The organism is Roseimaritima sediminicola (genome assembly GCF_009618275.1).
In the GTDB taxonomy this organism is placed as follows: Bacteria; Planctomycetota; Planctomycetia; order Pirellulales; family Pirellulaceae; genus Roseimaritima; species Roseimaritima sediminicola.
This window is the reverse complement of record NZ_WIAD01000001.1, coordinates 1-57,671: the sequence shown is the minus strand read 5'-3', so window position 1 is coordinate 57,671 and position 57,671 is coordinate 1. Positions and strand designations below refer to the sequence as shown.

The following is a 57,671-nucleotide window of genomic DNA, read 5'->3' as shown; positions in this document are numbered from 1 at the left end:
GTAGCGCGTGCCGAGGTCGTAGGGCAGCGGGTAGCGCCACGCGGTCTCGGGCAGGGTGCGGTGGAAGGTGGTGTCGAAGACGGCGTACACCGGTTTGTCCAACCGGCCCAGTGCGGCTTCGGCAACCGCGATGTCGGCCTCCAGATGCAAAGGAGCGATGTCGGTGATCTGGCGGTATCCCTCCAGGACTTCGTCGTCCAAGCGGCGCGCCGGCAGATGCGAATCCGCTCCGCCGTGCACGAAGCGCACCGCGACCGCGTCGACGTCGTCGGGGTCGACCTGCTCGAGCCGCTCCTGGACGGCCGAGACGATTTGGTCGGTGCCTTTGACGTGATCGATCATCTCGGCCGGACCATCGCTGGTGACCGAGGTCGTTCCCGAGTCGTCCGCGGTGACCGCGACGCGCTGGAGACGCACCGAACCGCTGCCGGGATTGAAGCAAAGGATGTTCATAAGTCGTCAAAGAAAACCCGTAGCCGAAGTCGCCCTGACTTTGGAAAAGAAAGGCAGCTGAAGTCGCCAGACTTTGGGAAGTGACTGGCTCGAACGGAATCTATTTATCCTGACATTTACTCCCCTCTCCCCCGAAGCCTGACTCGCTTAGGCTCGCCAGGCTTCGGGGGAGAGGGGAGTAAAATATTTTTCTTTCGTACATCAATTCCGCTTTCGTACATCAATTCCGCTTTCGTACATCGATTCCGTTAGAGCCAGGGCACCGTCGTCGTTCAGGCCACCCCGTCCAAATTCTGGCGCTCTTCAGCTACGGGTTGAACCGGGGCTATCGCCCAAACGGCTCACGGAGACGCTTACCGCCGTCGCAATCGCACCCACAGCAATTGTTCTTGGTAGTTGCGGTGGTTCCAGACCAACAGTTCGGCCCAGCCGTCGGGGCCGACGCCGTAGTCCATGGCCATCGACAGCGGGTAGTACCGCCCTTGGTACTCGCCGACGACATAGCCGCCGACGTCCAGAATGTAGTCATCGCGTTCCAGACCGAATCGCTGCGCAGGCGTGCCGGGAACGACCCGAGCAACGCGAACGCCCTTCGGGGCACGCTCGGGATAGATCCCCAGGTACCAGTCGCGGCTGGGCGGAGCGACACCCGGAGCGATCCGGATCTCTGCGCGTGGCTCTCGGTACTCCTCACGCAGCGCATCGGCGCTTCGGCCTTGCGCCCTCGGCCCATCGGCGCCTTGGATGTCGGCACCCTGGCCTTCGGGAGGCCGCCGGCCGGGCTGCCGCAATTGCGGCCAGTCTGATTGATCCGGAGCCACGCGAGCGTCCGCGGCTGCCGGACGATCGCCGCGACCACGACGTTCGCCGTCGCCCGGTCGATCGCGATCATCTTGCTGGATTTGGCTGTCTCGCGGATTCTCCTCGCCGGGCCGCTGTCCGGCATCGGGGCGGGTTTGCGGTGGCTGGGCACTCACCGGAACGGCGCCGAGCAATACAAAGGGAAGGCAAAGCAAAACGTTGCATAGCAAGGGCTTGGACATGGAGGCTGCTCCTGCGAGGTTTGCGTAAGGGGAACCTGTACGGAGCCGCTAATCGCTGCAACTGTCACGCCGAAAACGCGGGGCTAGCCGCCGCGGCCTTAATCCAAACTCTGGCGAGTTCAGCTACGAGGCGTTCAGCTACGGCAGCGCTGGAGTCTAGGCTTTAGCCGATTGAGAGCAGCGCTGGAGTCTAGGCTTTAGCCGATTAAGAGCAGCGCAACGGTCGGCTAAAGCCTAGACTCCAGCGAATGCGTGCTGCTTGATCGGCCGCACGCCGAAGGTTTCGACCAGCACGGCGTAGAGGGCGGGGATCATCAGCAGGGTGATCACCGTCGTCAACAACAGACCAGCGATCATACACCAAGCCAGACCCGCCCACAGCGGCCCGCCGCTGAGCGCCAGCGGGATCAGCCCGCCGACGGTGGTTGCGGTGGTGAGAAAGATCGGCAGCATCCGCTGCTTGCCGGCTTCCAACAGACAGCGCCGAAACGTCGCTCGGTCCAGGCCGCCGGCAAGCCGATCCACGGTGGTCGCCTCGACCGTTTCGCTGTCCGGCTCGGCTGCGCTTCGCTCGAGCTGTTCGGCGATCAATAGATCCGCGAACTCGATAAAGATGATCGCCGTATTGAGCACGATTCCAAACAGGGCCAGGATGCCCAACTGGGGCATGAAGCCCAGTGAGTTGTCCGAAAGGTACAGCCCCAGCCACGCTCCGGCCGCGGCCATCGGCAGGGTCGACAGGACCAGCAGGGGTTTTGCCCAGCCGTTGTACTGCGCGATCAAGCAGGCCACGATCAGGACGAAGCTGATTGCAAACGAGGTCATCATCTGTCCGCCCGCCTCCTGGCTCTCTTCGAACGCGCCGCCGGCTTCGATGCGGTAGCTGGCCGGCAGGGACGCCTGCAGCTGCTGGAAGTCGTCGGAGTTCATCACGCGCTGGACGACATCGTTGCCGGTCACGCCGGGCTGCATCCGGGCTGCGACCTTGATCATGCGGTTCATGTCGCGTCGCTCGATCCGAGCCGGTTCCCAGGAGAACGCCAAACCCGCAACCGATGCCAAGGGAACTTTGCCGTGGTCGCCTTCGACGTAGGATTCATGCAATTCGCGGATCGACCGTTGCTCGCGGGGACGGAGTCGAAAATAGATCGGCACCTGGTGATCGCCCTCGCGGAAAGTGGTCAGCCGATGTCCGGAGTAGTAGGCGTTCAGCGTCTTGGCGACCTGGGCATTGGTCACTCCGGCCAAGGTCGCGCGATCCTTGTCGATGTCGACGCGTACCTGATACCCGTCGGTGCCCCAGCTGTCGTGTACGTTCCAGGTTTCGGGTTGGTCGTTGACGATCCGTTTCAGGGAATCGGCCGTGCGGCGCAGCACCGCCGGGTCGGCGAATCCGCTGCCGATGACGCGGAACACCAGCGGGTCGGCCGGCGGACCCAGAGCCAGTTTGACCGGTACGATCCGGGCGCCGACCACCGGTTCGATTCCCAACCGCTCGTCACCCTGTTCGCAAACGGTGCGCAGTTGGTGCGCGAAATCGGCGGTGTAGCGGCCATCGGTGGTGCGAACAAGGATTTCGGCGTAATTGCGCGACGGCGGCTCGGGCGACCAACCCAGGTGCCAACGCGAGCCGCCGCCGCCGACCAGCGTCCGCATCGCGCGGAGCCGCTGCGGTTTGCCAGCCAGGGCCTCGACGTCCTCGGGTACAACGCCCTCGGGTACCACGCCCTCGGGTAGGGGGCTGAGCCGGCGGAGGATCTGTTCGACCTGCCGAGCAACCCGGTCGGTGTGTTCGATCGTCGCCGATTCGGGCAGGTGAATCTTGACGGCAAACTGGTCACGGTTGGCGTCTGGGAAAAACTCCGAACTGACCGGCAGGGAGAGGATGCCAACGAACAGTGCAACGGTCGCCAGCAGAGTCAGCCACTTGTGCCGCAGGGCCAAGCCGCCGACGGCTTCGTACAGGCGGAAGCACAGCGGTTCGGCTGGCCGGGCAGGAGGGGGGGCGACCCGCGAGCGGCGATTGAAAGGCCGCCGCAGCAGGGCGTTCAGCCGTCCCGCCCAACGCACCACCGGCGAGGCCGGACGATCCGATTGGGGTGCGCGAATGAAGGCTCCGGCCAGGATCACGCACAACGTCATCGCCAGGATCCAGCTGAGTGCCAGCGTTGTCGATACGGTCACGGGCAGGCTGTACACGTACTCCTTGCCGCCGCCTTCCAGGGCGACAAGCATCGGCACGAAGGCGGCCATCGTCGTCAGCGTACCGACCAGCATCGGGATGGCCAGCGTGTTGGCGCCGGCGATCGCGGCGGGAAACGGAGCCATCCCAGCGATCTGATTGGTGCGCGCCTGGTCGCAGACCTGCACGGCGTTGTCGACCAGTAGACCCAGCGAAATGATCAGTGCCGCCAGCGAGATCTGTTCCAGCTGGACACCGAACAGGGCGATCAGGCCGATCGACATCAGGACCACAATCGGGATATTGGCCGCCATCACGAACGAGGTTCGAAAGCCGACCACCAGGTAGACGACGACCACGACGATGAGGACCGCTTCGACCACGTTCAAGACGACTTCGCCGATCTTGGCCGCGACGTTCTCCGATTGATCGCTGACGGCCGTGACCGCCACGTCCGGCGGCAGCCGCTGTTCGATCTCGGTCAACTCCCGTACGCGGAGCTTGACCGCATCGCACAGGTCGATGATGTTCGAACCCGATTGCATGGTGATGCCCAGCGTCACGGCCGGGCTGCTTTCATCGGCGTCGCCGTAACGGCACAGGTACTGCGCCGGATCCTCGAATCCGCGGCGGACCTCCAGTCCCAAGTCCGACAAGTACACGTTGCTGCCGCCCTGGGCGGTCTGCACGACGCTGGCGATCTGTTTGATCTCGTCGACCGCGTTGAACTCTCCGGCCGGTTTGACTGAAAAATGGCCGGCCGGTGTGTCCAGTTGGCCGCCCGGCAGAATGATGTTTCGCTCGCTGGTCAACTGTTCCAGACGCGCGACCGAGAGGTCCAGCTGGGACCAGTTGGCCAAGTCGGTTTCGATGTAGATGGCTTCGCTGTGGACGCCGAACATGTCGACCTTGGCCACGCCGGGGACCAGCCGCAGTTCCTCCTGCAGCGTTTCGCCGAACTGTTCCAGTTGACGCGGGGTGTAGCGGTCTTGGGGGCGGATCTCAGTTTCGTCCCCGACCGGCACTTGATGGACGGCCAACACCAGGACCGCGGTGTCGCCGAACTCGTCGTTGACGACCGGTTTGATCGACGGTTCGGGCATCGCCGCGGCTTCCACCCGCGACCGCACCTTGTCCCAAACCTGCTGGATCTTGTCCGGCGGTACGCGATCGTTCACTTCCACAAACACCGTCGAGCGGCCGGTCACGGTTGTCGAACGAAGGTGGTCCACCTCGGCGATGCTGACCAGTTGCTGTTCGATCTTGTCGGTGACCAGCTCTTCGACCTTTTCGGCCGGCGCCCCGGGCCACTCGGTGGATACCACACAGACGCGGATCGTGAACTCGGGGTCTTCGCGGCGGGGAATCGTCACGTAGGTGAGCGCTCCCCAGGCCATCGAAAGGGCGATGGCCGAGAGGGCGATCGGACGGTATTTGACGGCTAGGGCGGGAAGGTTCATTGCTGGGCCTCCGCGGCGTCGCGATTGGAGGCTGTTCGCGGAGCGTCAGCACCGAGCCGCGAGGCCGCCGCGACCGCGGTGACGTCCTCGGCAGGAGGTACCTGTCGGTCGACGATGCGGACCGCTTCGCCGTCCATCAGGTAGTGAACGCCCCGGACGACAATTTCGCTGCCCTCCGGAAATTCGCCCTCGGACGTCGGCAGGATGCGCACCAGGGCACCGGCTTTCAATTCTTCGGGCATCTCGGCGATCACTTCCCGCTGGCTCGCCACGCCGTTCTCGACAAAGAAGACAAACGTGCGTTCGGCCTGCTCGTAGATCGCTTCCAGCGGCACAAAGTAACCGCGGACGGGCTTGAGACTGGTCAGCGAGGCTCGCACCAGGTCCCCGGGGCGCAGCATCCACTGCGGCCCGGCGTCGATGACCACCGAGCGACCGTCCCAGTTCCGCCGGTCCCCCTCTGGGTACTCCAGTGTGCTGGCGATCAACGCCTGGCGATCGACGTCCGTCACGACGCGGCCTTGCTGATCCAGAAAACGCACCGGTTGAAACTCCCAATTGCCCAGAAAGGGCACCTGGGCCTCAAACGCTTCGATGCGTTGTTTGCGAACCTCCAGCACGTCCGGCAACCGCTGACCAAACCGGGCGTTGTCCAACACGTACACGTACGCGCCTTGATCGTCGTGATGGATCGATCCCGTTTCGACCACCAATATGTCGTCGGGCAAGCCGATCACGTGGTTCAGCTGCAACGGCCAGACGTCCTGCGTCCGAGCAAACCGCTGGCCGCCCGGGACGTCCGGAAGCGGCCCGCGATACTGTTCGTTCATGATCAACAAGGTCACCGAGAACGTGCGCGTGGTCGGGTCGGCGCTGGGGGCCACGCTGTAAACCATCGCGTTTCGCTCGGCTGGAGTGCCATCGGGCTGGGTGAAGGTCACAGGCAACTGGCGACGCCGTTCCAGCTCGCGCGATTGCTCGGCCGAAACCTCGATCGACACTTTGATCGGAGTGGTCATCTGCAGGGTCAGGACGGGCGAGCCCGCCGAGACGACGCTGCCGGGGACGACTTGAACGTCGGAGACCTGGCCGGGATACGCGGCGTGCAGGACCGTGTGGTCCAGGTCGCGATGAGCACTGTGCAGTTCTTCTTCGGCGGCTTTGATGCGAGCCTGAGCCGCTTTCAACTCCACTTCGGTTTGGCTCAGCACCGCTCGCAGATTGTCCAGCCGCGCCCGCTGGGTCATCAATCGGTTCTGAGCGTCGTCGTACTCGGACCGGGAAGCCGCGTTGGATTGCCGCAAACGCTGCACGCGATCGAGCTGGGTTTGGGCCAGGTTCAGGTCCGCCTCGGCCGAACGGATGTCCGCGGGGATCGAGTCGCTGATCCGCTTGGCGATGATCTCGGCGTCCAGCTGGGCCGCTTCCAGGGAAGCCGCCGCGGCATCCACGGCCGCTTCGTACTGCGAGGGATCGATCGCGGCCAGGCGAGTCCCTTCCTGCAGCACCGTGCCGTCGGCATCCACGACCCGGCCCAGCACGTTCTTGCCCGGTTCCAACACCCACTGGACACGCCCGGGCACCTCAAAGCCGATCGACTCGGTCTTCCACGAGGAGACCGAACCCGAAATGGTCAGCCCGCTGTCGGGGGTGAATTGGCGGAGGACCAGCGTCGTCACCGCCCGCGGCGCCTTGGCGGGGTATTCCAGGGGCGGTTTCGAGCAGCCCGAGCTGGAAGCCAACACGGAAACCGTCGCCAGAGCCAGCCAAACGGGGCCGGTCGCTACAAGCCGGCGCGATGGATCCCCACGCCGGCCGGACACATTCTTCCAGATCATTCCCTTGCTCTTGGCCGAGATGTCGAATCGAAAACCACAGCAACCGCCGCCGCCGGTGATTGAACTACACGGAGTAGTTTACTTTTTGCGCGTGCGAAAGTAAACCCGCAAGTGTAATTTTGCGGTAGGATGGACGCGGCGGCGGGAGGATGGACGCGGCGGCGGTAGGATGCACGCGGCGACCGGGGGGGCACCGGGAAAGGTGGCACCGTAGTTTGTTTCGTCCCGTTGAGGCTGTCGCGTGGTGTGGGGGCGCTGGTACCCCGAGCTCACGCCCGGGGCTACCATAGGTCGCCACCGGCGTGGCTGCTGCGAGCGAGCTTCGCACACCAGGCGTCGATTCCGTTGGAGTCAGGAAGATTCCGTTGGGGTCAGGAAGGTGTGCAGAGCGTACCTTTTATCTCATTGATCAATGAAACATACCGATCGAAAGCGTGCTGATATCCTGGCGGCGGCCGTCCGCCGCTTCCGTGCTTCGGGCTATGACAACACCAGCATGGACCAGATCGCCGAGGCCGCCGGGGCGTCCAAGCGGACGGTCTACAACCACTTCGGCAGCAAGGAGCAGATGTTCGAAGCCATCGTCCACGAGATGCTGGACCGCACGAACGTCATCGTCACGCTCGACTACGACGCCGAGCGTTCGTTGGTGGAGCAGTGCACCGAGATCGCCAACAGCGTCATGGGCGTCCTGCGGGACGAGGGCTACCTGGACTTGGCCCGCGTCGTGGTATCGCGGTTGATGGTGGCTCCGGAGTACGGCCAGATGATCGCGTCGCACCGGAATCGCATCAACACCGTGATCGCTCAGTGGCTGGCGGCTGCGGATCAGGATGGCCGGTTGCGGGTACCCAACGCGGATCTCGCGGCCGATCAATTCCTGGGAATGCTGATGGCCTACGGCTTCTGGCCCCAGTTGTTTGGGATCGAGAAGATATCGTACTCGATCAGCCAAACCGACTTCATCCAGCAAACCGTCGCAATGTTTTTGAAGGGGTACCAAGCGTCGGAGCCCGTGGCGGCCAGCGATGACCGAGGAGACTGATCCGCCTCCCCGGGAGAGAACTCGGCTGTCCCCAAACGCGACAAACGCGAGCTGAGGCCGGGAGCGAGCGTGTCAATCAAGTTCGCGCGGAGGCCGATGCCTTGCTGCGCTGAATCGCGACGCGATGGCAGTCGATAGCCTCGGATGTCAATCCGAGGTGCGAGCTGTGTCCCGGACGGGTTTCCTGTGCGGAGACGATCTCGGTCGGAATCGCAGAGCGATGGCATGTGGTAGCCCCGGGCGCGAGCCCGGGGGAACGCCAACAAACCATCCGAAAAGCCCTGGAAGGGCGACATGAGACTATGTCAACATGCGCGGGTGGCTACAACAGTTCATGTCGTCCCTCCGGGATCCCGCGCGGTGGCGCTGTTCCCTGGGTTGGCACCCAGGGCTACCACATGTCGCCACTGGCGTGGCTGCCACGCCGCAATTGCATCGGGCCTACCATGCTCCGGCAACCGATGGGAAATGCCGGAGTTGTTTCCGAATGGTTCCTTACAGCAACAGCCGAGGATTTGCGTTGCGCAAGCCAAAGGTCGTCGCTTCGCGACTATCAATGGGGTAGGGTGCCCGCGACCTGGGATTGGCATCCCAGGCTATCGACGGTCGTTGCTTCGCAACTGGCGATCCTCTGCGATCGTCCAGCAGTAGCTCGGCAGCCCTCAGCCGCGACGAGTGCGAGCTGAGGCCAGGAGCGAGCGTGTCAATCAAGTTCGCGCGGAGGCCGATGCCTTGCTGCGCTGAATCGCGACGCGATGGCAGTCGATAGCCTCGGATGTCGATCCGAGGTGCGAGCTACCGGTAATCGAATTGCACCGTCGCTTGGGTGTCGGTGTCGGTTACGGCGCGTATCCAGCTGGCAGAAAAGCCTTCGGGGAAGGCATACCGCAGGGGCGAGCCCGGCGAGACCGCGAAGGTCTTGTAGTCCACCCACAGGCCCGTGCCATCGAGATCGATCTGCAGAGTGATTCGGATCGGGCGTGCGGAACGGTGAGACATGGTGACGGTTTTGGAATCGTAACCCTTCATCAAGTACGGATCGGACGGTTCGCCGGCGATGGTTTCCGTCTCCAGCCAGGGACCTCCCTGACCCACGGGTTTGCCCAGCTTCCACAGGTCGTCGATGCCGCCGAACCAGAGAGCGGTATCGTATTGGTCGTTGCGGAACACATGACCGTCGTCGGCCGCATCGGGACGCACGCCCGCCAGAACGAGCAAGCCGTTCCACGAGCAGAAGTCGGAGATCTGTTTGGTGTGGCTGGACACCGGCCGCAGCAGGTTCCAAGCGGGCGGGGCACCGTTGGTAATCAGGGGCACTTCATAGAACGTGCCGTGGATGTTCGCCAAGTGCCGTTCCGACTCGACTTCCCGCGACGCGCGCGGCCATCCGGAGGCCAGTGGTTCGTCGAAGGCGGGATGGCCTTTTGGTAACCGCAGCCGCTTTCCCTGATGATCAACAATGACCGATGCCGCATCGACGGAAAACTCGGGTTCGACGTGCAGCAACCGCTCCAGCTGCGGATCGTCGGCCTGGGGTTCAAAGACGAAGCCGGCTTTGGTGAAGTCGAAGTGCCGGCCGTCGGCGGTGATCACGCGGAGGTTGCGATTCCGCTTGGCCGCGTAGACCAAGCTGTTGCGTGACGGTTCGCCGACTTCGGCCAGCCCCGCGAACAAGGCCCGGTTCTCTGCGGAATCGCCATCGACAAATCGGCTGGTGGTTTGATGCAGGATCGCCGTGGCCACGCAGTCGCGATTGGTCACCAGTCGCAGCCATTCGGCTTGCAGCGACTCGGGAAGGCGTTTGGCGATCGCTTCTCCCGGCTTCAATGTGAGCGTATCCAGATCCGTCCATCGGCCATCGCCCTGCCGGTCGACCTGCAGCGTCACGGACACGGGGGCTGCGGAGCTTGCGTCCGGCGTTTCTGCAGCGGTTGGCAGCGACAGCGAAGCCTCGCCGCGCGGCGTGATCGAACCGTGCTGGCCGGATGTCATTTCGACCAGAGCCAGATGCGGTGTGCCGAAGGCGCCCTCGGTATGCTCGACAGCATTGCCCGGAATGGAGACCACTGCGGCGGGAAACTCGCGAACGTAGATCGCATCCCGAACTCGCTTGCCCCAGATCAGGGACTGATCGGTCCGTTTCCAGGCGGGCGGAAGCGGCGAATCACCGCGCCCGTCGACCGCCACATAGACCCGCGCCGGATGGCTGATTTCGAATTCAAATCCGGATGCCGGCTTACGCCAGTTGCCACGGGGGATCGAGACTCGGGGAAGGGACGCCAGCGCTTCGGGCAGTTCGGTGATCGGCAGTTGGTCGCTGGTCCGCAGCGTTTGTTCGGCCTCCGGCTTGAGGCGTCCGATGGCAAGATGCAACAGGCGATGATCAAAGCCCGCGATCAGGAAGGGATCCGAGGGCGTGTTGGCCGAGACGCGGTCGTCGATCCAGGGTCCTCCGTATCCGCTGGCCGGACCCCAGGACTTGAGGTCGTCGTAGCTGCCGAACCAGAGGTTGCTTTGCGGCTGGCCGGCCAAAGGGTTGCCCTGAATGCTGGTTTCGTCGGTGGCCAGTACCAGTTGGCCACCAAAGTCACAGAAGTCGGGAACGTATCGCAGGTGGCTGCCAATCGGCCGGATGCCGGCCGACTGGGTGCGGCTGAAGGTGGGCGGAAAGTCGAAGAACATGCCGTGCATGTCCATCATCCACCGGCCGCCGGTAATTTCGCGAATGCGTGGCCATTCCGTGTACCAGCCGTGTTCGGCATCGTTGCAGTACGCGGCTTTGGGCAACAGATAGGTGTGCCACCGACCTTGGTCCAAAACTTTTAGACGCAGGCTGCGGCGGTCCCAGCCGATGGTCCAGATCGGATCGTCGCCGTCGCTGCCTCCGGCGATCCCTTGGGGGCCGGTCACTTCGGTGAACTGGCGTCGTTCGATGATTCGCCAGTTTTCGCCGTCGAACTCGGCCAGCACCCCGCGTTCTTCCGGTGTTTTCGCTTCGCCGCCGACCAGCAGGTCGTCGTAGTCGCCGGCGGGGTGTTCGCCATTATTGGAAATGACCAATCGACCCTGCGAGGTGTAGCCGCCCTTGCCGTGCCAACCGGGAACCGGCTTCTTGAACAGTCGCTTCGTCGCCAAGGTATGCACGTTGGCTTCCCAGATCGACCCTTCCATATCGATGTAGTAGACCAGGTTCTCGGGATCGGTCAGATGCCTCGCGATGGCGGTGACGCGAATCGGCATGTCGGCAGGCTGGATGGTGCGGACTTTGCCAGAGGCATCGATCAAGTGATGACCGATCAACAGCTGGTTGGATTCTTCGTGAATCATCCGTCCGGCCGGCGTCCCCCCGACGCTTTCCGGATGGATGGTCAACGGCTGAGTGAGGTCCGCGTCGACGCTGTACAGTTTGTGCTCGCTGCCGCGGGGGCGGTGCGGGGCGTAGTTCACCATCCACAGCTTGCCGGCCCAGGGAACGACCGCCCCGATCCCGCACTCGTTGTGTCCCGCTTTGTGGTGCGCCCCGTTCTGACTGTAAACGCCGTACGTGGTCAGATGCGGGTAAACGCCACTGATAAAAACGTCGGTTCGCGCTTGCGCCACCTGTCCATCAGCTTCGTTCGTGGTGCCGTCGGTGTTTGTTGGCGGTTCCAACCCCGCGACAGGGGACGGCTGGGGCACGAAGCCTGCAATGAGTATGACGCCCAAAAGACGTTTAAAAAGCAAAGTCTGAAGACGTGAGCGCGAGCCAGCGGGTGCTCGTTTTTCCACGGTTGAAAACCTGGGTGTTGTGGAGGTGCCATTTGAAAAACATTGTCCATCGATTGCCTCACTTTACTTCATTCCTGGCCCAGGTGTTGCCCAAGTACGGCGGCATGAATCTTTCGGTGAAACCTCGCGACAACACCCTCCCGCGCAGCGGGAGGGTCGGGCTCTCCCAGAGGGAGAGTAATGCCGAAGTAAATGTTGCGACGTGCTTAGCTGGGTGCGGGAACTCTGACGTATGCGGCCGGTTTGTCGCGTTGCCACCGCACGCTCCTGGACCGTATGCCCTCGCGAGACGTTGGCAGACGCCGCTCGAGCGGATACAAACAGTTCGTTAATGCGCGGGACCAGACAAGGATTGAACCAAATGAAAGTCGGCATCGTTGGCAGCGGGTTTGTGGGTTCGACGGCGGCTTATGCTCTGGTGATGCAGGGAATTGGTCGCGAGATCGTGATGGTGGACCTGAACGAAGCTCGGGCGGCGGCCGAAGCGGACGACATCTTTCACGCGGTGCCCTTTGCCCATCCGTTGACGATTCGCTCGGGCGGCTACAGCGACTTGTCGGGCAGCCGCGTCGTTATCGTCGCGGCCGGGGCGAACCAGCGTCCCGGCGAATCGCGGCGCGAACTGCTGCAGCGAAACGCCGAGGTGTTCGGCAAGGTGATCCCGCAGGTCGTCGAGCACGCGCCGGATGCGGTAATTCTAATTGCGACCAACCCCGTGGACATCATGACGCATCTGGCGGGCGAGTTCGCGCAGCGCTGCGGGGTTCCTTTGCAGCGAGTGTTGGGATCGGGAACGATGCTGGATACGGCTCGTTTTCGCACCCTGCTGGGGCAGCACTTCGGCGTCGACGCGCGGCACGTGCACGCCTACGTGGTGGGCGAACATGGTGATAGTGAAGTGCTTTCGTGGTCGCTGGCGACGATCGCCGGGTCCGCGCTCGAGGAGTTCGGCGAGCAGCGGGGGATCGAGCTGAGTGATGCCACGCGCGAAAGGATCGACGAACGCGTGCGGCGGGCGGCGTACCGGATCATCGAAGGCAAGGGTGCGACCTACTACGGCATCGGCAGCGCGCTGGCGCGGATCGTCGACAGCGTGCTGCACGACCAGCGTTCGGTGCTGACGATCTGTTCGCGGATCGAGGGCCTGGACGGTTTGCCCGATGTCACGATCTCGATGCCGCATTTGATCAGCGGCGACGGTGTGGTCGCGCCGGTGCCACTGGATCTGGCGGCGGACGAATTTGCCGCCCTTCAGGAAAGTGCGAAAATCATTCGCAGTGCGATCGACTCGATCGAGCTGGGCTGAGGCGGTCGCTATGCCGATTCGAAACCTGAACAAGATCTTCGCACCCCGATCGGTCGCGGTGATCGGCGCCAGCCGACGCGACGGAAGTGTGGGCAGCACGGTTCTCGAGAATCTGATCGGCGGCGGGTTTGCCGGAGCGGTGTATCGGGTGAACCCGAAATACACCGAGCTCGATGGCGAGCCGTGTTACCGGTGCGTTGACGAGCTGTCCGAGCCGGTCGACTTGGCCATCGTTTGTACGCCCGCCGAGACGGTTCCGGAGATCGTTCGTCAATGCGGCCGGGTTGGCATACGCGGCTTGGTGATTTTGTCGGCCGGCTTTCGAGAGGTCTCCGAAGAAGGGAAAGAGCTGGAAGCGGAGGTGCGGGCGGCGATGAAGCCGTTCGAAGGGATGCGGGTCGTGGGGCCCAACAGTCTGGGCATCATGGCCCCTCATCTTGCCCTCAACGCCAGCTTCGCCAGCGACCCGCCACTCAAAGGCAACGTGGCGTTTATTTCGCAATCCGGCGCCCTTTGTACCGCCATCCTCGATTGGGCCCTCCAAGAGAACGTCGGCTTTTCCCACTTCGTTTCCGTGGGGAACATGGTCGACGTGGGAATCGCCGATCTGATCGATTATTTCGCCGGCGATAACCGAACGGAATCGATCATTTTGTATGTCGAATCGATCGACGAAGCTCGACACTTCATGTCGGCCGCTCGATCCTTCACACGAACCAAGCCGATCATCGCTTACAAAGCCGGTCGGTTTGCCGAGTCGGCCAAAGCGGCGGCTTCGCACACCGGAGCGATGGCCGGCGTGGATGCGGTTTACGAAGCGGCGATGGCCCGAGCGGGAATCGTGCGGGTGTTTGAAATCGACGACCTGTTCGATTGCGCTGAACTGTTGGCTCGCCAGAAGATGCCCTCCGGCCCACGTTTGGCGATTGTCACCAACGCGGGGGGCCCAGGGGTCATGGCGGCCGACGCTTTGCTGGAACGGCAGGGCGTCCTGGCGGAGCTGTCCGGTTTGACGCTCCAGAAACTGAACCGGGAATTGCCGGCGGCCTGGTCGCGGGGCAATCCGGTCGACGTGCTGGGAGACGCCTCGCCCGATCGATTCGCCGTGGCCGCCCGGGTTGCGCTGACAGACCCCGGCGTCGACGCCGTGCTGGTCGTGTTATCGCCCCAAGCCATGACGAATCCGACCGGCGTGGCCAAGGCCATTGTCGAAGTGGAACGTCGCTCTCCAAAACCGGTTTTGGCCGCCTGGATGGGCGGCGGGAAGGTGCGCGAGGGAATCGAAACGTTGAACAACGCCGGCATCGCCACGTACTCCTCGCCCGAGAAGGCGGTTCGCGCCTTCATGCATCTGGTGGCCTACGCGCGCAACCGCGAGACCCTGTATGAAACGCCGCGCGAGGTTCCGCTGGAATTCCCCCTGGACCGCCAGCGGCTGCGCGATGAGTTCGGCACGTTGCTGCGCGAAGGCCAGGGCACCCTGAACGAGACGACCTCCAAGGCTCTGCTCGAAGCGTACGAGATTCCGGTTACCCAAACCCTCGTCGCCCGCTCCGCCGAAGAAGTGCTCGAGTGTGCCGATCGCGTCGGCTACCCCGTGGTGCTGAAGATTATCTCTCCTGATATCACGCACAAAACGGACGTCGGCGGCGTGGAGCTGAACCTGACGAGCGCCGCGGAAGCGACCCAAGCGTACCAGCGGATCCTGCAGCGGGCGAAACAGAAGCGTCCCGACGCGCGGCGCGAAGGCGTCACCGTCCAGCGGATGTTGGTCGCGCCCACCGGACACGAGCTGATCATCGGTGCCAAACGCGATCCTGTCTTCGGCACCGTCTTGTTGGTGGGCGCCGGAGGCACCAATGCCGAACTACTGCGGGATCGGGCTTTGGAGCTGCCCCCGCTGACCGAGCGATTGGCGCGGCGGATGCTCGAATCGCTCCGGGCCTGGCCGCTGCTGCAAGGCTACCGCGGACGCCCGGGCGTCAACCTGGACCGCTTGATCGAAGCCTTGATGCGATTGTCCTATCTGGTTGCGGATTTTCCTGAGATTGTCGAACTGGACGTCAACCCTCTGCTGGCGACGCCCGAAACCGCGATCGCACTCGACGCCCGAATCGTTCTCGAACCGGAAACCGTCACGCCGCTGGTTCGCCCCTACTCGCATCTGGCCATTCGTCCCTATCCCGACGAGCTTTCCCGACACAGCGAACTGAAGGACGGCACCTCGGTTCGCCTGCGACCGATCAAGCCCGAGGACGAGCCCATGTGGCATGGTCTGATCGCCAGTTGTTCGCTGGAGTCGCTGCATCTGCGATTTCGTTACATGTTCAAGTCGGTGTCGCACGAGATGGCCACCCGTTTCTGTTTCGTCGACTATGACCGCGAAATCGCCATCGTCGCCGAAATCGGACTGGGCAGCGAACGGAAGATCATCGGCATCGGCCGTTTGATCGCCGATGTGGATCACCATGAAGCCGAGTACGCGATCCTCGTCGGCGATCCCTGGCAGGGCGGCGGTCTGGGATCGCTCCTGACCGAACACTGCCTGGAGATTGCCCAGCAGTGGGGCGTCCGGAGCGTGATCGCCGAAATCGCGCCGGAGAATACTCGCATGATTCGTATCTTCAAACGCCTCGACTTCGCAATCGATCGACGTCATGCGCGGGACGTGGTGATTGCCCGCAAGTCACTTGCGGAGAAGCCTTCCACCTGAGCCGTTTGGGCGATAGCCCCGGTTTTGCGGTGACGCGTCCCGGTTTTGCGGTGACGAAACCGAGGCTAGCGCCTAAACGGCTCAATGAATCGACAGGCCGCATCAAGCCTCCAGCAACGTTTCCAAATGCAGCGCCACACAGTCGGTCAAGACGCTCGGGTTGTAGCCGCCCTCCAAGACGCTGACCAATCGCCCTTGGGCGTGCTCGTTCGCGACGTCCAACACACAGCGTGTCAATTTGCGGAAGTCTTCGTTTTCCAAGCCTAACGAACCCACCGGATCGTCCTTGTGGGCGTCGAAGCCGGCGCTGACCAACACCAATTGGGGCTGGATTCGTTCCGCGAACGCACGCAGCTTCTCCTCGAAGCGTTGCAGTTGTTCTGCCGGCGGCGTACCGAAGGCAATGGGCAGATTGCACGTGGTGCCGGCTGCCGAGCCGCCGCCGGTTTCCTCTGCCGCACCCGTGCCGGGATAGAAGGGCGAACGGTGCATCGAGAAAAAACCCACGTCGGCATCTTCCCAGAAGATCGCCTGGGTTCCGTTGCCGTGATGCACATCAAAATCGACGATCAGAACGCGTTCGAGCGCCAGTTCGCGCGTCGCCACCCGGGCACCGATCGCCACGTTGTTGAACAGGCAAAAGCCCATTGCTTGGTCCGGCATGGCGTGGTGGCCCGGCGGACGAACCAGACAGAATGCCGTTTTGTCTTCGCCACCGACCACCCTTTCGACCGCATCGCAAACGGCCCCGACCGCCAGCCGAGCGACCTTGTACGACTGGTCGCTCAGCACCGTGTCCTGTTCGATTTGGCCCCCACCGCCGGCAGCGATACGCTTGATCGATTCGATGTACGCCTCGGGATGCACGTACCCCAATCGCTCCAGGGACGCCACTTTCCATCCGGGGCGACTACAGTGCGCGTCGATGCCTGTGAAACGCAGGTGACGGACGGCCGAACGCAGGCGTGCACCGTTTTCCGGATGATCGCCGGTCCTGTGTTCCTGGAAGACCGGATCGTAGTACAGCAGTGTCATGGAATTCGCTTTCAGGCAACCATTGCTCGTTGAGGATTGGGGGGAGCAGAAATCGCATTATACGGTCGAGCGGCCGCAGCAGGACGCACCGGGCGAGGCGGCCGACCAGGCCGAAGGTCGCGGGGATTGCGGTAAAAAAATGTTCGCGGCGGTCCGACCGGCCGGATAGACTGGCTGGGTCTGTACACCGAGCGACGACAGGCGTGGTAACCCGACGCGGGAGATGCGAAGCCGTGAGCCAGAATGTTCGTTGTCCCGAGTGCGGCACGGTGCTGCGAGTTCCTGACTCGCCTGCCGGTGCCCTGTTTCGCTGTCCCAAGTGCTCGAAATCGCTGCGCCTGGGCCGAGCGTCTGCGCCCGCGGCGCCTTTGCCCTCAGCAGCTTCGTCGGCGGCTCAACCGGCGTCCGCCATACCGCCTGGGTCCGCTCCCGCTGGGGCTCGGCGTGTCGCCGCGCCCAGCGCCAGCCCGCTCGCCGCGGCGCCCAGCGCCAGCCCGCTCGCCGCGGCGGCCAGTGATGCTCCGCCCCTGCGTCCCTTCCTGGTTCGCTGGGCAATCGGGTTGGGGAGCGCCGCGGCGCTGCTGGTGGTGCTGGGCCTGGGCGGACTGTTCGCCGAGCCGCTGGCGACCGCTCGGTTTCGTTACATCCAAAGGGGGCCCGAAGCGCCGATCACGGTCGCCGAAGCCGAAGCGATTCTCAGCTCCTTCGAGCACTACGTCGACGGCTCTTTCCGGATCGACGAGCAGGCCAGGACGGTCGAATTCGATTACCACGGGCCGCCGCGGCTGGCCGCCCAGTACCGCCTGATGTTGTACAACCGGACGCAGACGATGTTGATGGAATTCCCAGAGCGTTGATCGCGACAGAGCGATGTTTCGCGGGACGCGGTGCGGCCGGTTAGGCGTTCGCAGCGCTGTGCTGCGTGTTCGCTTGAATGTCCATCAGTAGCTTGATCCGTTCTGAAAACAGGGTCCATCCGGGATTCTCGTGGGTTCATCCCAATTGCAGGATTTTCTTAGGCACCGGCGGTGGTGTCCGAAGGGTGTGGTCTAACGGATCAAAAATGCTGGCGACAGGCAATGCTTGCCGCCAGCCAGAGACACCACCGGGTGCACCCCGACCGCGATATCCCTGGCCGTGCCCGCGTCCCTGCAGAGCTTGCTTCCGTTTCTCGCGGCAACTTCAACGTAATGGATGAAGACACCGCAGGTAAATCATTCGGACACCTCCGCCGGTGCCTCCGAAAATCCACCATCCCTGGCTTTCTCACGACAAACCCGGAGGGACCGAAAACAGCACCCTGAAGCGGGTCGGAACTTTCATAACCTGTGGATCAGGATTTTGCGAGCATTCCAGGTCCGCTTCCAGTCTTCAAGCCAATGGTCGTCAGGAATCTCGCCCTTGTGCTCGTAAACCACGACCTAGCTTCGGCACCCATTGTAGACCGTCGACACCTACAGGCCGATCCAACAGTGTGTCTGACTAGCCACTAATTCGGCACGTTGTTTCCAGTACCGGATGTAGTCAACGATGGCATCAATATTTTCGTGACGGCTCTATTTGCCGTTTGGTGGCTCCATTGCCTTTACTCGACTTGACGTGTTCCTCAGCCCGTTCCGCGGCAACTGCGTTCATGACTTGCGATAGCGCATTCGCGCCGTGCCGACAACTCGTATTACATGGTTTCTAAAATAGACGCTTTTTTCCGGTCGTACTCTTCCTGTTCGATAAGGCCGGCATCGAGCATTTGCTTGATCTGCTGTAGCTTTACCACGGGATCAGAACCGGATTGAGCGGGTGCCGGACTTGGGGCTGAGTTGGGCGCGATTGCATTTTGCACAACGACTTGGTTCGCGGCATTACGCTGTTCTTCCATCATGCGATCGCGCCGAAACTCAATCATCTTTTCTTCCATTTCTTGCGCGACCCTATATACCCGGCGAGCTTGAATTTTGGGTAAGTAGTCGATGCACTCAACTCGCCCACTCTGGCCTCGCAGCGTGATCGTGGCGCCTACCAAATTTTCTTTCATGTGGACGTTGGCGACGTGCATCCAGATGCAATCAATGAAATCCATCCGGCCGAGCATCTTCTGTCGGAAGAAGATGAAACGCCTATTCGTGAGCACCACAGCGTCGGGGGCGAAATTTGCGACTGGCTTTTGTTGGACTGCCATATAGAGAGGAGTTTCGGCAGAAGTACAGATCTCCTGAGCCCGGGCGAGAAGCTTGGCAACCATACCGGTGTCCTGACCGTCGGCCGCGAACCGCGAGATGTCAGGGTGCATAGGTGGAGGCATCTCAGGCTGCTTCACGAGCGACGAGTCATGAGTCGCCGGTCGCGCCACATGAGTGGTCACTTCTGCGGTGTTTGATTCTGGGTTGGGGAGAGCGGTAGGTTGGGCGGGCTCGTCAATTACTTCTGCCTGGATGGGAGGTCCCGCTGCACGGAATTGACCCAGGGACGACTTTTCTTTGCCGCTAGGGCAAGTCGCACTCAGGCTGTCATGCCTACCGATGGTGGCGTTCGTGTGGAGTAGGTGATCGCATTTGGGGCACACGAGGCGTTCGCCCGCGGTGGGACTCTTCCCTTCGTTCATGATTGCAGTCTCTGTTGTCCGAACCAATAACTCAGTTTGCTGACGTCCTTGGAGCAGTGAGGATCGATTATCACGCATAGAAACCTGGCTGCTGTCCCTGCAGAATCGATTCAAGACTGCCCCGAGAAACAACTAAGATAGTCGATTTGCCCCGCTGTTGGGGAGCCTGCCAGTGGAACGTACAGGGTTTGTAGGCAGAATCTAGGATGCTCCAGCCGCCTCGCCAGCATGCGTCTGCCGTTATCGAGATTGGTTTTCTTGGACGCCGATCGCGAACGAAGTATGGCCTCCGTTCCATCGATAACGAAAAACACCCTCGTGACACTTTGTGTCGCGAGGGTGTTTTGTGGTTACAGCGGAGGACACGGGACTCGAACCCGCAGCCCCTTGCGGGGTACCTCAGTTCCAGTGAGGCTGCTCACCAATTCGCTTATCCTCCGGATGGCAAACCGTCCGTTATTGTAACAATCAACGGCTTGCCGAAAAGGTCGCCGAAGCGATCAATTGGTCAGTTTCGCGCCACTGATCAACTTGATGAATTCCTCGTTGCTCTCGAAGCGGCCGAGCTGGGTGGTCAGCTGCTCCATGGCGTCGCAGGGGTGCATCGAGCTGAGCGTGCGGCGAAGCATCGTGACCGCTTCGTAGGTTTCTTCGTCGTGCAGCAGTTCCTCGCGACGGGTCCCGCTCTGCGAGATATCGATCGAGGGCCAGACGCGGCGATCGGCCAGTCGGCGATCGAGCACGACTTCCATATTGCCCGTCCCTTTGAACTCCTGGAAGATCGCCTCGTCCATGCGGCTGTTGGTATCGACCAGGGCCGTGCCGACGATCGTCAGCGAGCCGCCTTCCTGGAACGAGCGAGCGGTCGCGAACAGCTTTTTAGGAATGTCCATCGCTTTGATGTCCAGTCCGCCGCTCATCGTCGCTCCACCGCGTCCACCGCGGCCGACCCATTTGTTGAAGGCGCGGGCGAGTCGCGTGATCGAATCGAGCAGGACGAAGACGTCCTGGCCCATTTCGGCCAGTCGCTTGGCACGGGCGATCACCAGTTGGCTCAGCCGCACGTGGCTTTCCACGTCCATGTCCAGGCTGCTGGCGATGACTTCGCCGCCGGGGACATTGCGCCGCATGTCGGTGACTTCTTCGGGCCGTTCGTCGATCAACAGCACGATCAGTTTGACTTCGGGGTGATTCTGAGAGATGCCCTGGCTGATGTTCTGCAGCATCACCGTTTTACCGCTGCGCGGCGGGGCGACGATCAGAGCTCGCTGGCCTTTACCGAGCGGGGCCAGCAGGTCGATCACGCGGTTGGTGACCGGCTTGCGGCCGACTTCCAGACGCAGCCATTCGTCGGGGTTTTCGGGGGTCAGCGTATCGAACTCTTTGACGTCCAGATACGCCTCGGGGGTCAGCCCGTCGATGGTGGCGATCTCGCGGATCCGCGGGCCTTGTTGCCGGCGGGCTTCCTGGACCATGCCCTTGATCAAGACGCCTTCGCGAAGACCGAATTTTTCGATCATCGTGCCGGGCACAAACGGGTCGCTGCGTTCGCGGGAATAGTTGTTCTCGGGGCTGCGGAGGAAGCCGTAGCCGTTGGGGTGCAGCTCGAGGATGCCCTCGCCTTCGCTCAGCGGAGCATCGTTGTCGATGGGCGAACCGCCGTCCTGGTCACCACCACCACCACCACCGCCGCCGCCACCACCGCCGCCGCCACCGCGACGGCGCCGACGCCCGCGTGGGGGGCCGCTACCGTTGTTGGAATGATTATTCCCGCCGCCCGATCCGCCGCGGCTCCGATAGGTCCGTTTTTTCTTAGCCATTAGTCATCCAAAGACGCGTCGCGGGAATGTCGAAAGGGAGGTTCGACAATGGCTTTCCACTGCCCAAATAAAAGCAGCGGCCGCCGACGCGGAAACAGAGAAATGCCGCCAGAAAGGTAGAATGCAAGTGAAAAACAATTCGAAACCGCCAGCGGCAAACTTGACGTTTCCGAATCCCGTAAACGATGGCTTCTCTTTGAGGATCAATGCCCTTGGATCGTCGATTGACCATCCGCTACCCGAGCAACTGATCCGCTACAAGGCATCCGCAGTCGGACCCACACGCCGCTGGTTCCTCTGCTGCCGCAACTGTCGACAGGACTTGAGGCTGAGTGCGCCGTCCTACCGCAGCAATTTTGGTGGCCTGGGCTTCATACCCGGCGAGGACGATTGGGGAGTCCGAAGCAGGAATTCCACACCGTTCAGGTGGAACTAAAGTAAGATTCCTTTGATTTGCTTGAAACTATAACGGCCTCCGGGCCGGTGTCAAGGCCTTCCCGAGGACCACCTGTATTATAGGCCGTCTGCGGCCCGGATCAACGCGCACGATCGCAAAAGTTGTCCTGAGTTTCAACTTCCGCTTCAGCGGCATATTCGTTACAGCCGATCTTCCTTGAACGTACCGGATTCATTTTGACCCCAGATGCGAGGGATCGCAATGCGATCTACGATCCTCATCCTCGTCGGCCTATTGCTGCTGTGGACACCTCCGCTGCGCGCTGAAATCGCTTGGCAGGACAACCTGCGAGCGGCTCACCAGCAAGCGGAGCAGAGCGGCAAGCTGCTGTTGCTGCACTTCTACACCGACCACTGCCACTGGTGTGACAAGCTGGAGGCCGGGGCGTTTCAATCGCCGCAGTTGGCCGCCGCGATCGAAGCGTATTACGTGCCGGTCAGAGTGCATGCCGGCCACCATCCGGAATTGGCCAAGACCTTCAAGGTCAGCCGCTTTCCGACCGACGTGATCGTCGCCGCCGACGGTTCGGTTCTCGGCCACGGCACCAGCCCGCAGGCGGCCGAGGATTACATCGCGATGCTGGCCCGTTACGAACGCCACGCTCCGGCGGCCCTCGAGCCGGCCACACCCAACAACACCCAGTTGGCGGCCCGCGATCCCCAGCCAGCATCCCCTGCGGCTCCGGTCCAGAACAATCCCGCCGCCTTTGTTCCCGGTTTGCCGGCCGGAGCCGCGCAGCCGCAGATCAACCAGTTTGCTGTACAGGCCGAGCAGGCCAATGCCCAGCCCGCCGGCCCGCAGAACTCTGGGCGGGCGGCACCTGCGGCTGCGATGCCGCAAGCCACGGCCACCGCCCAGCTGAACCTGCCGGCGGCAAATCCTCAAGTCGCTCCGGCTCCGAGCCTGGCGCTGCCGCCGATGCGTTCCGGCACGCCGGCGATCGCCGCCGGTCATCGCACCGATGGCATGTCCCTGTCGATGCCCCTGCCCAGCAGCCCCACCGAATCCGCGCTGGCCGAACCGACCGCAGCGGGATGCTGTGACGTTTCCGGAGCTGGGCCCGCTGCCTGCGACTTGAACACCGCGGCCGCTGCGGCCGAACAGCCGACGGAGGACGTGGCGAGCACCAAGGCGAGCGAAGCGAATGAGCCGCCGCTGGCCATGGAGGGCTACTGCCCGGTGGCCGTGCTGGATGAGGCGCAGTGGGTGATCGGCGATCCACAGTACGGGCTGATCCACCTGGGCCAGCTGTATCTGTTTTCCAGCGCTAGCGCGATGGAGCGGTTTCGCAACTCGCCCGACACTTACGCACCGGTCATGAATGGCATGGACGTCGTGCTGTTCTTCGAGGAACGGCGATTGGTGCAGGGCAGCCGCGAATGGGGCGTGACGGATCACGAATTCAATCGCATTTTCTTCTTCGCTAGCGAGGAAACCCGAGATCGCTTCGAACGCGAGCACATTCGTTACACGCGGCCGGCGATCGCCATCACTCGCCAAGCGGCTCTGGAAGCCAATCAGGCCACGCGCTAAGCCGCCGACGTCTCCACTCGCAGCCCGTAGCCGAAGTCGCCAGACTTTGGGTGCAGTACGAAGGACGCCCGGTCGTCCCCAACTCTGGCGAGTTCGGCGACGCGCAAGCTCGGCGACGACGAGGCACCGCTTACATCCGCTCGACCACTTCGATGCCCAGCAACCCCAGGCCGGTGCGGATCACTCGACTGGTCGCCACGACCAGGGCCAGGCGAGAGGCCTGCACCGCCGGATCGTCGGCTTTCCAAACCGGACAGTTGTCGTTGAAGACCATGTACTTCCGCGCGGTCTCGTACAGGTAGTCGACCAGGGCGCTCGGTGCATAGTCGTCGGCCACTTGCTGGAGGGCTTCGGGCAGACGCAGCAGCGCCAGGGCCAGCGACCGTTCGGCGTCGGCGGCCACCGAGATCGGATGTTCGGCTTTGCGGACGTCGTCTTCGCTGGTCTGGCCGGCGCGGAGGATCCCCTGGGTGCGAGCGTAGGCGTACTGCAGATAGGCCACCGTATTGCCTTCCAACGCGACCATCTTCTGAAGGCTGAAGCGGTAGTCGCTGGTGCGGTGATGGGCCAGGTCGGCATACTTGATGGCGCCGTGGCCGATCACGCGAGCGATCCGCTGCCGCTCCGCTTCGCTCAGCGGCGGGTCCAGTTTGGCGGTTCGATCGGGATCGCAGACGGCATCCATCGCGGCGGCAACGGCGTCGTCGAGCAAGCCTTCGAGCCCGGCGTTGTTGCCGGAACGGGTTTTCAGGGGTTTGCCGTCCTCGCCCAGAACGGTCCCGAAGTTAACGTGTCGCAGCCGCAGGTGGCCCAGTCCGATCAAGGGTGCGACGGCGAACAGTTTGTCGAAGTGGTCACTCTGCCGCGAATCGACCACGTACAGGATTTCGTCCGCAGCGAAATGTTCGTTGCGGTACTTCAGCGTGGCCAAGTCCGTCGTGCCATACAGGAACGCCCCATCCTTTTTCTGGATGATCATGGGGGCGTCGAAATCGGGCAGGAATATGCACACCGCGCCTTCGCTGTCACGGGCCAGCCCCGCTTCTTTCAGCTCTTGGACGACGCCCGGCAGCATCGGGTGATAAAAGCTCTCGCCCAGGGTGTGGTCGAAGTGGATGTCCAGCCGCTGGTAGACGCGATTGATTTCGTCCTGGCAGTGGGGCAGGAAGCGATCCCAGAGCGCTCGATTTTCCGGATCACCCTGATGCAGTTTGGCCGTCTCGTTGAGAACATCGGTGGCGATCGTAGTGTGCTGGCCGGCGACCGCCAGCAGCGTATCGTCGGCTTCGACCGCATCGACCTTGTGCTGCAGGCCGACCACCTTGTCGGCCGCCGCGGCGGCCCTGCGCGACAGGGCGTCGGATTGTTTCTTGTGTCTCTTGCGCTCCGCCTTGTCCTCGATGTCCTGGGCCGCTTGCCGGGCCTGATCGGCCTCTTCACGCAGCGTTTCGGCCGTGGTGCGCGCCTCGGGCAGAGCGACCACGGCGCTGTGGTAATCGATCAGGCTGTTGACCATGCGGTACAGCCGAACCAGTTCGGCCACCGGAGCGGCTTCGAAGGCCGCCTGGTCGACGAAATGCTTGTAGCCGTAGATGATCATCCCGAACTGAGTGCCCCAGTCGCCGAGGTGATTGTCGGTGATCACGCGGTGCCCGAGGAACCGAAAGCAGCGGGCCAACGCGTCGCCGATCACGGTCGAGCGGATGTGGCCGACGTGCATCGGTTTGGCGACGTTGGGCGACGAGAAATCAATCAGCAGGGTCCGCGGCTGCTCCGGTGGCTCCACGCCCAGGGCTGAATCGTCCAGCAGCGCCGTGGCGGCTTCGCCGATCCAGTCGTCGCGGAGACGCAAATTAATGAATCCCGGGCCGGCGATTTCCGGTTCGTGACAGAGGTCGGCCACCTGCAAGTGGTCGACGATCTGCTGGGCGATTTCCCGCGGTGGCCGGTTCAATCGCTGCTTCAGCGGCATCGCGCAGTTGGCCTGGTAGTCGCCGAAACGCGGGTCCTGGGTGGGCCGCAGCATCTGGGCGACCTCGTCCGGATCGTCCACCAAGTGCGCAAGGGCCGCGGCCAGACGCTGTTTCAGTAAGCTGGCAATCTGCATGGGTCAGCTGTCCGCCTGCGAAGGATCGCTCAAACCCAGGTCCGCCAGCGGAACCACTTTGGCGTCGGCCCACAGCGATTCCAGGTCGTAATAGGACCGGGTCTCCTCGTCGAACAAATGGACCACCACCGAGCCGTAGTCCAGGACGATCCAGCGACTCTCGTCATAGCCCTCGATGTTTAACCGTTGGTCGTCCAGCTGTTTTTCCAGCACATCATCGATCTCCTCGCTGATCGCGTGCAGCTGGCGGCGACTGGTGCCGGTGGCGATCACAAAGTAATCGAACAGGGCCGTTTGTTTGCAAACGTCCAGCACCTGGACGCTCTGGCCCCGGTTATCGATCGCCACCTTGGCCGCGGCGGTGGCCAGCTGGAGGCTCCGCTCGGTGCCGTGGGGGCGCAGCGAACGCGGCGATTCCGGCTGCTCGGCAGTTTCCGGCTGCTCGGCGGAGTCCGCTTGGCCAGAGATTTCCGGTTGTTCGGAGGGGTCCGGTTGGTCGGCTTGTTGGTCAGGTTCAGTCACACTAATTCCGCAGCGGTTTGCAGTAAACGAGTCCGTCGCCCAGATCCGACGCCCAGAGGTGGGGAACGCGGCGAGCCGTATTCTAACGATCCCGAGCGTCCTGTCACGACACCTTGGACGGCCAGCCGTTTGGGGTAGGCTCTGAAGCGGTAGCGGATCGGAATCGAGATCGAAATCGCCCTCGAAACCGATCACACGCATCACAACGCTTACGATCCAGCCTGAAGAGCCGCGGGGCGGCTTTGACGGCTTCGAAAAAATCTCACGGAGACGCTGCTCATGACTCAGTGGTTAGAAGCCGGCCAGAAAGCTCCCGCGTTCGAGCTGGAGAGCTACGAGGGCCAGACGAAGAAGCTGGCCGATTATGCGGGCCGCATCGTGGTGCTGTATTTCTATCCTCGGGACAACACCCCGGGCTGCACGCGGCAGGCCTGTGCGTTTCGCGACGCCCAGGACCGATTGGCCGCGGCCGGAGCGGTCGTGCTGGGGGTCAGTCCCGACGCGGTGGCCAGTCACGAAGGGTTTCGCGACAAGTACGAGCTGAATTTTCCGCTGCTGGCCGATCCCGATCACGCGGTCGCCGAAGCCTACGGGGCTTGGCGCGAAAAGAATCTGTACGGCAAAAAGTCGATGGGTATCCAGCGAAGCACGTTTTTGATCGACGGCGAAGGGATGATCGTCAAGGTCTGGAAACGGGTCCGGGTCGACGGGCACGAGGAGCAGGTCTTGGCCGCGATCGAGGCGCTGGGCTGACCTTGGGGGTGAGCGCCGCAGGGCGTTAGCGCTGCGTCAACATTTGCTCTTAGGGTCTGGCCGTAGCTGAAGTCGCCAGACTTCGGACCCTCTTGCCGCTTCAGTCCAACCTCTGGCGAGATCGGCTACCCTGAAATTAGGCTTTGACGCACCGCTAGCGCCCGGCGGCTGATGGGGAACCGTGGGCTAGTGCCCAAACGGCTGATGGAGTGCATCAGCCGCAACGCGCTAGCGTACGGTTCCGTTTGGCGGAGGCTTACGATGATCTGTTGCGCCCAAGAACCGTGGGCTAGCGCCCAAACGGCTGATGGAGTGCATCAGCCGCAACGCGCTAGCGTACGGTTCCGTTTGGCGGAGGCTTGCGATGATCTGTTGCGCCCAAGAACCGTGGGCTAGCGCCCAAACGGCTGATGGAGTGCATCAGCCGCAACGCACTAGCGTACGGTTCCGTTTGGCGGAGGCTTACGATGATCTGTTGCGTCCAAGAACCGTGGGCTAGCGCCCAAACGGCTGATGGAGTGCATCAGCCGCAACGCGCTAGCGTACGGTTCCGTTTGGCGGAGGCTTACGATGATCTGTTGCGTCCAAGAACCGTGGGCTAGCGCCCAAACGGCTGATGGAGTGCATCAGCCGCAACGCACTAGCGTACGGTTCCGTTTGGCGGAGGCTTGCGATGATCTGTTGCGCCCAAGAACCGTGGGCTAGCGCCCAAACGGCTGATGGGCAGCGCATAAAAAAAAGAAGGCGGAACCCGGGGAGCCGGATTCCGCCTTCTCGTCGTGTCGATCTAAGCGATCTTAAAGCTGTTCCAGAGAGCGCTGTTTAGCAGCCGCAAGCTGGTTCGCAGCAGTCGTTGTTGCTGTGGCAGCCGCCGAACAGGCGGTGCAGCAGACCGCGAACGCGGTTGCGTTGCGGCGGGCAGCAAGCAGCGGCTTGGCCGCAGCATCCGCCGTGGCAGCCGTCGTTGCCGCAGCAGCAGTCCGAAGCCGAAGCCGGAGCACCGCAGCAGGCCGGAGCCGGGCAGCAGACGGTCACGGGAACTTGTTCGCACACCACGCGGGGCACGCACACGGTGACGGTGTAAGGTTCGCAAACCTTCACGCAACGCGGCACGCGGACCGTTTCGGTGTAGCACTCTTTGCGGCACACGGTGTAGCACTCGGTGCGGGTGCGGCACTCGGGAACCAGCTTGCAGGTGGTGTAGGTGCAGACCTTGGTGCGGCACTCAGGAACCATCTTGCAGACGGTGTAGTTGCAGACCTTGGTGCGGGGCTCGCAAACCCAGCGGCAGGTCGTGTAGTTGCAAACCTTGGTGCGGCACTCGGGAACCATCTTGCAGACGGTGTACTTGCAGACCTTCTGACGCTGTTCGCACTTGTAGGTGCAAACGGTGTACTGGCAGGTCTTGGTACGGCACTCGGGAACCATCTTGCAGACGGTGTAGTTGCAGACCTTGGTGCGGCACTCAGGAACCATCTTGCAGACGGTGTACTTGACGACCTTGGTGCGGCACTCGGGAACGCGACGGCACACGGTGTAAGGCACTTCGCGGGTACGGCACTCGCGACGGTACTTGGTGCACGTGATTTCCTTGGTCTCGCAGGTCGGGACCCAGACTTTCTTGCAGATCGTCTTGGGGCAACCCTGTTCGCAGATCACGCGGCATTCGCCGGGCGTGTACACGCAGCGGCAGGTGCACGGATCGTAGGTCCAGGTGCCGGGCTCACGCACGACGCGGCGGATCATCGGGCCGGGAACGGTTTCGGTACGCGTTTCCCAGTGACCACCACGGACCTGAACGGTGCGGGTTTCTTGGTACGGCACACAGACGCTGTAGGTCTCGGTGCGAACCTTCTGCTCACGCACGGTGTTGTAGACCGTGTAGTTGATCGTCCGCTCACGCTGCTCGTACACGGGCTTCATGACGGTGTAGTTGATCGTCTTTTGACGAGTCTCGTAGACCGGCTTCATGACCGTGTAGTTGATCGTGCGCGTTTTGACTTCACGGTGCGGCACCCGCACGGTGTAGTTGATCACGCGCTCGCGCTGCTCGTACACGGGTTTCATGACCGTGTAGTTGATCGTCTTCTGGTGCGTCTCGTACACGGGCTTTTTGACCGTGTAGTTGATCGTCCGCTGACGGGTCTCGTACACCGGTTTCATGACCGTGTAGTTGATCGTCTTCTGGTGCGTTTCGCGGACCGGTTTCATCACCGTGTAGCTGACTTCGCGAGTCCGCTGTTCGGGAACCAGTCGAGTCCGCTGGACTTCCTTCTCGTCCCAGACGCGCTCGTAACGGGTGCGGTAGCGCGTCTCTTGACGCTGCTCCATCACCGTGCGGCGAATCGTCCGCATGACCGTGTAGGATCCGCAGTCGGCTGCGGGGCTGCCTGCAACCGCGGCGCCTTCGGCCACCGCGGCTCCTTCGGCAGCGACGCCGCCGTCGGCAACCACACTTCCTCCACAGCTACTACACCCGTCGTAGCTGATCGCACCGCTGTACGCAGCGTCGACCTGCTGGGCTGCTCCGGTAACCAATGCGGCTACCAGGGCTGGCAACAACCAAAGCCTTCTCATTTCCATCTCTCCGTGTAAACAACGCTAAAATGCTGGACGCAGCTTCGCCGCCGACCTGACGCGGTTCAGCGGTTGTGCAAGGGAGCTCTTTCCTGGTCGCGTCACCGGTACGGCTACGGCCGCTACGTATGGCCTGTCCCCCGTGGTGCGTCTGATAAAGTGGGCGTACTACGCAGCCCTACCTGATCCAGGAAACCAATCCCTTTGCACGAACTACATCGACTACGCAGCAAAGGTTGAACACAGAAACGATGAGGCAAGCAGAAAATGGGATGTTTAGGGGGTCTGGCAAGGTCCGCAGACGCCGCCGGTATGGGTTGTACCGGTTTTGCGAAATAATGGTTGCCTCCACGCCTCGAAGTGTTGCCCTCAGGCGACCCCAGGACGCAGCAGCGGCCGCGGGATGGCCCGGCCATGGATGAACCAGTACCGAAATCCCAGAAAACCCCCGGAAAACCCATGTCGACCGAACCGCCCGGCGATGCGGAGCCGCACGCCGCCGAAGGCGTCTCGCCTGGCGCCAGTGGCGGGGATATCCCCCCAGCGGCAGTGGGCCGATTGAGCCTATACCTGCGCGAGCTGCGGCGTTTGGCCGCCGCCGGAAGCGACCATGCGAGCAGCCGCCAACTCGGCCAACTGCTGGGGGTTTCCGATGCGGTCGTGCGGCGGGATCTGGCCTACCTGAAACCCCAAGGTCGCCGCGGCGTGGGCTATGTGATCCGGCCGCTGGTCCAGCGGATCCGGCAGACGCTGGGGTCCAACCAAGTCTGGAATGTGGTGCTGTTGGGCACCGGCTCGCTGGGCAACGCGCTGCTGCGCTATCAGGGGTTCCAGGAACAGGGCTTCCGCTGGGTGGCGGCGTTCGACATCGCTCCGGAACGGATCGGAACGGTGGTGCAGGATGTGCCGGTGTATCACACCGACCAGCTGGAGCGGCGAATCCGAGAGCTGGAGGCGAATCTGGCGATTATCGCGGTACCGGCCGGGGCAACCGGCGAAATCGCCCGGCGGCTGGCCGCCGCGGGCATCACCGGGATCCTGAATTTTGCCCCGGTCGCGCTGCGTGTGGGCGATGAAATCTGCGTGGCAAACGTCGATTTGGCCAGCGAACTGCAGCAGTTGGCCTTCTCGGTGCTGATCGCCGGCGAGCCGGCCGACGGCAAACCCGAAAAAAGCTCCCTGAAATCCTCCAAAAATCCGTGAACCCCGCTTAACGATTCGCCGACCTATTGGCTAAGATGACCGCTCACACACCGCACCCTGCCCCGTGGTGTAATTGGCAACACAGCTGATTTTGGTTCAGCCATTCTAGGTTCGAGTCCTAGCGGGGTAATTTTAAGCTTTTCAAGCTTTGCTTTCTTCTTTCGCGCGACGGCTGGTCGCGCCTCTCGTAGCTAAATCCGCCAGGATTTGGACGTGCACCCGTAGCTGAATTCGCCAGAATTTGGACGTGCAGCGCCGCCACCTCCTCGCGCGATTCTGCTCCTAGCAGGAATCGATGCATAACGGTGCGTCACCGTCCCGTATCTGTGGTAAAGGCCCGAGGCTCGCGGGCTGTGAGTCAGTAAGCCGTTTAGGCACTTGCCTCGGTTTCGTCACCAAGTAACCGGCTAGCGTCCAAGCGGCTTAAATACGCAGTGGGTTGCTCCGAAGTCCGGCGATTTCAGCGACGGCGCCGGGGGACGCCCCGGTGTTTTTTTGGAGGTTTTCCCGGCGGGGGGGTACATTGCAGGTACGGCGCAGGCTGTGGGAACGGCCGTCGCCGTCGTCTGTTTACTCTTTTCGGGAAACCCGACCATGTACCACCGCTGTCTGCTGCCGCGTCCGATGTGTTTGTCCCTAGCCTTGGTCGGCTTGGCATGCACCCCGACCTTCGCCGACGACCCACCTCATCCATCCGATGCCAAGGGCTCGCAGTCGGCCCCTGCGCGAGCCGCTGCGGATCCGTTTGCACCTGCGGATCCGTTTGCAGCTGCCCAATCGGGGGCGAGAGACCCTTTCGGCAGTTCCGAGGGCAAGGCCAGTCGAGACCCCTTCGGCCCGGCGCCCGAGCGCCGCAAAGGAGAACAGGACGCCTCGGCCAACCAAGATAAAAAAACCAAGCCAGCTCGGCAGGCAACAGCCGAGATGATCACGGCCGAACAGCGGCTCCGTCAGATGCTGCGCGAGAAGACGACGGTGGAGTTTTTTGAAACGCCTTTGGAAGATGCCGTGCAGGTGCTCAGCGAAAAGCACCAGTTGCCGATTTTGATCGATCGGCGAGCTCTGGAGGAGATCGGACTGGATAAAGAGGTCCCGGTCACGCTGAACGTTTCCAATATCTCCCTGCAATCCGCCCTGCGATTACTGTTGAACGAGGCGGACCTGGTGGCCGTGGTTCGCGACGAGGTGGTCGTGGTCACGACGAAGGAAAACGCCGAGAGCCAATTGGAAACGAGGACGTATCCCCTGGACAAAGTCGGTGTGCGAGCCGGTAGTGCGGCGACGTTGCTGACTCGGACGATCCAGCCGGATACGTGGGAGAACTTCGGCGGTCCCTCGTCGGTGGTGGCTTTGAGCAGTGCTGAGACAGGTCGCGATCTGTTGGTGATATCCGCGCCGTCCAACGTTCACAGTCAGATCCAAGATCTATTCGACCGCTTGAGTGGCGCCGAGCTGAAGGACGCCGAGGTCGTGTCACCGGATGGTGTCAACTCCGGGGGGATTTCCTCGATGGATGACATGGACGGCTTCGAAGAGGCCTTGGAAGGGGAGATGGGATTTGGAGGGCATTAAGCGGCGCAGGGCGGTTTGACAGAGGGTCTGGGGGGTCGGATAATCGCCGCCATGAGCGAACCAGAAAATGCCTCCGGGCCCGATGACTCCGCCGCCGAATCCGCACCGCGCCGGCTGCCTGCGCTGCATCCACACCAGCGACGCGTGTTGGCGGTATTGGTCGAGAAGGCCAAGACGACGCCCGACAGCTATCCGCTTTCGCTGAACGCGATCCAGGTCGGCTGCAATCAGAAATCGAACCGCGATCCCGTGATGCAGCTCGACGGCGACGACGTCCTGATCGCGCTGGATGGCCTGCGGGCTCTGGAGGCGGTGACCGAGATTCAGGGCGGCGGCCGGGTCAGCAAGTACCGGCACCACGCCTATGACTGGCTGGGCGTTCGCGGCAAGCACGCCGCGGTGATGATCGAGCTGCTTCTGCGCGGTCCGCAGACGCTGGGCGAGATTCGCGCTCGCGCGTCGCGGATGGAAAAGCTGGAAGATCTGCAGACAACAACGAACATCGTCAACGATCTTATCTCGCAGAATCTGGTCATGGCCTTGGGCCGCCCGGGCCGCGGTCAGCAGTTTGCGCACACGTTGTACGAGCCGGATGAGATGCAGCGGTTGCGAACCGCGGACGAAGAAAACGAAGCCCCGGTAGCCACGCCGCCGGCGCAGGCGACGACGCCGGTCGCACCGGCCGCGGTCGACTCCGGCTGGGAATCGTTGCAAAAACAGATCGACGCCCTGACGGACCGCATCGAGCAGCTGGAGAAACGGCTCGATTCCTGAGCCGCGAGCGTCGGAACTCGCGGCGCTCGTGGGTTGGAATGGTGATTCGCGTTTTCACACCGCAACCAACCCCAGCCGAACGCGCGAGCGTCGGGTCTCGCGGCGCGGGAGGTCGTTGCGGCGGTTCGTGTTTCCGCACCTTTGTCGGTTGCGCGATATTGCCGCGGGGAACACCGTCGTGGCTAGGAGACCCGCGAAAGAGCGCCGTCGGCTTAGTTTGGCCTCGCGGCGTTGGAGGGACGTTGCGGCGGTACGCGTTTCTGCACCGCAACCGCCCCCCAGCCGAACGCGCTAGCGTCGGGTCTCGCGGCGCTGGAGGGTCGTTGCGCCGGTTCGCGTTTCCGCACCTTTATCGGTTGCGCAATACTGCCGCGGGGCCCACGTCGTGGCTAGGAAACCCGCGAGCCCCGTCGGCTCAGGTCGCTGGTGGCAGGGGGACGTGGCCGGGGCGGTACAGGGTGTTGTAGGCGCAGAACGGAATTAAATGGCCGCTGGGCAGAACGTGGTGCGTGCAGCACTTCATCAGGCGACGGATGTCGAAGTTATAGGCGTCCAGAAAATTGGTGATGGTGATGCGAAACACGTCTCGAGCGCCCGCTTGCCCGGCGATCACGCGTCCGAAAAAATCCTCGGCGACGCGTCGCTGCGCGTCCGAAACGGCCGCTGCGTCCGCACCGCTTTCGGCTTCCCCGCAACCGCATCCGCTGCCACACCCCGAGGCTCGGCCCAGATACTGCGCGATCAATTGCTTGGAACGCTCGCGGGTGAAACTGATCCCGTTGGCCAACAGGTCGCGGTCGCGGCTGACGTCCATCACGCGGGCCAGCGGCAGGAGACCGCCTCCGCTGCGAATCGCCAACATGATCTGGTGGCAGTTCGGATGGGCGCAGGGCAGGGGAGTGAAGTCGTTTTCGGCCAGCATCCCACCGCTGGCCGCGGCGATGCCGCGAATCACATCGGGAAAGGTCACCCGTTGTTCCAGGACGCTGGGCAGGACGTGGCGGCCGCTGTACGTCGCCGGCTGGAGGCTCAGCCCCACGACGTTGGGACGCCGCATCGCCTCGCCGATCAACCGCTCGTACACCCGGTGGTCATCGGGGCCGTGCAGCGTGGCGACCAACGTCACATTCAAATCGGCTTCGGCTAAGCGGTCCAGGGCGCGCTGTTTGCGCGGGGCCAGCGTCTCGCCGCGCAGTGCCCGTTCGCCTGAAGCATCGCGGCCATCGAACTGGAAATAGATCTCCAGTCGCTCGCGCCGTTTGGCGAGGGCCTCGACCAGAGCCGCGTCGCTGGCAAATCGCAGCCCGTTGGTGTTGATCATGACGTAATCGATGGGCTGGCCGAGGGCATAGTCGACGATTTCCAGTAGATGCGGATGGATCGTGGGTTCGCCGCCGGAAATCTGGCAGACTTCCGCATGCCCCTCGGCCGCGACCAGAGCATCGATGGCTGCTTTGGCTTGTTCCACCGAGAGGTGTTCGCCGCCGGGACCACTGCTGGCGAAGCACATCGGGCATTTCAGGTTGCACGAGGCGGTAACTTCGACCAAGCCGATGCAGGTGTGTTGTTCGTGTTCCTCGCACAGCCCGCAGTCATAGGGACAGCCCTTGTTGGCGGCGACCGAGACCCGCTCGGGCAACTTGGCCGGCAGAGCGGTTTCCAGGCGGTCGTACCAGCGGACGTCGGAGCAGACGAAATCTTCGCGAGGCCCGTGCCGGGGACAGCGTTTCTGGAAATAAACGCGGCCTGAGCGGACGATGATCTTGGCACGCACCACCTGCATGCACTGCGGACACAGGCTGTCGGTGGTGCCGAGATACGTGTAATCGCGATGTTTGGCCGCCGGACTTGCGCCCCCCGCCTTTCCTGCACCGTTCGCGTTTCCGGCAGGGGACGCTTCGGGCACGCCGGCGGCGCCGCCCGGATTGACAACGGGCAGCGGTTTGGGCGTGTGGGCATCCATGACAGGCCTGTGGTGAGAGAGTAGGGACAGGGGGCCTAGGGCTGCAGCTCCGCCAGGGCTCGCTGGCGAGCCGCTTCGAATTCGTCGCCCGGGTTCCACTGAGGCATCGCGTCCTGGTCGGCGATCTGCAGTCCGGCGCGGTACAACAGGCGGATGTCTTCGATCGCGCCCGCGAGATTCCAGGCCGGGTCGTACTCGTCGCTGGGCTGGTGATAATCCTCTTTGACCCAGCGATCCATTTGCTGCTCGCCCCAGCCGGCCGGTTTGCCGATCACGTTGACGCCGGAATGCAGGTAGATGCCGGGGACACCGATTTTGGCCAACGAGAACTGGTCGCTGCGGTAGTAATAGCCGCGGTCGGGGAAGTGGTCGGGGGTGACGATCCGGTTCTGCCGCTTGGCTTGCTGCACCAACACCTCGTCCAACGTGCTTTTTCCCATTCCGATCATGTTCACGTCATGGGTGCGTCCGATGTGGTTGACGCCGTCGATATTGATTACCGCAGCCATGGCACCGGCGGGCACCGTGGGGTGGGTGGCAAAGTACTTGCTGCCCAGCAAGCCTTGTTCTTCGGCGCCGACCGCAGCGAACAGGATCGACCGTCGCGGACGCTCTTTCAAGCGACTGCACGCTCGCGCAATCGCCAGCACGGCGGCGGTCCCCGAAGCGTTATCGATCGCCCCGTTGTAGATGTTGTCGCCCTTGGCCGAGCGCTGCGCCGCGATCCCGATATGATCGTGATGAGCCATAAAAACGACGTATTGATCTTTCAGCTCTGGATCGCTGCCGGGCAACATGGCCAGGACGTTGGCGGTTTCCTTTTTACGAACCTCCGCGGTCAGCTTCATCGACAGCTTGGTCGGCATTTCGACCGGCCGGAAGGAACGCTGGTTCGCTTGGCGTCGCAGTTCATCCAGGTCCAGATCGACCGAATCGAACAGTTCCTTGGCGGCCGGTTCGGTCATCCATCCGCGGACCTTGGTTCGCGGCTGCTGGCCCCCGGCCAACTCGAATTCCTCGCCCGACCACGAGGTCTGGACAACCTTGTAGGGATAGCCCGCCGAAGCTTCGGTATGGATGATGAACGCGCCGGCGGCGCCCAGCTTGGCGGCCATCGCGTACTTGTAATCCCAGCGACCGTAGTACAGCCGTCGCTTGCCCTCGAACAATTCGGGATCGTGCGAAGGGTCGTTGTTCATCATCACCAGGATCTTGCCGCGCACGTCGACGTCCTTGAAATCATCCCAGTCGTACTCCGGGGCCTGGATGCCGTAGCCGACGAAGACCAACGGCGCATCGGTCACCTCGACCTGCGGCTCGGGCATGCCGACGGTGGCGATGTAGTCGTCGTAGTAGTCCAAAGTGACGGTTTGGGGCCCGCGGAAATGGATTTCCGGCGGACACTGCGTCTGCACGCCGACCAGGGGAAACGATTGCAACCACCCGCCGTCGGGCCCGGCGGGCTGGAGGCCCATGGTCTGGAACTGCGTGGCCAGGTACAGCTGGGTGAGCGCGTCGCCGCGCGAACCCGGTCCGCGACCCTCCAACAGGTCGTCGGCTAGAAAGCGGATGTGACCGCGGAGGACGTCCTCGTCGATCGAACCGACCGAGGTTTCGACATCGACATCCGTTTCGCCGGGCGGGTCTGCAAAGGCAGCGGTGGCAAGCAGCAGTGTCGCCACGAGCGTGGCAGAGAATGGAGCGGAGAGGACCTTGAACACGTTGTGGGTTTCCTGAGAGGAGACAAGCGACCGTAGCGACCGCTCAGTATAAACGTTTTCGCAGGCTGGAAGCCTATGCCACAGAGCAGCTCGGCTGTCCCAGCCGAGAGAGTGTTTGGTTACGGCTGGGACAGCCGTGCTACTATCCACAGGCTGGAAGCCTATGCCACAGAGCCTAGACGGATTCTTGTCCGTCGACGACCGTCAGTTCCGCTCCATCGAGGAAGCTGACCAGGGACTTGGCGCGGTAGGGCTGCTGCAGTTTGCGGACGGCCTTGCTTTCGATTTGCCGCACGCGTTCGCGGGTGACCTGAAAGATCCGCCCGACTTCTTCCAGCGTGTAGGTGTAGCCGTCGGCCAGGCCGTAGCGCAACCGCAAGATTTCGCGTTCGCGATAGTTCAGGGTCTGCATGGCGCGGTCGATCTGCATCTTCAACGCCTCGCGGTTGGCTTCCATCAACGGGTCGTCATCGCGGTGGTCTTCGAGGAATTCGCCAAAGACGCTGTCCTCGTGGTCGCCGATGGGTTGGTCCAGCGACAGCGGTGCGCGGCTCATCTTCAGAATCACGCGGGTTTCCTCCAGCGACAGATTCATCCGCTTGGAAACTTCTTCGGCGGTTGGTTCGCGGCCGATTTCCTGAACCAGGTCGCGGGTCACTTGCCGGACTTTATTCATCGTATCGATCATGTGAACCGGCACGCGGATGGTGCGGCTTTGATCGGCGATCGCTCGCGTGATGGCTTGACGGATCCACCACGTGGCGTAGGTGCTGAACTTGTATCCGCGAGCGTGTTCGAATTTGTCGACCGCCCGCATCAGGCCCGTGTTGCCTTCCTGGATCAGATCCAGAAACGACAGGCCGCGGTTGCGGTATTTCTTGGCGATCGAAACGACCAGCCGCAGGTTGCCGGCCGACAGCACGCGTTTGGCGGCATCGTAATCGTCGCGGAAGGCATTGGTCCGCTGGATTCGCCGCGACAGGGTGCGGGGCGATTCGAAGGTCATCCGCATCAAGTGATGCAGTTCGCCTTGCAGTTCTTCGGGATCGGGCATGCCGGGACCGCCCAGCAGTTCGGGGTGAGCCAACAGGTCGCGAATCTTGGTGATCCGCTTCGAGGCGGCTTCGAGTTGATCGAACAGCGGTTGCAGACGATTGGTGCGAAGGTTCATCTCTTCGACCAGGCGGACCGCCTTGTTGCGGCGGATCGTCAACCGGCGCCACGCCGCGCGACGCTGATGAATCGGCACGCGGCGGTTGATGGCTTTGAAGTAGTCCGGGCGGTTCTGCGTCAACAGGTGTTTCAGCGTGCGGACGTTGGGCACGATCCGTTTCATGATCGCGACCTTTTCTTTCTTGTTGGTCACGCTGACTTCGATCGTGCGGTCCAGTCGTAGTTGTTTGTCGCGAACCTGTTCCAGCAGTTTGCAGGCGCCCTGCAGAACAAAGTCCGTGGCCAGCATGCAGTGGCGATAACGTTCGCGCGTCTTTTCGATCTGTTTGGCCGCGGCGACTTCTTGATCGCGGCTGAGCAGAGGGATCTGGCCCATCTGCATCAAGTACATGCGGACCGGATCTTCGGTGGGATCGCCGACCAGTTCGCGGCGGCGGGCATCGGCGTCGTCATCGATCGAAAGCGAGACCGCATCATCGGCAAAGCCCGTGCCCATGACTCGGCTGCGACGTTGTACCGATTCGTCCGCGTCGTAAGCATCGTCTTGAAGGCTTCGGCCCATGCGTTTCGCCATCTCGTCCATCTCCCCGGGGTGCGGATTCTCGTCGCTGTCTACTGGGCTGACCACCAATGCACCCGCGGTGCCGAAGTTATAAGCAGAATAGCTGGAAATCATGGAAGTCGTTCTGTAGCAGTGGTTTGCGTCAATGTCGGGTCAACGGCATCCCCGTGCTTCGATGCGTTTTCGAAACATCGGCTGTTGCTCCGAGGCAACATCCTTGGGAAAAGAACCACGCGAAGCGTGGCTGCCGGACTCACAACGCTAGGTCATCGATCGCGGTAGGGCCAAGGATTACCGCGGATTCCGATCTGGCACTGCCAAAAAAACGCCAGCTTGCTACGCTTTAGACGACTCGCCCCGCCCCCCCTCCTCTCTTCGTATTACGGACTGGTTTTCGGAAATGTTTGGATTCGGAAAGTCTCGCGACGAGCAACCGGTGCGATGGTCGCAGCTGTTGCCGTTGCTCGAGGACGACGACCAGCGGGCGGCCACCGAGCGGTTGTATCCTCAAGCGGGGCGAGAGAGTTTTCTGGCGGCGCTGCGGCGCGTCGAACCCGAAGCGGCCGAAGCGGTGCTCGCCGCCGGCCGTCAATTGGAACGAGCCGTGCCGTTGGCCGAGCATCCTACGGTGGCCATCGCCGGGATGCTCAACAGCGGCAAGACCTCGCTGGTCGCCAGCTTTCTCAGTTCCCAGGGACAACAGCGTTCGCTGCGGGGGGCGAACAATCGCGAGGGAACGCATCGCTTTGTGCTGTGGTTACCGGCCGCCTGGCGCGAGGACGCCGAGGTCTGGGGATTGCTGCTCAGCCGGATCGGAGAAACCCTCGGGCATCCGCCGGAGATGTTGGCCGAAGACGTCGCCGAGGCGCATCGACAGTACAACAACGAAACCGGCGACCCCGAACTGCTGTCGGTTCCGCTGGTGGCCACCGACACGGGCCTGGACGAAGCCGGAGTGGGGCTGTTGGATTGTCCGGACATCGTCTCGGACAGCTCGTTTGGGCGCGGCGATCCGGAGACCCGCCGCAAACTGCTCGGACATGCCTCGACGTTGTGCTCGGCTTTTCTGGTGGTCACGACGCCGGAACAGTTTCGCGATCGCGACCTGGCGGATCATCTGCGGATCGCGTCGGACCTGATGCCCGGCGTGCCGCGTCTGTTGGCCGTCAACAAGATTCGCCCACGGCAGACGCCCGATCAAGTCTGGGAGACCTTCCAGCCGTTGGCCCAGCAATACCGTGTGGAAACGATTTACGCCGCTTATGACTTCGACATCGAAAAAAGCGGACCCTATATCCCGCAGTCGCCGGATCAGCCTCGACCCGCCGGCGGCAACGACGAGGATCCGCTGCCGGTCTTCTTTTCGCTGACCGACAATCCGGACGATCATCCGCCGGCAGCCATTTCCGCCGACCGTTTCCTGAGCCAATTGCCGCGGCAGCTGGATCGCGGCCAGCTGTTCCAGCGGTTTCGGATCGCGCTGGAAGCGACGCTGCGGCAGGCGGTCTGGGATCGCGGCGTGGGGACGCTCCAGACGAAGTCCGCCGAGTGCTTTCAGGCGGCCCAGCGAGTCCGGGAGTTGTTGCTCGCGGCCGGCCTGGAATTCTTCGCGCACCGTCAACCCGGCGGTCAGATTCTGGAGCTGCGGCTGCATCAGAGCGAACGCATCGTGCGACAGCTGACCGAAGCGTTCTCGCGATCCGCCCCCTGGTACGCGCGGTGGGGCGTGCGGCTGAACGCGTACGTGGCCAAAGTCATCGGCGGCACCAAGGATCTGTTTCGGCAGATCGTCCCGACGGCCCTCGCCAGACAAAAGGCCGATGAGGTGCGGCAGTCGTTTTCCAAAGGCGAGATCGGTGGCATCCTGACGGCCGAGCGACTGGCTTATGCGCTTCGGCAGCACGGGGCCCTGGACCGCTTGCCCTGCGATCCGGACGAGGAACGTTTGATCGCGCTGGCCGGCGAAGCGATCGAGCGTTTTGAACGCGACGACATCACTTCGTTGGATCCCCGACGCCTGGACGAGGCGGTGCGGCAGATGTGGAAGGAGGTGCCGGTCAGCAAGAAGGTGTCGGCCGGGCTGACGCCCCTGACCGCCGCCCTGGCTGCGTTCGGGGCGGTGTTATTAATCCCCGTCGACTTCGGCGGCGCAATGCTGGGCGCGGCGTCGATCTCCGAATTGTTGGCCGCCGCGGGACTGAGCGCGTTTGCGACCTTCTGGAGCGGCAAGCAGACGACCAACAGCGTGGGCCAACAAGCGGCGATGCAGCAGATCAGCGACTTTACGGCCGTGCTGTGCGACACGCTGGGCGTGCCGCGGGCCACCGAACCACTGACGGTTCGGGTGGGCGACAAAAACGTCTCGCTGCCGCTGCCGGCTATCGAGCAGCACCAGCCCCAGTGCGAACCGATGTTGCTGTGGCGACCGCGCCCGGAATTTGAAACCGAACTCCAAGCTCAACTACCTGCGGCAGGAAAGTCATGAACGCATTTGACGCGGACTACATCGATCCGGGCGACCGTTTCTTGCAGCGTGTCCGCCGGGCCGCCGTAACCGTCCTGGGCGATAGCCCGGCAGGCCGCGACGTGGCCGGGCTGTGCGCCGATCACCTCCGCACCCGCCAGTCGATCATGCAGGATCGCGCCGTGGGGTCCACGATCGTGGCGATTGTGGGGGCCGCCGGCCAAGGCAAATCCTGGCTGGCCAAACAATTGGTGGCCGGTACCGCCGCCGAACAGGCAATTCCCAGCGGCAATCGCGAGGACGAATCCACGCGGCGTTTGATCTGGATCGGACCGCAAGCCCCGCGGGACCTGGATTCGCGACGCGAACAGTTCCTGCACTGCGACGCCGGAGCGATGCGCGACCTGGGCGGTCCCTATCTGTTGGTCGATACGCCCGGCGCCACCGACGACGACAAGGAAATTGCCGAAACCGCGCGGCGCGCGCTCTCGCTGGCCGCAATCCTGGTCATGGTCGTCCGCCGCGACCAACTGCGCAGCCAAACCGTCAGCGTGCTGAGCACCCTGGGCGAAGGCACGCTGGTCGTGCCGGTGATCAACGCCGTCCGCGATTCCGCGGACCCGGAGCTGGCGGCCGATGCCGATACGTTGGTCGCTCGGATGCGCGCCGCCGCCCCCTCGGGCACCATCCTTTCGCCGATTCTGATCCCCGATTTCGATGTCCAAGATCTCGAGGAATCGGCCGTCGCGGAGGCCGCCCTAAAGCAGTTGAAGAACCTGCTGAGCCCCTACCTGGATGGCCACTTGACCGACGACCGTCGCCGCCGCATCCGTCTGGCGGCCGTCGATGCCCGCTTTCGCGAGTCGCTGCGGGCCACCCTGGGCGAACACCTGCCCGGATTGACCCGAGCGGTCGATCGGCTGAACGAAGAAGCCCGCAAGTTGCCCGGTGATGTAGCCCTTTCGATGGTGGGCGGTCACGAAGCCCTGCGGGCCGGAATCCGCAGCAAGTTGCGGCTGTCGGTGCTGACCGATACGGCGGCCGTGTGGTTTCCCTACCGTTCGCTGCTGGGATTGCTGAACCTGACGCATGGCGCCTGGGACCGCGTCGTGCTGAGCCTGTCGGGAAGCCTGCCGTCGTTGATTTCCGTCGCCTGGACCAGCGCCCGCAACCTGCGCCACGGTGAGGAAGTGGAACAGGACCTGCGTGAGGGCCTGCGGCGCCGCAGCAGCGCCGCGGTGGTCGACCGGTTGGGGCCGCCGATCGCGCGGTTCCACGAGCAGCTGCGGGAGATGCTCTCGGCCGTGCCCCAGGACAACGAACACAGCGCGGAGCTGGACGATGACCGTCACCCGCAGATGGCTTACCTGGCGGGTATCGACGCCCTGCAGGAGGAGTCGCAGCGGATCTTTGACGAAGAGGTGCAGCGGCGCGCCGTGCCGGCGACCACGGCGGTCGCGCTGGCAGTCCTGGGGACACTGATCTTTTGGGCCTTGATGGCCGCGCCGATCTATTCGCTGTACGACCAGTACGTCGTGGCCAGCTACCAGACGTTTCGTGATTCCGACGGCAGTCTGGAGCGGTTTCCGCGGCCCGAATTCTCGATGCTGCTGACCAGTCTGCTGCTGTCGCTGCTGCCGACGGCCCTGTACGCGATGTTGGTCATCACCTACAGCCAACGTCGCCGCACGGTAGACCGAATCGAACAACGGATTCGCCAGCGGCACGCCGAAACGATCGCTCGGCTGCAACAGGACGGCGTGCTGCGGCTGCGCTGGACGGACCCGTTGTTGGGCGACGCCGAATTCTTACTGAGCGCAGGACGCGAGTAGCGGCCGGCGCCACAAAGTAGCTCGGCTGTCCCAGCCGAGGGCAGGGCGGTTCACAGGCTGGAAGCCTGTGCCACTGTTCACAGGCTGGAAGCCTATGCCACTGTTCACAGGCTGGAAGCCTATGCCACTGTTCACAGGCTGGAAGCCTATGCCACTTATTCGACCGCGGTGACTTGGCTTTCGATGGTGCCTTGTTCCAGTCGCGTGTGCAGGCGATCGCCGACTTGCACGTCCTCGCTCCGGTGCAACGGTTTGCCGGTGTCCGAGCGAGTCGTCACGCTGTAACCGCGATGCAGCACCGCCAGGGGGCTGAGCGCATCGAGTGCGGCGGTGGCGGTGGCCAAACGTTCGCCGGCCCGCCGACATTCGTTCTGCACCGCCCGGTGGGCGCGCAGGTCCAGTTCGTCCAGCAGGCGGCGGCGCTGCTGGACGCCGTCGTGGGGACGCGCAAACACCGGCCGCGACTGAAGCGCGGACAGGCGGTCGCTTGCGATCTGCAGGCGATCCTGCAGGGGGCGCAGCAGGCGGCGATGCAATACCCGCAACGATTGCTGCAAATCGTCGGCCGAGGGCACCAATAACTCGGCCGCTTCGCTGGGGGTCAGCGCGCGGCGATCGGCAACCAGGTCCGACAGCGTCAGGTCGATTTCATGGCCGACCGCCGAGACGACCGGCAGGGTCGCCGCTGCGATCGCTCGCACGACCGCTTCTTCGTTAAAGCACCACAGGTCTTCCAGGCTGCCGCCTCCGCGGCCGACCACGATGGCGTCGAAGTGGGGGCGGATGCGGTGAGCCGCTTCGATGCCGCGGCAGATACTCTCGGCCGCGCCTTGGCCCTGAACCTGAGCCGGGATCAGGACGATCTGAACCGCGGCGCTTCGCCGAGCGGCGACTTCCAGAAAGTCGCGAATCGCGGCCCCGCCCGGACTGGTGACAAAAGCCACGCGCCGCGGAAAGGACGGAATGGGTTGTTTGCGATGCGGTTCGAATAACCCTTCGGCCGTCAATCGCTCGCGCAACTGCTGGAAAGCCAACTGCAGGCTGCCCAGCCCCTGCGGAATGGCTTTGCGAACCACCAACTGATACGTGCCACGGGCGGCGTAGACCTCCACGTCACCGAAGCAAATTAATTCCTGTCCATTGGCCAGTTTGAAGGGCAGCCGCGCGGCCGTGCTCCGCCAGATGATGCCGCGGACCTGCGACTGGGCGTCTTTCAGCGTAAAGTACAGGTGGCCGCTGGACGGACGCGACAGGTCGGTCACTTCGCCCTGCACGCTGATCTTGGGGAAACTGGACTCGAGCGTGGATTTCACTCGCGTGGTCAGTTCGGAAACCGTCCAGGGTTGGGGCATGCGAATCGACGGCGGCAAGAGGGCGGCGAAAAGGTCCAAAGTCCGGCGACTTCGGCTACGGTCGGAAGTCTGGCGACTTCGGCTACGGTCGGAAGTCTGGCGACTTAGGAAAGCACGTTTTCGCGGAAGATGCCCAGGCTGTCAATCCACTGCTGCCAGTGCCGGATATCGGCCGGTTCGAGCGTGGGCGGGGGCAGGGCGGGCAGTCGTTCGGTGCGTCCGGAGTGGGGGTTGCGGGTGCGAATCGCCAGCAGCCCGTTGGCGTCGACCTCGAAGCCCAGTTCGACCGGTTGGCTCTGGCTGTAACGCGGCAGGGTGTGGCTGCCCAACGAACGCCATTTACTGGCATTGAAGTGGGTCGATTCGACCACCGACAGCGTCGTGGATAATTGCTGGTTGGGGCCGGCCGTCAGGCGGCGATTGGTGCGGGCCGGCAGGGCGGTGCCTCGGGGCACAATGGGGCGGATATGCTTGCGGGTGCCTTTCTCGCCGTGGGCCAGAACCCCCAGGTCGTGCGGCGTACAGGCCAGCGGCGGCAGGGGGATCCCTTCGCGGCCCGGCATCTCGGCGGCCAGCGCCGTGGCGGCCCCCCGCGCCAGTTCCGGTCGCTCCAACGCGACAAAGCGACAAGCTGGACCCACGGCCTGTTGCAACAGTTTGCGAACCGGACGCATCTTCGCCAGCACGCCCACGGTGATGCACTGCAGGATCGGTTGCCCATCCCGGGGACCTTCGCTGCACACGCACTGCAACATCTCTTGCAGGCTGTCCAGCCACGGGCGAACCACCGAGAACAATGCGTCGCGGCTGATCACCAATTCGCGGAGGGCCCCGTCGGCATCGAAGCGGATCTCGGCGGTGGTCTGCAAGCACAACTGATTCAAAGCCCGCTCACAGCCGATCTGTAGCGCCGTGGCGTCGCGTAGTGAGCGGCGAGGATCGAAGCCGTATTTGCCCATGCACTGCTCGGCGGCCAGATCCACCAGATGCTGTTGCCAGTTCAGGATGCCGCTGTGGGCGCGTCCGAGAATCGCCAATTGTTGGATCCGTTCGCCGATCCGCCGCAGCAGCACCACTTCGGTGGTATTGCCCAGGATGCTGACGACCAGTTGAAGGCCGGGCTGGGCATCCAATTTCGCGCCGTCGCGGTGCATCTGATCCATCAGTACGGCTTGGGCGGCCGCAACGCTGCGATCGATCAAGCGGATGTCGCGGATGCCTGCGACTTCGCAGGCCTGCAGGATGCTGCGCCGGTGCATCTGGTCGTAACACGACGGCACCGTGACGGCGGTCGCGGCGGGACGTTCCTTTTCCTGCCAGGCGTTGTCGATCAACTGCCGGAGTGTCAGCGCCAGCAAGACCTCGGGCGGACAGCACTTGCCCAGCACCCGCCGCTCGATGACCGATTGGCCGATGTACAGCGGCAGGCAGTGGGTGACGCGTTCAGGGTACTTGGTGCGGTATTCGAGGGCCTGTGAGCCAAAGAACAATTGATCGCGGCGGCTGGCCAGGGCCAACCGCATCAGTGGTTTGTTCTCTCCGGCCGCATGCAGCGTGGTGACTTCCCCGCCGGGATTGGCGCGCGCCGCCGAACCGTACAACATGCCCAGGTCGATACCCAAAACGTCGCAAACGCCATTGGATGTGGTTTCGCCGAAGCGAGTCGGGGTCTCGGCGACGCTCTGATCGTAGCCCACGTGTCCGGTTCGCAGGACCTCATTGCGCTGCCAGTGGTCCAGGTCTTCCAGCAGTTCGGACAAGCTGGCATAGCGATCCTGCGGCCGCTTGGCCATCATCCGCCGCAGCACGTGATCGAGCCGGACGTCGATGTCCGGGCGGACCGCACAGAGATCCGGAACGGGCCCGTCACGGTGCCCGCGAATCTGCTCCAACAGCGGTCCTTCGTAGGGCGTGCGGCCGGTCAGCAGAAAGTAGAACGTCGCGCCGAGGGCGTAGATGTCCGAACGCGCGTCGGCCCGATCGGCCTGCTCCAATTGTTCGGGCGCCATGTATTCGACCGTGCCGATCAGGCGGCCGTTCTCCAGTCGATCGCGGGCGTCGGCACCGACGCTGGCCAAGCCCAGATCCAGCAGCTTGATCACGTTGTTGGCCGCCCGCATCACGTTGCCCGGTTTGATATCGCGATGCACGATCCCCGCGTCGTGGGCGTGCAGCAAGCCCGTCGCGATCTGGCGCAGGATGTCGACGGCCACGGGAACGGCCAGAGGCCCCGACTGGGCAACCACCTGGGCCAGCGTGGGCCCGTCGACATATTCCATCGCCAGGTAGTGGATGCCATCGGATTCGCCCGCATCGAAAGCGGTTACGATGTTGGGATGCATCAGGCGGGCTGCCGCTCGGACCTCGCTATAGAACCGCCCGACCGATCTCTCGCTGCCCATCCGCTGGGCCGAGAGCGTCTTGAGGGCGACCACCCGTTCCATCTTGGAATGCACGGCCAGGTACACACGGCCCATCCCGCCGGTGCCGATCAAGCGTTCGATGCGGTATTCACCGATCGCCTGCGGGATGTCGGTCTCAGTGCACAGATCGAACTCGCCGCCGTGACTGGCCGCATCGGCCGGCGCCAACGTGGGCGGGTCGTACAGCGGCCCGGTCTTGGGCATCGAGGAGCTGGGCGGGTCGTCGCTGGGCAGCACGGCGAAAGGAGGGGGGTGAGGCACCGTAGGGAGGAGACAGATGAGTCGATGCGACGTTTCGCCGCACAGACTACGAACGCACGAAGGTAGCAAATGTACCGGGCGGAGCAACAAAATTTCTTGCTGCCCAAACTATAGGGCCTTCTTGGCGGTCTACGGGGCGCGTTTTTTAACGAGATTTCAGCCGCCTTTAGTGACGGGGCTCATTCCGCCGCTACCGGCCGACGGAGGTGGCTCTTGTTTGTCGCGTGAGGGAAGTTAAACTAACATCGTCCTGGATTTTAATCGACTTAACGGGAATTTACTTGCCATGCGTTATGCCTTTCGGTTGGCGGAACTACTCGGCCACAGTCCGGACCGTCGCAAGCGGCCGGGAACCATTAAAGCGATTGTGGAGCATACCGGCCTTGACCGGCACCAAGTCGCGGCGCTGCTGAAGAACGAGGCCAAGTACATTCCCTTGGAAGCGCTCTCGAAGTTGTGCGACTACCTGATCGATCACGGCCACGCCCGTCCCAGCGAGCTGCCCGGGGCCTTGTTCGCAGTGAAACCCGAGAATTTCTGGGAAACGCTCGCGCGACGCAAAAGCATCGAAATCTGCGTCGGAGTCCGACAGGACGAGGCCGATTCGGCCAATGCCAATGCCTGGGTCGTTGCCTCCGACTCGGTCCTGGTCGGTGAAATGCTCAACGGTATTTCGACCCTCGGCGGCAATGCCAAGATGCTCTCCCCTGCCAAGGGCGACGCCGAAGAAGACGAACGCGGCCAGTTGGCCCAGCCCGAACGCCTCCAGCAGACGCTGGTCTGGAGCCCCGGGCATGTGTCCGACGAGGAGTCGCATGAGCGGGCCCGACGCGTTCACCAGGACTTTGCCGAAGCCCAGGGCGACAAAGCTCTGGTGTGCATCGGCAGCGTGAAAAGTAATCCTGTCGCCGAGATGATCTTTGCCGAAGCGTTCGGTTGTACGCCCTTCGCCAGCGAAGATGATCTGGATGATTCGTCCAGTCGCGCCTGCCCCTTCTTCCTTCGTTACCGCGAGAAGGATCCCAAACCCAACGCGGCTTCGGCTGGCGTGCAGTTGAGCAAGAACGACAAGGTCGACAAGCCGGGCATCTACTACGAACAAGACGATGGTACGTGGGTCTGGGCCGGTGGCGACAAGACCACCGATGCCGCGTTGGTGTTCTACATCTACCGCGAGCCGCTGGGCCGGTTCGAGTTGGTTTTGAGTGGGTTCTCGGGCCGGGCAACGCGGCTGTTGGCCAAGACGCTGGCCAGCCGCAGCGAAGAGTTCTGGCCGCCGGTGTATGAGGAACCGGGCCTGCAGATCGGGGCCTACATCGTCCAGTACGCCGTCGACGAAGAGGACAGCGATCTGTTGGAAACGGATCTGTCGGCGGCCCCGAAAGTCATCAAACTGTCGGCCGAAGCGATCCGCCGCCGGATGGAACGTTTGTAAACACGCTCGACCTAGAGTTGCTCGGCCTAGAGTTGCTCGGCTGTCCCAGAGTTGCTCGGCTGTCCCAGAGTTGCTCGGCTGTCCCAGCCGAATTGGCTCTGCCGAGCTACTTTCGCGGAGCGAAAGGCGACACTGGCTACTTTCGCGGAGCGAAAGGCGACACTGGTTCGGCGTACCGGCGGCCGATCAACCGTCGGCGGGGCGTGCCTTTGTCAGTGAACATCTCCGCCGGCAAGGGCGTTCTCAGTAGCACCCAGCGTTGCGGCTGCATCCATCCTGGATGCCCGCGGAGGATCGACTGGAGTTCGCCGCGGCAATGCTCGGCGTCGACTTCGACTCCTTTTCCCGTCAGTTCGACGACTGCGACCAGTTGGCCGCCGCGGTCCTGCCAGAGGACGCAGTGCTGGACCAACGGCGAACGCTCCAGTTGCTGTTCGATCGTCCGGGGCTGCAGTTTCAGTCCGTTGTCGCGAACGATGGTATCGTCGGCTCGCCCCAGGATGCGAACCAAACCCTGCTGGTCCTGCTGGGCCAGGTCGCCGGTTCGCAGCCAGCCGTCTTGAAGGACCGCGGCGGTGGCCTGGGGGTCGTTCAAGTAACGGCTCATCAATCCCGGTCCCGAGGCGTACAGATGGCCGTCGGAGTCGATGCGAATGCGCGTCCCGTCGATGGGCCGACCCACCGCGCCGGGGCAGGCATCCTCGGGCGTGGCCGAACACACCACGGGGCCGGCTTCGGTCAATCCATAGCCGTGGATCACACAGATTCCCAGCCGCGCGAGCGAAGCGTAATCCTCGGGCGAGAGCGCCGCACCGCCGCAGCCGAGGACGCGCAGGTCCGCCAGCCCCAGGGATCGCAAGCGTTCGGGCAGACGCTGGAGGTCCGTGCCGAGCAACCGCTTGACCAACCGCGGCACAACGGACAGGAACTGCGGCGCGATCTTCGGAGCCCAAGCTTTCAGGCCGTCCCAGCCCAGGGTGACGGCCAGCCGGCTGCCACTGTGCAACCAGGTGCCGAAGTCACAGGTGCGGGCAAAGCTGTGCCACAGCGGCAGCACGATCAATCGCCGTTGGTCGGGCCGCTGGGGCACCGCAGCCAATTTTCCGGCAGCATTGGCGGCCAGTGCCCGGGCCGACAGCACGACCCCGCGTGGCGTCGCCGTCGTGCCGCTGGTCCAGAGAATCACCGCGTCCCGATTCGGGTCGTGCTGGGCGAGCATCGTTTCCAGTCCAGCACGATCGACGGGGGCCGCACGGGGGACCGACAAATTAATTTCCGCAGACGACAATCTCACGGACGTTTCACAGCGACGAGCAATCGCTTCGATCTCATCGCTCCGGCCGCGGTCACCCACAGGGACTTCCACGTGGCCGGCGGCCATGACCGCCAGGGCTCCGACCACCGCGGTCGCGTCGTTGGCGAACGTGGTAACGATGCGCGTCGCAGGCGGCAGTCCCGAGAGCGCCGCCGCATTGACCGCGACGACGCGCTGCAGATGGCCCCAGGTCAACCATTCCCGGCCATTCCAAAGAGCGGCCGCGTCCGGCCGCTCGGCCGCGTGACGCAGCAGCGCCTCGCAAAGGCTTGGGGGCTGTAAAGAGCGTGGCATAGGCTTCCCAGCCTGTGAGCAGCGTGGCGGAGGCTAGAAGCCTTTGCCACAAACCTGCCGCCCTACGCGGTCGTCTTCATCGACTCGCGCAGCTTGGCTGCGTTACCGGCTTGGCCGAACGCGGTCATGCGAGCGACGCAGACGTCCTTCATCGCGGCGCGGGCCGGTTTCAGGAAATCACGCGGGTCGAACTTCTCGGGCGACTCGACCATGACCTTGCGGATCGCGCCGGTGATCGCCATGCGGCAGTCGGTGTCGACGTTGATCTTTCGGACACCGCTCTTGATGCCGCGCTGGATCTCTTCGACCGGCACGCCGTAGGTTTGTTTCATCGACCCGCCGTATTTGTTGATGATGTCCTGCAGCTCTTGGGGGACGCTGCTGCTGCCGTGCATCACCAGGTGGGTGTTGGGCAATTTCTTGTGGATCGCTTCGATCCGATCCATCGCCAGCACTTCACCGGTGGGTTTCTTGGTGAACTTGTAAGCGCCGTGGCTGGTGCCGATGGCGACGGCCAAGGCGTCGACGCCGGTTTCGGCGACAAAGCGTTCGGCTTCGTCGGGGTCGGTCAACAGTTGGTCGCGGGTCAATTCGCCCACCGCACCGTGACCGTCTTCCTGTTCGCCTTCGCCGCTTTCCAGCGAGCCGAGGCAACCCAATTCGCCTTCGACCGAAACGCCACGAGCGTGAGCCATTTTGACGACTTCGGCCGTCACCCGAACGTTGTAGTCGTAATCGGCGGGCGTTTGGCCATCGGCTTCCAACGAGCCGTCCATCATCACGCTGGTGAAGCCGTTTTCAATCGCCGACAAGCAGGTTTCGGGGCTGTTGCCGTGGTCCTGGTGCATCACGATCGGGATGTGCGGATACAGTTCCACCGCGGCCAGCATCAGGTGACGCAGGTACGCGTCCTGGCTGTAGGCGCGAGCGCCTCGCGAGGCCTGGATGATGACCGGCGAATCGGTTTCCTCAGCCGCCTCCATGATGGCCTGAATCTGTTCCATGTTGTTGACGTTGAATGCAGCGACGCCGTAGTCGTTTTCTGCAGCGTGATCCAAGACGACGCGAAGCGGCACCAATGCCATAACAAATTCCTTAAAACACAGGGTTGAACGTGATCGTAGTTCCAGCAGGGAAACCCCCAAAACGGCAAGTTTGGCGGTCGAGGGGTTGATTATTGCACCTAGCCGGTTTCTGGCAAGTACCGCCGGGCGTTATCATTGCCTGCCACCGGCTGATCTTTGCGTGCCACCGGCTGCCCCTCGTTTTCGCCGCTCAGCTACCTTTCTTGCCATAGGCCATCCGATGAGTCTCAATTCGATCGACCTGTCCCAGTACGGATTACACGTGGAGGACATCGTTCACAATGCGACGCCCGCCCGGCTGTACGAGTACGCAATCATCGATGGCCACGCCGTGATTGCCGACAGCGGGGCTCTGGCCACCCGCAGTGGGGATAAGACCGGCCGCAGTCCCAAGGACAAGCGCATCGTCGATGAACCGCAGACCAGTCAGGATATCTGGTGGGGCGACATCAACATGCGGCTGACCGATCGGGCCTTTGCCATCAATCGCCAGCGAGCGATCGACTACCTGAACACCCGTTCCAGGCTGTTCGTTTTCGACGGCTTCGCCGGCTGGGATCCGGAGCACCAGCTGCGGGTTCGGGTCGTGGCCGAGAGCGCCTACCACGCCCTGTTCATGCACAACATGCTGATCCGGCTCACGGCGGAACAACTGGCCGATTTCGGCACCCCCGACATGGTCATCCTGAACGCCGGCAGCTTTCCGGCCAATCCCTACACTTCGCAAATGACCAGCAAGACCAGTATCGATCTAAGCTTCGAGCACGGCGAACTGGTCATCCTGGGCACACAGTACGCCGGCGAAATGAAAAAGGGCGTGTTCACAGTGATGAACTATCTGATGCCCAAACGCGGGGTGCTGAGCATGCACTGCAGCGCCAACGAAGGCGATGCCGGCGACGTGACACTGTTCTTCGGTTTGTCGGGCACCGGAAAAACCACGCTCTCGACGGATCCGAATCGCAAACTGATCGGCGACGACGAGCACTGCTGGACCGACGAAGGGATCTTTAACATCGAAGGCGGCTGTTACGCCAAGGTGATCCATTTGACGCCCGAGAGCGAGCCCGAGATCTACCAGGCAATTCGCTTTGGCGCGGTGCTGGAGAACGTGGTTTACGATTCGGGGACCCACGTCGTGAACTACGACGACGCTTCGATCACCGAGAATACCCGTGTGGCCTACCCGATTCATTTCATTGACCGGGCCAAAGAACCATGCGTCGGCGGACATCCCAAAAATATCATCTTTCTGACCTGCGACGCGTTCGGGGTCCTGCCACCGGTCAGCCGGCTCAGCCCGGCTCAGGCCATGTACCACTACATCAGCGGGTACACCGCCAAGGTTGCGGGCACCGAAATGGGCGTGACCGAACCGGTGGCGACTTTCAGCGCGTGCTTCGGCGCGGCGTTCCTCGTCTGGCATCCGACCAAGTATGCGGAACTGCTGGCCCAGCGGATGCAGCAACACGATGCCCGGGCGTGGCTGGTCAATACGGGCTGGAGCGGAGGCGGGGTCGGAGTGGGCGAACGGATGAGTCTGGAGCACACGCGAGCGATCATCGACGCCATCCACGACGGCTCGTTGAAAGACGTGCCCAGCAAAACCGACCCCACGTTCGGATTCGAGGTCCCGCTGGAATGTCCCAACGTCCCCGATGAAATCCTCTGGCCGAAGAACGCGTGGCGCAACGAGGATGGGTTTGATACCGCGGCGCGCCGCTTGGCCGATCTGTTTCGACAGAATTTTCAGAAGTACGAGACGGCCGCCAACGACGAGATCCGGGCGGCCGGTCCAGCGGCCGGCTGATGCCGGCCGCAGCATGACGGGGGACGACGTCTGTCGCGCCCCAAGCCAATCACATCCACCAGGCCAACCACATCCTTTAGGCCAACCACATCCACAAGCCGAGGACCAGCGTGACCCAGGCCAATTGATCCAAGCGTTTCAGGTTCTGGTGATGCCGGCCGGGAGAATCGCGATACCAAGCCGGGCGAGCGATGACTTTGCGCCGCGTCTGCAGCAGGATCGCTGGTGGCCCGGGTTGGCTGATGCGGTAGTAGCCCCAGCCGGCGGTGATCGCCAGTGCGACCAAGGCCAGGGATTCCGAAGCTGTGGGACCGGCGGCCAACAGGGGCCCGATCGAAACGGCCGGCGCGGCCGCCCGCGGTGCGGCACCGGGCAGCCCGGCGGCGACCTGGTCAAAGGCCTGTTGAGCGCGCTGCCATTGGGCTTGCCACTGGGCGATGTCCCGGTGGACGGCCGCCCGCCGCTGTTCTTGCTGGCCGTCGCGACGGAACGAAGCGGGGACCACGCGATCGGCCAGGCTGGCCGGAGCCGGGATCGGTTCGATTAATTCCGCTCGAGCCCGGCGCAAATAATAGGCCGCCGCGTCGCGCCGCCAAGCCGCCGCGTAGTAGGCGTCGGGTTTACGAACCGCACGCTGCTGGCTGCGGCGGGCCAGCTGTTGCTGCAGACGACGCAGGGAATCGCTGTCGGCCCGCACCCTGTAGCGCTGCGGTTGGTCCACCTGCCGCGGTAGCGGTGCGGGTTGCCGGTCGGCTGCGATTTGCCCGCGCGCTGCCGTCTGCGAGGGCCCGGGGGGCGGCTGGACCGAGACCACGCACTGCGGCGGTCGCTGGGCACCGATGGCCAGTCCCCCCACGATCAGGCTCAGTCCCAGCGTCGTCGCTCGGCGAAGACGTTTCGGGTCGGCGGCACGTAGGCTCTGACGCCAGGTTGCCGCGAGCCCTGCTGGACGAAATCGTTTCCAGTGTTGCATCATAGACGAGAGCCCGGAAAGCGTGTGGAAGCGGTCGCGCGTGGGTGGCCAGCTCGGTCGGCCTCTGGTTGCATCGGCAATTCGATTTCTTTAGCGCTAGTGAAAACGTAACGATCATGACGGCTCCACCAAGCTTTCGCGTTAAGATTTGCGGGGTGCGCAAAGTTTCCGAGGTCCGCACTGCGGCGGCGGCCGGCGCCGATGCGGTGGGCCTGAACTTTTATCCACCCAGTGTGCGTTTTCTGGCCGATCCCCAGCAGGTAGCCGATCTGGTGACCGCCGCCGACCAGCTGGGCATGCTGTGCATCGGCGTGTTCGTCAACGAGGACGAAAGCCGGATGATCGAAGCGGTCGAGTCCCGAGGCGTGGGGGCGGTGCAGTTGCACGGTGACGAGTCGTTGGCGGTGGCCCAGCGCTTGGTGGCTCGCGGGATTCCGGTGATCCGCGCTGTCCGCCTGCCGGGGCAGGGCCTCGAGCCGGACGAGGTCGAGCGGCGGGTGCGGCCGTGGCGCGAAGCCGGTTGCGGCGTGCTGCTGGACGCCGATGTGGGCAGTCGTTACGGCGGCGAGGGCCATCGTTTGGACTGGCGACAGATCGGCCGCTGGAACCGAAGCGGCACCTCGCGGTGGATGTTGGCCGGCGGATTAAATGTCCAGCGAGTCGGCGAAGCGATTCAGGAAAGCGGTGCCTGGGGAGTGGACGTGGCTTCGGGCGTCGAGCGGCCGCGGGGACAGAAAGATCCACGCTTGATCACCCGATTCACTTCCGCCGCAATCTCGGCGCTCGAGGCGACCGAGGCCGGGCACCACGACTCGAACCCCGACAGTGGTCGCCAAGAAAACACCCGATAATCGGTTGGTGCACCTGACAAAACGGTTGCTCAAGCCATAAGATGCTGGCACAGAACATTTATTTTCTAGCATTCCAGGAGATTGCACAGTGTCGCAGGTCGAAACGACCCGTCTTCCGTACAAGGTCAAGGACATCGAACTTGCCGAGTACGGTCGCAAGGAAATCAATCTGGCCGAAAACGAAATGCCAGGCTTGATGGCTCTGCGTGAGAAGTACGGTAAAGACAAACCGCTGCAAGGCGCCCGCATCGCTGGCTGTCTGCACATGACCATTCAGACCGCCGTCTTGATCGAGACCCTGATCGAGCTCGGCGCGGAGGTGACTTGGAGCAGCTGCAACATCTTCAGCACCCAAGATCATGCGGCCGCTGCGATCGCCGCCAAGGGCATTCCGGTGTACGCCTGGAAGGGCATGACCGAAGAGGAGTTCGAGTGGTGCATCGAGCAGACGCTGACGTTCCCCTCAGGCGAACCGCTGAACATGATCCTCGACGACGGCGGTGACCTGACGGCGATGGTCCACGACAAGTTCCCGGAACTGTTGGCGAATATCCGCGGCTTGAGCGAAGAGACCACCGCCGGGATCCATCGTCTGGAAGTCCTGAAACGCAAGGGCGAGCTGAAGGTTCCCGCGATCAACGTCAACGATTCGGCCACCAAGAGCAAGTTCGACAACCTGTACGGGTGCCGCGAGTCGCTGGCCGACGGTGTCAAGCGCGCCACCGACGTGATGCTGGCCGGTAAAGTGGCCGTGGTCTGCGGCTATGGCGACGTCGGCAAGGGCTGTGCCCACTCGCTGCAGCGCTATGGCTGCCGCGTGATCGTCACCGAAATCGATCCCATCAACGCCCTGCAGGCGGCCATGGAAGGGTTCGAAGTGACGACCATGGAAGAAGCCTGCCTGGAAGGCAACCTGTTCGTCACCACGACCGGTAACAAGGACATCATCCTGGGAGAACACCTGGAGAAGATGCCCAACGACGCGATCGTCTGCAACATCGGCCACTTCGATACCGAAATCGATATCGCCTGGCTGGAAGCCCAGGTGGCCGCTGGCAAGGTCACCAAGGAAGAGATCAAGCCCGCCGACATCGGCGCCGTCGATCGTTACACCTTCGAAAATGGCAACAGCGTGATCGTGCTGGCCAAGGGCCGGCTGGTGAATCTGGGCTGTGCGACCGGTCACCCCAGTTTCGTGATGAGCACCTCGTTCACCAACCAGGTGCTGGCTCAGATGGAACTGTGGCAGCGCGCCGACCAGTACGATCTGGACGTGCACATGCTGCCCAAACGGCTGGACGAAGAAGTCGCCCGGCTGCACCTCGGCAAACTGGGCGTCAAACTGACCCGGTTGACCGAAGAGCAAGCCGAGTACATCGGCGTGCCCGTCGACGGTCCCTACAAGTCGGATCACTACCGCTACTAAGCCCGGCGGGCCATAGTAGCTCGGCTGTCCCAGCCGAGTCAGGAACCGTAGCTCGGCTGTCCCAGCCGAGGCGGGAACCGTAGCTCGGCTGTCCCAGCCGAGGCGGCACTGCAAACTGCTTTCGCGGAGCGAAAGGCGACGCTCGGCTACTTTCGCGGAGCGAAAGGCGACACTCGGCTACTTTCGCGGAGCGAAAGGCGACACTCGGCTACTTTCGCCGAGCGAAAGGCGACACTCGCAAACGCGGTCCTTTTGGGGCCGCGTTTTTTTGTGCGCTTCCCGGCCCCGTGCCACCAGGGGCGCCGCCGCCTCGGCGAGTCCGCCGCGGCCTCAGACGCCTCAGACGCCTCCGCCGCGGCCTTCCCCTTCCATGCCGGGCGGCATCGAGTAAGCTTTTCAGCCTCATTGCCCCTCCAACCACGATCAGAAAACCATGCCTGAAATCCAAGCCTTTCCCGGTGTTCGTTACAATCTGGGTCACGTCGGAGCGCTGTCCGATGTGGTGGCCCCGCCCTACGACGTCATCGACCCGGACTTGCAGTCGGAGCTGTACGAGAAGCATCCGGCCAATGTGATTCGCATCATCCTCAACCGCAGCGAACCGGGCGACAGCGAGGACGCCAAGTACGAGCGGGCCGCCCGGTTCTTCAAGCAGTGGCAGAGCGAAGGGGTGCTGGAAAGCGAAAGCGATCCGGCCGTGTACGTCTACCACCAGAGGTTCGAGTACGCCGGACAGAGCTTTACCCGGCGCGGCTTCATGTGTGGCGTTCGCCTGCAGCGTTTTGGCGAAGGCAATATTTATCCGCACGAAGAAACGCATCCCAAGGCCAAGGTCGATCGGTTGAAGTTGACCAAGGCCTGCAAGGCCAACTGCAGTCAGATCTTTGGCCTCTACCCCGATCCCGAAAATCGGGCTCAGGATCGACTGGACGAAGCGGTTGCCGGCGTCGCCGGAATCGAGGCCACCGATCACCTGGGCGTCAAACACACGCTCTGGCCCGTGACCGACTTGAAGGTGATCAGCGAAGTCTCCGCGATCCTGGCCGACAAGCCGATGTTTGTCGCCGACGGTCACCACCGCTACGAGACCGCCTGTAACTACCGCGACTACCTGATCGAGACCGAGGGCGAACTGCCCTCGGACCATCCGGCCAACTTTGTGATGACGATGTGCGTCAGCATGAACGACCCCGGAATGATCGTCTTGCCGACCCATCGTTTGATCCGCGGTACCGAATCCTTTACCGCCGATGAGATCGTCTCGCGACTGGGCGATTGCTTTGAGTGCCGCGTTGCGGGCGAAGGACCGGAAGCGGCCGGCGACGTCTGGGAAGAAATGGAAGTCGCCAACGATCAAGGCCTGATCGGGCTGTACGCTACCAAGGACAAGAAGTGGTTGTTGTGCAAAGCCACCGCGGCGGCCGAACAGAAGATGCAGCAGTTGGCCGGCGATCACAGTGACGATTGGCGAGCCCTCGGGGTCAGCTTGCTGCACCGTTTGGTCATCGACGATCTGCTCGGTGCGGCCGGCCACCCCAAGCCGACCTACGTGCACCTGGTCGAAGAAGTCGTCGACGGCCTGAAGGGCGAAGGCACGCTCAGCGAGAACGAATCGGACGACCCGTTCACGCTCGGGGCGTTGGTGATGCCGGCCGAGCTGGAGCACGTCGAGGCGATCAGCCTGCACAAAGAACGCATGCCCGCCAAGAGTACGTACTTCTATCCGAAGCTGCTGAGCGGGTTGGTGTTTAAGCCGTTGGCATAAAGCTTGGCGGATGTTCCGTGTGAAACGGGCCCGGTGCCCGTAGCGTTCTCGACGGCCTGGATTTCGACGTTAGCCGCGCTGAATCGCGAAGCGATGGCAGTGGATAGCCTCGGATGCTAAGCACGTCGCAACATTTGATTCGGCTTTACTCTCCCACTGGGAGAGTCGGGCTCTTAGGCCCGGAGAGGGTTTTCGTAGGGCCCTCC

The 57,671-nt window shown here is 63.0% G+C and carries 34 protein-coding genes, 2 tRNA genes and 1 pseudogene (1 of these 37 running past the window's edge); 17 read left to right on the top strand and 20 right to left on the bottom strand.

Translation table 11 applies throughout. From position 1 onward, the window contains the following. The 4 genes from GE027_RS00185 to GE027_RS00170 all read right to left on the bottom strand — a co-directional run. Window positions 1-453, bottom strand: partial view of an acetate/propionate family kinase gene (locus tag GE027_RS00185; RefSeq protein WP_153555148.1) — the beginning only. 684 nt of this gene lie to the left of the window's left edge; the window shows 453 of its 1,137 coding nt (coding positions 1-453); its start codon is at window positions 451-453; the stop codon falls past the left edge of the window. Window positions 454-806: 353 nt separating this feature from the next. Next, complete coding sequence (locus GE027_RS00180; protein WP_153555147.1) at window positions 807-1,496, bottom strand: hypothetical protein; 690 nt, start codon at window positions 1,494-1,496, stop codon at window positions 807-809. Window positions 1,497-1,730: 234 nt separating this feature from the next. Next, window positions 1,731-5,138 carry an efflux RND transporter permease subunit gene (locus GE027_RS00175; RefSeq protein ID WP_153555146.1) on the bottom strand — a complete coding sequence of 1,136 codons (3,408 nt, stop codon included), beginning with the start codon at window positions 5,136-5,138 and terminating at the stop codon, window positions 1,731-1,733. Further along, window positions 5,135-6,976: an efflux RND transporter periplasmic adaptor subunit gene (locus tag GE027_RS00170; RefSeq protein WP_153555145.1), complete on the bottom strand. Its 1,842-nt coding sequence runs from the start codon at window positions 6,974-6,976 to the stop codon at window positions 5,135-5,137. Before GE027_RS00170 ends, GE027_RS00175 begins: the two co-directional genes overlap by 4 nt. Before the next feature lie 412 nt (window positions 6,977-7,388). On the opposite strand from GE027_RS00170, the gene GE027_RS00165 reads away from it, so the two are divergent. Further along, the gene (locus tag GE027_RS00165; RefSeq protein WP_153555144.1) at window positions 7,389-8,021 is read left to right on the top strand and encodes a TetR/AcrR family transcriptional regulator; all 633 of its coding nucleotides are present in this window, start codon (window positions 7,389-7,391) and stop codon (window positions 8,019-8,021) included. Window positions 8,022-8,816: 795 nt separating this feature from the next. On the opposite strand, the pseudogene GE027_RS00160 reads toward GE027_RS00165, so the two are convergent. Continuing rightward, window positions 8,817-11,633: pseudogene (locus tag GE027_RS00160) on the bottom strand (sulfatase-like hydrolase/transferase); the annotation flags it as partial. Window positions 11,634-12,150: 517 nt separating this feature from the next. Here GE027_RS00160 and GE027_RS00155 point away from each other — a divergent pair. Then, window positions 12,151-13,095, top strand: coding sequence for an L-lactate dehydrogenase (locus tag GE027_RS00155; RefSeq protein ID WP_153555142.1), 945 nt, complete (start codon window positions 12,151-12,153; stop codon window positions 13,093-13,095). Window positions 13,096-13,105: 10 nt separating this feature from the next. Next, window positions 13,106-15,808 (top strand): bifunctional acetate--CoA ligase family protein/GNAT family N-acetyltransferase, encoded by a 2,703-nt coding sequence (locus GE027_RS00150; protein ID WP_153555141.1) that lies wholly within the window; start codon window positions 13,106-13,108, stop codon window positions 15,806-15,808. Window positions 15,809-15,910: 102 nt separating this feature from the next. On the opposite strand, the gene GE027_RS00145 is transcribed toward GE027_RS00150, so the two are convergent. Continuing rightward, window positions 15,911-16,843: a histone deacetylase family protein gene (locus tag GE027_RS00145; protein WP_153555140.1), complete on the bottom strand. Its 933-nt coding sequence runs from the start codon at window positions 16,841-16,843 to the stop codon at window positions 15,911-15,913. 233 nt (window positions 16,844-17,076) lie between these two features. Between GE027_RS00145 and GE027_RS00140 the strand changes: the two genes are divergently transcribed. Continuing rightward, on the top strand, window positions 17,077-17,700 hold the full coding sequence (locus GE027_RS00140; protein ID WP_153555139.1) for an MJ0042-type zinc finger domain-containing protein: 624 nt from the start codon (window positions 17,077-17,079) through the stop codon (window positions 17,698-17,700). An 818-nt stretch (window positions 17,701-18,518) separates the two neighbouring features. On the opposite strand, the gene GE027_RS22765 is transcribed toward GE027_RS00140, so the two are convergent. The 3 genes from GE027_RS22765 to rho form a co-directional block, all read right to left on the bottom strand. Next, entirely contained in the window at window positions 18,519-19,130 is a 612-nt protein-coding gene (locus tag GE027_RS22765; RefSeq protein WP_162006506.1) for a PH domain-containing protein, read from the bottom strand. A 668-nt stretch (window positions 19,131-19,798) separates the two neighbouring features. Then, window positions 19,799-19,881, bottom strand: a tRNA-Ser gene (locus GE027_RS00130). A 61-nt stretch (window positions 19,882-19,942) separates the two neighbouring features. Continuing rightward, window positions 19,943-21,262, bottom strand: coding sequence for a transcription termination factor Rho (gene rho, locus GE027_RS00125; RefSeq protein WP_153555137.1), 1,320 nt, complete (start codon window positions 21,260-21,262; stop codon window positions 19,943-19,945). Window positions 21,263-21,920: 658 nt separating this feature from the next. Between rho and GE027_RS00120 the strand changes: the two genes are divergently transcribed. Then, the gene (locus tag GE027_RS00120; protein ID WP_162006505.1) at window positions 21,921-23,252 is read left to right on the top strand and encodes a DUF255 domain-containing protein; all 1,332 of its coding nucleotides are present in this window, start codon (window positions 21,921-21,923) and stop codon (window positions 23,250-23,252) included. Between the two features lie 130 nt (window positions 23,253-23,382). Here the strand turns inward: GE027_RS00120 and argS are convergent, their stop codons facing one another. Together argS and rsfS are read right to left on the bottom strand one after the other, a co-directional pair. After that, a complete protein-coding gene (argS, locus tag GE027_RS00115) occupies window positions 23,383-25,359 on the bottom strand; it encodes an arginine--tRNA ligase (RefSeq protein WP_153555135.1) in 1,977 nt (658 codons plus the stop codon). A 3-nt stretch (window positions 25,360-25,362) separates the two neighbouring features. Beyond that, window positions 25,363-25,881, bottom strand: a complete 519-nt coding sequence (gene rsfS, locus GE027_RS23240; RefSeq protein ID WP_390621561.1) for a ribosome silencing factor — start codon at window positions 25,879-25,881, stop codon at window positions 25,363-25,365. 279 nt (window positions 25,882-26,160) lie between these two features. Here rsfS and bcp point away from each other — a divergent pair, with 279 nt between their 5' ends. Beyond that, window positions 26,161-26,634: a thioredoxin-dependent thiol peroxidase gene (bcp, locus tag GE027_RS00105; protein ID WP_153555133.1), complete on the top strand. Its 474-nt coding sequence runs from the start codon at window positions 26,161-26,163 to the stop codon at window positions 26,632-26,634. Between the two features lie 822 nt (window positions 26,635-27,456). On the opposite strand, the gene GE027_RS00100 is transcribed toward bcp, so the two are convergent. Then, window positions 27,457-29,211: a hypothetical protein gene (locus GE027_RS00100; protein ID WP_153555132.1), complete on the bottom strand. Its 1,755-nt coding sequence runs from the start codon at window positions 29,209-29,211 to the stop codon at window positions 27,457-27,459. Between the two features lie 459 nt (window positions 29,212-29,670). On the opposite strand from GE027_RS00100, the gene GE027_RS00095 reads away from it, so the two are divergent. The 4 genes from GE027_RS00095 to GE027_RS00080 all read left to right on the top strand — a co-directional run bounded on the left by GE027_RS00095 (window position 29,671) and on the right by GE027_RS00080 (window position 32,760). Next, window positions 29,671-30,414 carry a redox-sensing transcriptional repressor Rex gene (locus GE027_RS00095; protein WP_153555131.1) on the top strand — a complete coding sequence of 248 codons (744 nt, stop codon included), beginning with the start codon at window positions 29,671-29,673 and terminating at the stop codon, window positions 30,412-30,414. 58 nt (window positions 30,415-30,472) lie between these two features. Beyond that, window positions 30,473-30,544 (top strand) — tRNA-Gln (locus GE027_RS00090). A 464-nt stretch (window positions 30,545-31,008) separates the two neighbouring features. Beyond that, window positions 31,009-31,986 (top strand): hypothetical protein, encoded by a 978-nt coding sequence (locus tag GE027_RS00085; RefSeq protein WP_153555130.1) that lies wholly within the window; start codon window positions 31,009-31,011, stop codon window positions 31,984-31,986. A gap of 51 nt (window positions 31,987-32,037) precedes the next feature. Further along, window positions 32,038-32,760 carry a YceH family protein gene (locus GE027_RS00080; protein WP_153555129.1) on the top strand — a complete coding sequence of 241 codons (723 nt, stop codon included), beginning with the start codon at window positions 32,038-32,040 and terminating at the stop codon, window positions 32,758-32,760. A 415-nt stretch (window positions 32,761-33,175) separates the two neighbouring features. Here the strand turns inward: GE027_RS00080 and GE027_RS00075 are convergent, their stop codons facing one another. The 3 genes from GE027_RS00075 to GE027_RS00065 form a co-directional block, all read right to left on the bottom strand. Next, window positions 33,176-34,723 carry a radical SAM protein gene (locus GE027_RS00075; RefSeq protein ID WP_153555128.1) on the bottom strand — a complete coding sequence of 516 codons (1,548 nt, stop codon included), beginning with the start codon at window positions 34,721-34,723 and terminating at the stop codon, window positions 33,176-33,178. Window positions 34,724-34,758: 35 nt separating this feature from the next. Then, window positions 34,759-36,405, bottom strand: coding sequence for a M28 family peptidase (locus GE027_RS00070; RefSeq protein WP_202617286.1), 1,647 nt, complete (start codon window positions 36,403-36,405; stop codon window positions 34,759-34,761). 214 nt (window positions 36,406-36,619) lie between these two features. Further along, window positions 36,620-38,293 carry a sigma-70 family RNA polymerase sigma factor gene (locus tag GE027_RS00065; protein ID WP_153555126.1) on the bottom strand — a complete coding sequence of 558 codons (1,674 nt, stop codon included), beginning with the start codon at window positions 38,291-38,293 and terminating at the stop codon, window positions 36,620-36,622. A gap of 286 nt (window positions 38,294-38,579) precedes the next feature. Here GE027_RS00065 and GE027_RS00060 point away from each other — a divergent pair, with 286 nt between their 5' ends. Both GE027_RS00060 and GE027_RS00055 read left to right on the top strand, forming a co-directional pair. Continuing rightward, a complete protein-coding gene (locus tag GE027_RS00060) occupies window positions 38,580-40,664 on the top strand; it encodes a hypothetical protein (RefSeq protein WP_153555125.1) in 2,085 nt (694 codons plus the stop codon). Next, the gene (locus GE027_RS00055) at window positions 40,661-42,475 is read left to right on the top strand and encodes a hypothetical protein (protein ID WP_153555124.1); all 1,815 of its coding nucleotides are present in this window, start codon (window positions 40,661-40,663) and stop codon (window positions 42,473-42,475) included. Before GE027_RS00060 ends, GE027_RS00055 begins: the two co-directional genes overlap by 4 nt. Window positions 42,476-42,630: 155 nt before the next feature. Here GE027_RS00055 and xseA read toward each other — a convergent pair whose 3' ends face one another. Next, window positions 42,631-43,827, bottom strand: coding sequence for an exodeoxyribonuclease VII large subunit (gene xseA, locus GE027_RS00050; RefSeq protein ID WP_153555123.1), 1,197 nt, complete (start codon window positions 43,825-43,827; stop codon window positions 42,631-42,633). 104 nt (window positions 43,828-43,931) lie between these two features. Continuing rightward, window positions 43,932-46,511, bottom strand: a complete 2,580-nt coding sequence (locus tag GE027_RS00045) for a protein kinase domain-containing protein (protein WP_153555122.1) — start codon at window positions 46,509-46,511, stop codon at window positions 43,932-43,934. A gap of 286 nt (window positions 46,512-46,797) precedes the next feature. Here GE027_RS00045 and GE027_RS00040 point away from each other — a divergent pair, with 286 nt between their 5' ends. Further along, on the top strand, window positions 46,798-47,946 hold the full coding sequence (locus GE027_RS00040; protein WP_153555121.1) for a helix-turn-helix domain-containing protein: 1,149 nt from the start codon (window positions 46,798-46,800) through the stop codon (window positions 47,944-47,946). Between the two features lie 136 nt (window positions 47,947-48,082). Here GE027_RS00040 and GE027_RS00035 read toward each other — a convergent pair whose 3' ends face one another. Together GE027_RS00035 and fba are read right to left on the bottom strand one after the other, a co-directional pair. After that, window positions 48,083-49,555 carry a class I adenylate-forming enzyme family protein gene (locus GE027_RS00035; RefSeq protein ID WP_153555120.1) on the bottom strand — a complete coding sequence of 491 codons (1,473 nt, stop codon included), beginning with the start codon at window positions 49,553-49,555 and terminating at the stop codon, window positions 48,083-48,085. A gap of 62 nt (window positions 49,556-49,617) precedes the next feature. After that, window positions 49,618-50,640, bottom strand: coding sequence for a class II fructose-bisphosphate aldolase (gene fba, locus GE027_RS00030; protein WP_153555119.1), 1,023 nt, complete (start codon window positions 50,638-50,640; stop codon window positions 49,618-49,620). Window positions 50,641-50,860: 220 nt separating this feature from the next. Here fba and pckA point away from each other — a divergent pair, with 220 nt between their 5' ends. Next, window positions 50,861-52,450 carry a phosphoenolpyruvate carboxykinase (ATP) gene (gene pckA / locus GE027_RS00025; RefSeq protein WP_153555118.1) on the top strand — a complete coding sequence of 530 codons (1,590 nt, stop codon included), beginning with the start codon at window positions 50,861-50,863 and terminating at the stop codon, window positions 52,448-52,450. A gap of 76 nt (window positions 52,451-52,526) precedes the next feature. Here the strand turns inward: pckA and GE027_RS00020 are convergent, their stop codons facing one another. Next, entirely contained in the window at window positions 52,527-53,426 is a 900-nt protein-coding gene (locus GE027_RS00020; RefSeq protein WP_153555117.1) for a hypothetical protein, read from the bottom strand. Window positions 53,427-53,539: 113 nt separating this feature from the next. On the opposite strand from GE027_RS00020, the gene GE027_RS00015 reads away from it, so the two are divergent. From GE027_RS00015 to GE027_RS00005, 3 genes are all read left to right on the top strand, one after another. Continuing rightward, window positions 53,540-54,274 carry a phosphoribosylanthranilate isomerase gene (locus GE027_RS00015; RefSeq protein ID WP_153555116.1) on the top strand — a complete coding sequence of 245 codons (735 nt, stop codon included), beginning with the start codon at window positions 53,540-53,542 and terminating at the stop codon, window positions 54,272-54,274. An 88-nt stretch (window positions 54,275-54,362) separates the two neighbouring features. Beyond that, window positions 54,363-55,700: an adenosylhomocysteinase gene (gene ahcY, locus GE027_RS00010; RefSeq protein ID WP_153555115.1), complete on the top strand. Its 1,338-nt coding sequence runs from the start codon at window positions 54,363-54,365 to the stop codon at window positions 55,698-55,700. Window positions 55,701-56,133: 433 nt separating this feature from the next. After that, window positions 56,134-57,465, top strand: a complete 1,332-nt coding sequence (locus tag GE027_RS00005; protein WP_153555114.1) for a DUF1015 domain-containing protein — start codon at window positions 56,134-56,136, stop codon at window positions 57,463-57,465. Window positions 57,466-57,671: the final 206 nt, after the last annotated feature.

Bases quoted from the DNA above. Each gene is read 5' to 3' on its own strand.
- GE027_RS00085 (WP_153555130.1), top strand. From the start codon at position 31,009: ATGTACCACCGCTGTCTGCTGCCGCGTCCGATGTGTTTGTCCCTAGCC.
- GE027_RS22765 (WP_162006506.1), bottom strand. From the start codon at position 19,130: ATGCACCCTGACATCTCGCGGTTCGCGGCCGACGGTCAGGACACCGGT.
- GE027_RS00035 (WP_153555120.1), bottom strand. From the start codon at position 49,555: ATGCCACGCTCTTTACAGCCCCCAAGCCTTTGCGAGGCGCTGCTGCGT.
- GE027_RS00015 (WP_153555116.1), top strand. From the start codon at position 53,540: ATGACGGCTCCACCAAGCTTTCGCGTTAAGATTTGCGGGGTGCGCAAA.
- GE027_RS00165 (WP_153555144.1), top strand. From the start codon at position 7,389: ATGAAACATACCGATCGAAAGCGTGCTGATATCCTGGCGGCGGCCGTC.
- bcp (WP_153555133.1), top strand. From the start codon at position 26,161: ATGACTCAGTGGTTAGAAGCCGGCCAGAAAGCTCCCGCGTTCGAGCTG.
- GE027_RS00080 (WP_153555129.1), top strand. From the start codon at position 32,038: ATGAGCGAACCAGAAAATGCCTCCGGGCCCGATGACTCCGCCGCCGAA.
- pckA (WP_153555118.1), top strand. From the start codon at position 50,861: ATGAGTCTCAATTCGATCGACCTGTCCCAGTACGGATTACACGTGGAG.
- GE027_RS00040 (WP_153555121.1), top strand. From the start codon at position 46,798: ATGCGTTATGCCTTTCGGTTGGCGGAACTACTCGGCCACAGTCCGGAC.
- GE027_RS00075 (WP_153555128.1), bottom strand. From the start codon at position 34,723: ATGGATGCCCACACGCCCAAACCGCTGCCCGTTGTCAATCCGGGCGGC.
- GE027_RS00065 (WP_153555126.1), bottom strand. From the start codon at position 38,293: ATGATTTCCAGCTATTCTGCTTATAACTTCGGCACCGCGGGTGCATTG.
- GE027_RS00175 (WP_153555146.1), bottom strand. From the start codon at position 5,138: ATGAACCTTCCCGCCCTAGCCGTCAAATACCGTCCGATCGCCCTCTCG.
- GE027_RS00005 (WP_153555114.1), top strand. From the start codon at position 56,134: ATGCCTGAAATCCAAGCCTTTCCCGGTGTTCGTTACAATCTGGGTCAC.
- rho (WP_153555137.1), bottom strand. From the start codon at position 21,262: ATGGCTAAGAAAAAACGGACCTATCGGAGCCGCGGCGGATCGGGCGGC.
- GE027_RS00060 (WP_153555125.1), top strand. From the start codon at position 38,580: ATGTTTGGATTCGGAAAGTCTCGCGACGAGCAACCGGTGCGATGGTCG.
- fba (WP_153555119.1), bottom strand. From the start codon at position 50,640: ATGGCATTGGTGCCGCTTCGCGTCGTCTTGGATCACGCTGCAGAAAAC.
- GE027_RS00145 (WP_153555140.1), bottom strand. From the start codon at position 16,843: ATGACACTGCTGTACTACGATCCGGTCTTCCAGGAACACAGGACCGGC.
- argS (WP_153555135.1), bottom strand. From the start codon at position 25,359: ATGCAGATTGCCAGCTTACTGAAACAGCGTCTGGCCGCGGCCCTTGCG.
- GE027_RS00095 (WP_153555131.1), top strand. From the start codon at position 29,671: ATGTCGACCGAACCGCCCGGCGATGCGGAGCCGCACGCCGCCGAAGGC.
- GE027_RS00055 (WP_153555124.1), top strand. From the start codon at position 40,661: ATGAACGCATTTGACGCGGACTACATCGATCCGGGCGACCGTTTCTTG.
- GE027_RS00150 (WP_153555141.1), top strand. From the start codon at position 13,106: ATGCCGATTCGAAACCTGAACAAGATCTTCGCACCCCGATCGGTCGCG.
- GE027_RS00170 (WP_153555145.1), bottom strand. From the start codon at position 6,976: ATGATCTGGAAGAATGTGTCCGGCCGGCGTGGGGATCCATCGCGCCGG.
- GE027_RS00155 (WP_153555142.1), top strand. From the start codon at position 12,151: ATGAAAGTCGGCATCGTTGGCAGCGGGTTTGTGGGTTCGACGGCGGCT.
- GE027_RS00100 (WP_153555132.1), bottom strand. From the start codon at position 29,211: ATGAGAAGGCTTTGGTTGTTGCCAGCCCTGGTAGCCGCATTGGTTACC.
- GE027_RS00020 (WP_153555117.1), bottom strand. From the start codon at position 53,426: ATGATGCAACACTGGAAACGATTTCGTCCAGCAGGGCTCGCGGCAACC.
- GE027_RS00120 (WP_162006505.1), top strand. From the start codon at position 21,921: ATGCGATCTACGATCCTCATCCTCGTCGGCCTATTGCTGCTGTGGACA.
- GE027_RS00180 (WP_153555147.1), bottom strand. From the start codon at position 1,496: ATGTCCAAGCCCTTGCTATGCAACGTTTTGCTTTGCCTTCCCTTTGTA.
- xseA (WP_153555123.1), bottom strand. From the start codon at position 43,827: ATGCCCCAACCCTGGACGGTTTCCGAACTGACCACGCGAGTGAAATCC.